The 57671-nt window shown below is 43.2% G+C and carries 46 protein-coding genes (2 of these 46 cut by a window edge); 18 read left to right on the forward strand and 28 right to left on the reverse strand.

Going from position 1 to position 57671, the window contains the following annotated elements:
* A protein-coding gene (locus tag ACT3ID_RS16535; RefSeq protein WP_491543167.1) for a glycine--tRNA ligase crosses the window boundary here: on the forward strand, positions 1 to 1384 show its 3' portion. It extends 86 nt beyond the left edge of the window; only the last 1384 of its 1470 coding nucleotides appear in the window; its start codon lies beyond the left edge, outside the window; the stop codon is at positions 1382 to 1384.
* Positions 1385 to 1514: 130 nt separating this feature from the next.
* On the opposite strand, the gene ACT3ID_RS16540 is transcribed toward ACT3ID_RS16535, so the two are convergent.
* From ACT3ID_RS16540 to ACT3ID_RS16560, 5 genes are all read right to left on the reverse strand, one after another.
* Positions 1515 to 2927, reverse strand: a complete 1413-nt coding sequence (locus ACT3ID_RS16540) for an alpha/beta hydrolase family protein (protein ID WP_491543168.1) — start codon at positions 2925 to 2927, stop codon at positions 1515 to 1517.
* Between the two features lie 5 nt (positions 2928 to 2932).
* Positions 2933 to 3592, reverse strand: a complete 660-nt coding sequence (locus ACT3ID_RS16545) for an SdpI family protein (RefSeq protein ID WP_491543169.1) — start codon at positions 3590 to 3592, stop codon at positions 2933 to 2935.
* Entirely contained in the window at positions 3589 to 3858 is a 270-nt protein-coding gene (locus ACT3ID_RS16550) for an autorepressor SdpR family transcription factor (protein ID WP_491543170.1), read from the reverse strand. The genes ACT3ID_RS16545 and ACT3ID_RS16550 overlap by 4 nt, the downstream gene beginning before the upstream one ends.
* Positions 3859 to 4197: 339 nt before the next feature.
* Positions 4198 to 4761 (reverse strand): superoxide dismutase family protein, encoded by a 564-nt coding sequence (locus ACT3ID_RS16555; protein ID WP_491543171.1) that lies wholly within the window; start codon positions 4759 to 4761, stop codon positions 4198 to 4200.
* Positions 4762 to 4819: 58 nt separating this feature from the next.
* Positions 4820 to 5590 carry an alpha/beta hydrolase family protein gene (locus ACT3ID_RS16560; RefSeq protein ID WP_491543172.1) on the reverse strand — a complete coding sequence of 257 codons (771 nt, stop codon included), beginning with the start codon at positions 5588 to 5590 and terminating at the stop codon, positions 4820 to 4822.
* A gap of 71 nt (positions 5591 to 5661) precedes the next feature.
* Between ACT3ID_RS16560 and ACT3ID_RS16565 the strand changes: the two genes are divergently transcribed.
* Positions 5662 to 6090 carry a VOC family protein gene (locus tag ACT3ID_RS16565; protein ID WP_491543173.1) on the forward strand — a complete coding sequence of 143 codons (429 nt, stop codon included), beginning with the start codon at positions 5662 to 5664 and terminating at the stop codon, positions 6088 to 6090.
* A gap of 80 nt (positions 6091 to 6170) precedes the next feature.
* On the opposite strand, the gene ACT3ID_RS16570 is transcribed toward ACT3ID_RS16565, so the two are convergent.
* Complete coding sequence (locus ACT3ID_RS16570) at positions 6171 to 8132, reverse strand: ABC-F family ATP-binding cassette domain-containing protein (protein WP_491543174.1); 1962 nt, start codon at positions 8130 to 8132, stop codon at positions 6171 to 6173.
* A 125-nt stretch (positions 8133 to 8257) separates the two neighbouring features.
* Between ACT3ID_RS16570 and ACT3ID_RS16575 the strand changes: the two genes are divergently transcribed.
* From ACT3ID_RS16575 to ACT3ID_RS16605, 7 genes are all read left to right on the forward strand, one after another.
* Positions 8258 to 9343 (forward strand): hemolysin family protein, encoded by a 1086-nt coding sequence (locus tag ACT3ID_RS16575; protein ID WP_491543175.1) that lies wholly within the window; start codon positions 8258 to 8260, stop codon positions 9341 to 9343.
* A 341-nt stretch (positions 9344 to 9684) separates the two neighbouring features.
* A complete protein-coding gene (locus ACT3ID_RS16580; protein WP_491543176.1) occupies positions 9685 to 10260 on the forward strand; it encodes an RNA polymerase sigma-70 factor in 576 nt (191 codons plus the stop codon).
* Positions 10261 to 10595: 335 nt separating this feature from the next.
* Complete coding sequence (locus ACT3ID_RS16585; protein ID WP_491543177.1) at positions 10596 to 11693, forward strand: FecR family protein; 1098 nt, start codon at positions 10596 to 10598, stop codon at positions 11691 to 11693.
* An 83-nt stretch (positions 11694 to 11776) separates the two neighbouring features.
* On the forward strand, positions 11777 to 15256 hold the full coding sequence (locus ACT3ID_RS16590; RefSeq protein WP_491543178.1) for a SusC/RagA family TonB-linked outer membrane protein: 3480 nt from the start codon (positions 11777 to 11779) through the stop codon (positions 15254 to 15256).
* A gap of 18 nt (positions 15257 to 15274) precedes the next feature.
* A complete protein-coding gene (locus tag ACT3ID_RS16595) occupies positions 15275 to 16762 on the forward strand; it encodes a SusD/RagB family nutrient-binding outer membrane lipoprotein (protein WP_491543179.1) in 1488 nt (495 codons plus the stop codon).
* A 20-nt stretch (positions 16763 to 16782) separates the two neighbouring features.
* On the forward strand, positions 16783 to 17265 hold the full coding sequence (locus ACT3ID_RS16600) for a hypothetical protein (protein WP_491543180.1): 483 nt from the start codon (positions 16783 to 16785) through the stop codon (positions 17263 to 17265).
* Between the two features lie 84 nt (positions 17266 to 17349).
* The gene (locus ACT3ID_RS16605) at positions 17350 to 18249 is read left to right on the forward strand and encodes a serine hydrolase (RefSeq protein WP_491543181.1); all 900 of its coding nucleotides are present in this window, start codon (positions 17350 to 17352) and stop codon (positions 18247 to 18249) included.
* Between the two features lie 496 nt (positions 18250 to 18745).
* On the opposite strand, the gene ACT3ID_RS16610 is transcribed toward ACT3ID_RS16605, so the two are convergent.
* Complete coding sequence (locus ACT3ID_RS16610) at positions 18746 to 20233, reverse strand: M14 family metallopeptidase (RefSeq protein WP_491543182.1); 1488 nt, start codon at positions 20231 to 20233, stop codon at positions 18746 to 18748.
* A gap of 42 nt (positions 20234 to 20275) precedes the next feature.
* The gene (locus ACT3ID_RS16615; protein WP_491543183.1) at positions 20276 to 21934 is read right to left on the reverse strand and encodes an N-acyl-D-amino-acid deacylase family protein; all 1659 of its coding nucleotides are present in this window, start codon (positions 21932 to 21934) and stop codon (positions 20276 to 20278) included.
* A 114-nt stretch (positions 21935 to 22048) separates the two neighbouring features.
* On the opposite strand from ACT3ID_RS16615, the gene ACT3ID_RS16620 reads away from it, so the two are divergent.
* Positions 22049 to 23443, forward strand: a complete 1395-nt coding sequence (locus tag ACT3ID_RS16620) for a D-alanyl-D-alanine carboxypeptidase/D-alanyl-D-alanine-endopeptidase (RefSeq protein WP_491543184.1) — start codon at positions 22049 to 22051, stop codon at positions 23441 to 23443.
* A gap of 672 nt (positions 23444 to 24115) precedes the next feature.
* Here ACT3ID_RS16620 and ACT3ID_RS16625 read toward each other — a convergent pair.
* The 4 genes from ACT3ID_RS16625 to ACT3ID_RS16640 all read right to left on the reverse strand — a co-directional run bounded on the left by ACT3ID_RS16625 (position 24116) and on the right by ACT3ID_RS16640 (position 32514).
* On the reverse strand, positions 24116 to 25186 hold the full coding sequence (locus ACT3ID_RS16625) for a S1 family peptidase (RefSeq protein WP_491543185.1): 1071 nt from the start codon (positions 25184 to 25186) through the stop codon (positions 24116 to 24118).
* An 80-nt stretch (positions 25187 to 25266) separates the two neighbouring features.
* On the reverse strand, positions 25267 to 26568 hold the full coding sequence (locus ACT3ID_RS16630; protein ID WP_491543186.1) for an Nramp family divalent metal transporter: 1302 nt from the start codon (positions 26566 to 26568) through the stop codon (positions 25267 to 25269).
* A gap of 312 nt (positions 26569 to 26880) precedes the next feature.
* On the reverse strand, positions 26881 to 30657 hold the full coding sequence (locus ACT3ID_RS16635) for a hydantoinase B/oxoprolinase family protein (protein WP_491543187.1): 3777 nt from the start codon (positions 30655 to 30657) through the stop codon (positions 26881 to 26883).
* A 15-nt stretch (positions 30658 to 30672) separates the two neighbouring features.
* Entirely contained in the window at positions 30673 to 32514 is a 1842-nt protein-coding gene (locus ACT3ID_RS16640) for a cation:proton antiporter (protein ID WP_491543188.1), read from the reverse strand.
* A 221-nt stretch (positions 32515 to 32735) separates the two neighbouring features.
* On the opposite strand from ACT3ID_RS16640, the gene ACT3ID_RS16645 reads away from it, so the two are divergent.
* The 4 genes from ACT3ID_RS16645 (at position 32736) to ACT3ID_RS16660 (ending at position 39968) form a co-directional block, all read left to right on the forward strand.
* Positions 32736 to 32984 (forward strand): hypothetical protein, encoded by a 249-nt coding sequence (locus ACT3ID_RS16645; protein ID WP_491543189.1) that lies wholly within the window; start codon positions 32736 to 32738, stop codon positions 32982 to 32984.
* Between the two features lie 180 nt (positions 32985 to 33164).
* Positions 33165 to 35327 carry a cation:proton antiporter domain-containing protein gene (locus ACT3ID_RS16650; RefSeq protein WP_491543190.1) on the forward strand — a complete coding sequence of 721 codons (2163 nt, stop codon included), beginning with the start codon at positions 33165 to 33167 and terminating at the stop codon, positions 35325 to 35327.
* 309 nt (positions 35328 to 35636) lie between these two features.
* A complete protein-coding gene (locus ACT3ID_RS16655; protein ID WP_491543191.1) occupies positions 35637 to 37754 on the forward strand; it encodes an amino acid permease in 2118 nt (705 codons plus the stop codon).
* 93 nt (positions 37755 to 37847) lie between these two features.
* Positions 37848 to 39968, forward strand: a complete 2121-nt coding sequence (locus ACT3ID_RS16660; RefSeq protein ID WP_491543192.1) for an amino acid permease — start codon at positions 37848 to 37850, stop codon at positions 39966 to 39968.
* Between the two features lie 171 nt (positions 39969 to 40139).
* Here ACT3ID_RS16660 and ACT3ID_RS16665 read toward each other — a convergent pair whose 3' ends face one another.
* From ACT3ID_RS16665 to hisS, 13 genes are all read right to left on the reverse strand, one after another.
* Entirely contained in the window at positions 40140 to 41864 is a 1725-nt protein-coding gene (locus tag ACT3ID_RS16665; RefSeq protein WP_491543193.1) for a Na(+)/H(+) antiporter subunit D, read from the reverse strand.
* Positions 41854 to 42069, reverse strand: coding sequence for a hypothetical protein (locus tag ACT3ID_RS16670; RefSeq protein WP_491543194.1), 216 nt, complete (start codon positions 42067 to 42069; stop codon positions 41854 to 41856). The genes ACT3ID_RS16665 and ACT3ID_RS16670 overlap by 11 nt, the downstream gene beginning before the upstream one ends.
* Positions 42070 to 42080: 11 nt before the next feature.
* Complete coding sequence (locus ACT3ID_RS16675) at positions 42081 to 43556, reverse strand: monovalent cation/H+ antiporter subunit D family protein (RefSeq protein ID WP_491543195.1); 1476 nt, start codon at positions 43554 to 43556, stop codon at positions 42081 to 42083.
* Positions 43557 to 43576: 20 nt separating this feature from the next.
* Entirely contained in the window at positions 43577 to 45079 is a 1503-nt protein-coding gene (locus tag ACT3ID_RS16680) for a proton-conducting transporter transmembrane domain-containing protein (protein ID WP_491543196.1), read from the reverse strand.
* Entirely contained in the window at positions 45076 to 45444 is a 369-nt protein-coding gene (locus tag ACT3ID_RS16685; protein WP_491543197.1) for a cation:proton antiporter subunit C, read from the reverse strand. Before ACT3ID_RS16685 ends, ACT3ID_RS16680 begins: the two co-directional genes overlap by 4 nt.
* Positions 45437 to 45877, reverse strand: coding sequence for an MnhB domain-containing protein (locus ACT3ID_RS16690; protein WP_491543198.1), 441 nt, complete (start codon positions 45875 to 45877; stop codon positions 45437 to 45439). The genes ACT3ID_RS16685 and ACT3ID_RS16690 overlap by 8 nt, the downstream gene beginning before the upstream one ends.
* The gene (gene mbhE, locus ACT3ID_RS16695; protein ID WP_491543199.1) at positions 45867 to 46175 is read right to left on the reverse strand and encodes a hydrogen gas-evolving membrane-bound hydrogenase subunit E; all 309 of its coding nucleotides are present in this window, start codon (positions 46173 to 46175) and stop codon (positions 45867 to 45869) included. The genes ACT3ID_RS16690 and mbhE overlap by 11 nt, the downstream gene beginning before the upstream one ends.
* Positions 46172 to 46417 carry a Na(+)/H(+) antiporter subunit B gene (locus ACT3ID_RS16700; protein WP_491543200.1) on the reverse strand — a complete coding sequence of 82 codons (246 nt, stop codon included), beginning with the start codon at positions 46415 to 46417 and terminating at the stop codon, positions 46172 to 46174. Before ACT3ID_RS16700 ends, mbhE begins: the two co-directional genes overlap by 4 nt.
* An 8-nt stretch (positions 46418 to 46425) precedes the next feature.
* Positions 46426 to 46743, reverse strand: a complete 318-nt coding sequence (gene mnhG, locus ACT3ID_RS16705) for a monovalent cation/H(+) antiporter subunit G (protein ID WP_491543201.1) — start codon at positions 46741 to 46743, stop codon at positions 46426 to 46428.
* Positions 46736 to 47011, reverse strand: a complete 276-nt coding sequence (locus ACT3ID_RS16710) for an MrpF/PhaF family protein (protein WP_491543202.1) — start codon at positions 47009 to 47011, stop codon at positions 46736 to 46738. Before ACT3ID_RS16710 ends, mnhG begins: the two co-directional genes overlap by 8 nt.
* Positions 47012 to 47566 carry a Na+/H+ antiporter subunit E gene (locus ACT3ID_RS16715; protein WP_491543203.1) on the reverse strand — a complete coding sequence of 185 codons (555 nt, stop codon included), beginning with the start codon at positions 47564 to 47566 and terminating at the stop codon, positions 47012 to 47014. It abuts the gene before it with no gap.
* Between the two features lie 285 nt (positions 47567 to 47851).
* The gene (locus ACT3ID_RS16720; RefSeq protein WP_491543204.1) at positions 47852 to 48859 is read right to left on the reverse strand and encodes a hypothetical protein; all 1008 of its coding nucleotides are present in this window, start codon (positions 48857 to 48859) and stop codon (positions 47852 to 47854) included.
* Between the two features lie 190 nt (positions 48860 to 49049).
* A complete protein-coding gene (gene hisS / locus ACT3ID_RS16725; RefSeq protein WP_491543205.1) occupies positions 49050 to 50309 on the reverse strand; it encodes a histidine--tRNA ligase in 1260 nt (419 codons plus the stop codon).
* Positions 50310 to 50451: 142 nt separating this feature from the next.
* Between hisS and ACT3ID_RS16730 the strand changes: the two genes are divergently transcribed.
* A complete protein-coding gene (locus ACT3ID_RS16730) occupies positions 50452 to 50829 on the forward strand; it encodes a GxxExxY protein (RefSeq protein WP_491543206.1) in 378 nt (125 codons plus the stop codon).
* Between the two features lie 66 nt (positions 50830 to 50895).
* Here the strand turns inward: ACT3ID_RS16730 and ACT3ID_RS16735 are convergent, their stop codons facing one another.
* From ACT3ID_RS16735 to ACT3ID_RS16745, 3 genes are all read right to left on the reverse strand, one after another.
* Complete coding sequence (locus ACT3ID_RS16735; protein ID WP_491543207.1) at positions 50896 to 51882, reverse strand: NAD(P)H-quinone oxidoreductase; 987 nt, start codon at positions 51880 to 51882, stop codon at positions 50896 to 50898.
* A gap of 26 nt (positions 51883 to 51908) precedes the next feature.
* Positions 51909 to 52913, reverse strand: a complete 1005-nt coding sequence (locus ACT3ID_RS16740) for a sulfotransferase family protein (protein WP_491543208.1) — start codon at positions 52911 to 52913, stop codon at positions 51909 to 51911.
* A gap of 76 nt (positions 52914 to 52989) precedes the next feature.
* On the reverse strand, positions 52990 to 54480 hold the full coding sequence (locus ACT3ID_RS16745) for a lipopolysaccharide biosynthesis protein (protein WP_491543209.1): 1491 nt from the start codon (positions 54478 to 54480) through the stop codon (positions 52990 to 52992).
* Between the two features lie 124 nt (positions 54481 to 54604).
* Here ACT3ID_RS16745 and rffA point away from each other — a divergent pair, with 124 nt between their 5' ends.
* The 3 genes in view from rffA to ACT3ID_RS16760 are tightly spaced (at most 9 nt apart) and all read left to right on the forward strand, a layout consistent with a single transcriptional unit that may run on beyond the window.
* Entirely contained in the window at positions 54605 to 55732 is a 1128-nt protein-coding gene (gene rffA / locus ACT3ID_RS16750; RefSeq protein WP_491543210.1) for a dTDP-4-amino-4,6-dideoxygalactose transaminase, read from the forward strand.
* 9 nt (positions 55733 to 55741) lie between these two features.
* Positions 55742 to 56653 carry a sulfotransferase family protein gene (locus ACT3ID_RS16755; RefSeq protein ID WP_491543211.1) on the forward strand — a complete coding sequence of 304 codons (912 nt, stop codon included), beginning with the start codon at positions 55742 to 55744 and terminating at the stop codon, positions 56651 to 56653.
* A 6-nt stretch (positions 56654 to 56659) separates the two neighbouring features.
* On the forward strand, positions 56660 to 57671 hold the 5' portion of the coding sequence (locus ACT3ID_RS16760; RefSeq protein ID WP_491543212.1) for a glycosyltransferase. 137 nt of this gene lie beyond the right edge of the window; the window shows 1012 of its 1149 coding nt (coding positions 1-1012); it begins with the start codon at positions 56660 to 56662; the stop codon falls past the right edge of the window.

Raw genomic sequence — 57671 nt, forward strand, 5'->3', positions numbered from 1 at the left:
TGGCGGACTTGGAGCCGTCTATGATTATGGACCACTGGGCGTTGAACTGAAACGCAATATCCGCGACATGTGGTGGAAAGAGATGACTCAACGCCATGATAATATCGTGGGACTTGATTCGGCTATCTTTATGCATCCCAAAGTATGGGAGGCAAGTGGGCATGTAAGCGGATTTAATGATCCGATGATAGATGATAAACAGTCGAATAAGCGCTACCGCGCTGACATGCTGATCGAAAATGAAATTGCCAAGCTTCGCAGCAAGGGGAAGGCTGAGGAAGCCGACGAACTGCAGGAGCAGCTTGATACCGCCGGATCCCGCGAAGGAATATGTGAGGATCTCCATAAGATTATTATGGATAATGAAATTCGCGCGCCTGAATCGGGGGCTTTTGACTGGACGGCAGTGCGCCAGTTTAATCTGATGTTTAAAACTCAGTTTGGAGCCACCTCATCCGGCGAAGATGGAGATTCGGTATATCTGCGTCCTGAAACAGCTCAGGGTATTTTTGTGAATTTCAGGAATGTCATGGATACGGCGCGCCAGAAAGTACCTTTTGGTATCGCACAGATTGGTAAAGCATTTCGTAACGAAGTGGTAGCTCGACAATTTGTATTCCGGATGCGCGAATTTGAACAGATGGAGATGCAGTATTTTGTTGAGCCCGGCAACGATGAGGCGATGTATGATTACTGGCTGGAAGAACGTGCCGAATGGCATAAAACGCTGGGTATCCGCGAAGAAAAACTGCGAATACATCCACATCCCGAAGATAAATTGGCTCATTACGCCGAACAGGCTGCCGATATTCAGTACGAATATCCTATTGGCTGGCAAGAGGTTGAGGGCGTACACAACCGCACCGACTTTGATTTGAGTCAGCATATGGAGTATTCGGGTAAGAAGCTGGAGTACTACGATCAGCAAAAGCAAGAAAGTTATATTCCCTATGTAATTGAAACCTCAATTGGGCTGGACCGCACGGTCATGATGGTGCTTTGCGATGCCTACCGCGAGGAAGAGGTGGATGGAGATACACGTACCGTACTGAAAATGAATCCAAAGCTTGCTCCTACGAAAGTTGGCGTCTTTCCGCTGATCAAAAAAGATAAGTTACAAGATCTTGCCCATAAGATTACCGAGGATCTGCGAGAGGATTACAATGTGTTATATGATGATTCCGGATCGATCGGCAAGCGCTATCGTCGCCAGGATGAAGCAGGGACGCCTTTCTGTATCACGGTTGATTTTGACGGCGTGGAATCAGAAGGTGAGGATACAGTGACAATCCGTTACCGCGATGATATGACCCAGGATCGCGTGCCGGTAAGCCGTCTCCGCGAAGCGATCGACGATAAGATGGATAGTTGGGGGTCGGAGTAAGCTCCGGAATTTGGGAGCTGAAACAAATTTTCTTGATTGTTCGGGAGTACAACTCCCTCACAACACTATGATCTCTATAGTTGTGAGGGAGCTCCGCTCCCGAACAATATCGACAGGCGCTAATACAAAATCATTTACGAATGGGATTATTAATCCAGTCGTTAAGCGTCGGCAAGAAATCATCCACAAATTCAGGATCTAACTGACTATATTCTTGAACAGATCCTGTTTCTGCATCTTGAAAAAGATGATTGGCGTTCGGGAAAACTTCTGTGACATAATTGATACCAGCTGATTCCAGGGCAGTCTCTATAGGCGCGCGGTTCATTTCTACTGGAACTTGCGTGTCTCTACCTCCGAATAGAACGAGCACGGGAATGTTAAGCTTTTGCAAATCGTCCGTCGGATCATAAAAAAGCAGCGACTGCATTTGTGGACTGCTAAATGAGTTCGCCAATTGCTGGGCCTGATTTTTGGCCATGGATGATGCTTGGCTACTGTCGACACCGACTGCAATCTGTATAGAAGCAAACTTTCGTTGATAATTCTCCTTTGCAGCTTTAATACTTTTCTGATCTCTGATTGCATTCATGAGTTGTTCGCGACTGGTAATCTCTTGGGCTACTAATGCTGAATCAATGGAGGCATTAGCAAAAGCTTGTTTCACTTGAAAGCGGAGCACCTCTTTAAGCGGAACGCCAGTCGAAGCCATCAGGACAAGTTTATCCACCGAACGATTTTCATTAGCCACTTTTCCGGCAACAGCTCCGCCCTGGCTATGTCCCAGCAAAATTATTTCCGGAAATAAATGTTTGTCACTAATACTAAAATAATCGATGATAGCTTCCACATCTGATGCGAGATCTTCGAGTGTGGCATCCGAAAAGTTGCCGCTGGATTTATTTACTCCTCGATCATCATATCGGAAGACTGCTATACCATGTATGGTTAATGATTCTGCAAGGGCGGCATAGGGCTCAAACGCGGTGATCTGCAGTTTCCCATTTCGATCCTGGGCGCCGCTTCCCGAAATGATGATTACTAGTTTTTCCGAATCCTGTGATTTGGGGAATGTCAACGTGCCACCAATCCGAATGGAATCGTTCTTAATGATCAGATCTTCCTGATGATAAGTACGTTCCGTTTGTTCTTTTGGTTCAGGATCGGGGTCAGATTGCTCTGTCCGTTTTAACTCAAAGGGAAAGCTTTGATTATTTTGATGAAAAATGCCGGTAATACTATCTCCCTTAACAACTCCTTCAAACCTTGCCATACCCAAGCCGGTCATAAACTCAAACTGAACAGAATCCTGAATGGAAATACTAATGTTCTGTAACGGGATATCCTGCCCGCCCTGTTGGGGAATATCAATGGTTCCTTTGAGTTCTTGCTCTGCAGTATGAAAATGCGTAATAATGGTCAATTTTGTGTCTTGGATATTGATAGCTCCTTCCCAGTCTCCCGACAGCGTATCTTGGGCTGACAGGATCAGAGTTTGACCGAGTATTATCAGAAATATGAATAATGCACTTAGCTTTCGCATAATTTTCAGTTGTTATCTGCTTTTTTGTATAGATAAAAAGAATATACGGTGGGAATGATAGCCAGCATTGCTACAACGGTTCCAAAGAAAATACTGTAGGTTTCCAGTTGAAAAAAAGGAAACAAGATCAGGAGTAGCAGTCCACCCGCCACCCAAACATAAGATCCTATCCTGTGGGTCTTCCTCCAGTTTTCGGCATCCTCAAGAGCCCATGGCACACGTATTCCGATAAAATAGTTAGGTTTGATCGTTCTAAGATAGTTGCCTATCACCAGAAAAAAGACTGCCATTCCCAGAAAGAGCCAGCTTTGCGATTGCATCTCAGTGCCCAGGGCACTGAGAATAATCCAGCCGTGAATTCCTACAAGGAAAATGACTGTGAGTGTTCGTAATATTGGAATAGGCTTTTGGTCGATCTCAATTCGTTTTTTGGGATCAATCTTCGGCAGGTATAACAATACAAGGTAGACGGTTAAATTTATTGCCGGTACCAACAGAAGACCAAAGGTTTTACTACTATAGCCGGTAATTTCTCCCTGAAAATTCCACTGCGTTGGAATTCTGGATGGCAATTGATCCCATACAAAAGGAATAATTAAGAATGACGCTAACAGCAATATGAGATTATACCATTCTTTTTTGAATGCGTATTTGAGCGAATTCATGAGGAGGATGATTTATTTATGATTTCGAGAAACCAGTTGGCTGCTTCTTCGAGCACTGTGGTATTAATGGAATATCGAATGAATTGACCCTCGCGCTGACTACTTATCAGCCGTGCCTGTTTAAGAATATCAAGATGGTGTGAGATACTTGGTTTACTGATGTCGAATTCTTCTGCAATTTCACCGGCACTTAAGTCCTTGTCCTGTAGCATCTGCAGGATTTTACGGCGCGTTGGATCGTTTAATGCTTTAAATAATGTATTCATTTAGATATTTAGTTAATCATCTAAATATTAAAAGTCAAACATCGGCAATAAAAAATGATCATAAGAGAAGCCAGACCGAAGAAAAAGTTAAATCACAAAAAGTATGAAGCAGATTCTCCCTGGTAGGTTTCCGATTTCCTCAGAGAGTGTGTTAAATAAGTCCTTTAGTGTTGGCTCTGACGAAGTGGCGGCAGGGAAATTGCCAGCAGGTGGTTTGGATCGAAAACAATAGCACCCACACTTCCAGATCCGTAAAATTGCACGTACTTTCGTCATATTAAAATAAAAAGATGGATCCACCTGCGAGGTGGAATCCATCTATATACTGCTTGATTGAATTTAATCACCAGCTACACCAATAACTCCACAACCGAGGCGTGGACCGGCATCACCGGAGGGCTGGGATTCAAAATCATCTTCGCCACCATGAATAACAACTCCACGGCCCATGATGCTGTTCGGTCCATTGAGCTCAATCATTGAATCTACGTAATCAATGGTTGCATTGCCTTCTTCATCAGCTTCTAAATTCCCCATATCGCCAACATGGCGATTCTCAGCATCGGGGCTGCCGTGATCATTATTTGTAGGATTATAATGTCCACCGGCAGAGGTGCCATCATCGGCAGAACAATCACCGTACTCATGGATATGAAAGCCGTGTAATCCAGCACTCAACCCTTCAAATTCTCCCTTTACCTGAACACCTTCATCAGTTTCTTCAAAAGTAACCGTTCCGGTTACGGAGTTACCTTCAGTCGGATTAATCACAGCGATAGCCTTGCTGAAATCAGTCTGAGATTCTGCAAGCTCCATCTCTTGATCCGGAGATTGTTCTTGCGCACATCCCATCGCTATAAAAACGACAAGCAAACAAGTGGATAGTTTTTTTAATAATGTCATAGAAAATAATTTTTGATTTTAGCTTTAACGTAATTTGTTAACAACCTATAAATTATTGTCATTCATTTGGTTGTCCAAAATATCGTTTTGCCCAGCTTACCACGATATCCGCTACATAAGTGCTATCTTCCTCTTTCATCAGCAGGTGGTCGGCATTATCAAGAGAAACAAAACTTTTGGGATGTTTTGCCATTTGATAAATATGTGCGGCATTATCGATTCCGACCGTTTCATCCACGGGAGAATGAAATATCATGAGTGCCCGATTTAAATTACGGATGTTGTCATCCATCTTTGTTTCATCAAGGTCGTCGAGAAACTGTTTTTTGATCTTAAAATCGCGTCCGGCCAGTGTTACCGTCGCCTCACCTTTTTCTTTAATCTCTTCAAGACGTGCACCAAAATTCTTTTTAACATGTTCGGGACTGCTGGGAGCGGCAATGGTGACCACGGCCTTACTCTCTTTGATTTGTGAAGCTACCTGAAGCACTGCGGCCCCGCCAAGGGAGTGGCCAATTAAAATCTCGGGAGCACTATAATTCTCTTTCATGTAATCCGAAGCAGCAAGCAGATCGTCGATGTTTGAGGAGAAATTGGTATCCGAAAAATCACCCTCGCTTTCTCCCAGTCCTGTAAAGTCGAATCTGAGAACGCCTATACCCCGCTCATTAAGTCTTCGACTGATATTTTTGACCGGTTTTAGGTTTTTCGAACACGTAAAGCAATGAGCAAATAGAGCATATGAACGCACATTATTTTTTGGCAGATCAAAATAAGCGGCTAATTTATCCCCATGTGCTCCCTCGAAAGATATTTTATTAGATCGCATAACATCATTTTGATTTATATTTTTAGCTCATTATAAGGTAACATGTTAATTCTGAAACTAAATTTCTTGCAATGTCTGACAATTCAACACCGCTTTTCCATCTCGCATTTCCCGTCGCCGATCTCGACGAAACACTCACTTTTTATCGCGATGTCTTAGGCTGTGATACCGGACGCAGTTCCGACAGCTGGATCGATTTTGATTTTTGGGGGCACCAGGTTGTTGCACATCTGAGTCCCGAGGAAGCGGGCAAGTCTAGCACCAATGATGTGGATGGGCATGCTGTGCCGGCCAAACATTTTGGACTGATCCTGGAATGGGAACAGTGGGAAGAGCTGGCTGAGCGTCTTCAAAATAAAGACGTGGATTTCATCATCGAACCGTATGTTCGTTTTGAAGGCGAGCCGGGTGAACAAGCTACTATGTTTTTTAAGGATCCCAGCGGTAATGCCCTTGAATTCAAAGCCTTCCGCAACAAAGAGCAGATCTTCGCAACTTAATTTTTACCACTAAGGCACTTAGCCACTAAGAACCGTAAAAATATAAACTTAGTGTTCTTAGTGTCTTAGTGGTGAATAACCTAGCTAAATTCTTCTTCGATTTCACTGATCTCCATTGCCAGTTCCTCCCACTCGGCATAGACCTCAACGAGCTCTGCCTTTAGCTTCTCGTATTCCATTGAGATCTCCTTCACCTGTTGCTCGTCATCATAGAAATCCGGCTGAGCCATCAGCTCTTCGATCTCATCTTTGCGGGATTCCATCTCGTCAATACGTTTCTCCAGCGGATCGATCTTCTCCTTAAGCGGTTTTAGCTGCTCATATTTTTTCTGACGCTTCCGTGCAGCAATCCGCCGCTCTTCTTTGCGCGACAGACCCGAGCTATTGCGATTATTTGAGGATGCCGTCGCCAAATCTTCACTTTTGTCCTCTTCGCGCTCCTCTACTCTTTCCAGATAATAAGAGACATTTCCTAAAAACGTATTGGTTTCATCGGGACGGACTTCCAGCACTTTGTCCACAATGGGATCCAAAAAATCACGGTCATGCGATACAATCATATATGTGCCCTCATACTGATCCAGTGCCTGCTGCAGGATATCCTTTGATTTCATATCCAGGTGATTGGTCGGCTCATCAAAGATCATAAAATTGGCAGGCTTCATGAGCATGCGAGCAAGGGCCAGCCGGCTTTTCTCACCGCCCGAAAGCACCGATACTTTTTTGAATACATCATCACCCTGAAAAAGAAAACATCCCAGTACCGTACGAAGTCGGGTTTCATCTGCTTTGGGAGCCGCCTCTCGCATGATCTCAAAAACAGTCTTGCTGAGATCCAGCTCATCGGCCTGGTGCTGGGCAAAATAAGAGGTCGTCACGTTATGCCCGGGTTCCCGAATGCCGCTGTTGAAATCCTCAACACCCGCCATAATTCTGATCAGCGTTGATTTGCCGGCGCCGTTGGGTCCCACAACGGCAATATTATCCTGCCGGTCGACAGAATAAGAGAGATCTTTAAAAACCACATTTTCACCGTATTGTTTGCGGATGTTTTTCAGCTGCATGACAACGGCACCGCTGCGCTCCGGCGGCGGAAACTGAAAGGTAATCTCCTCTTCGCGTTCGTCAAGTTCGATTTTATCCATCTTCTCCAGCTGCTTAATACGACTCTGCACCTGTGCAGCCTTACTGGCGTTATATCGAAACTTGTCGATAAACTCCTGGATCTCTTTAATTTCCTTCTGCTGGTTTTCATATGCTTTCCGCAGGTGTTCCTGCCGCTCGGCGTGTTTTTCTTCGTAATACTCATAGTTGCCGGCATAATCCAGCAGATCGCCGCGTTCGAGCGCCAAAGTGCGGTTGGTGATTTTGTTCAGAAAGGCCTTGTCGTGCGAGACGATAATAACCGCTCCCTCATAATTAAGCAGAAATTGCTCCATCCACCGCAGTGATTCAATATCCAGATGGTTTGTGGGCTCATCAAGGAGCAGGTAAGTGGGGCGCTGCAAAAGTAACTTTGCCAAGGCAATCCGCATCAGCCAGCCTCCGCTGAACTCCGTAGTTGATCGATCAAAATCCTCTGTCTCAAAGCCGAGCCCCATCAGCACTTTTTCGATATTCGATTGTAAACTGTAGGCTCCCGACTGGTCTAATCGTGTTTGCAATGCACCCAGCCGTTCCATCGTTTGCCGATATTCCGCCGAATCTTCCTCCAATCGTGATAGCTTTTCACGTGTTTGTTGAACTTTCTGTTCCAGCTCTTGTAAATCGTCGAAAGCATTTTCAACTTCTTCGAGCAGGGTACATGTGGGATCCGGATCCACCCCATCCTGCGGCAGGTAGCCAACAGTGGCCGAGTTAGACATGTTAATGGTGCCGGAATCCTGTTCCAGTTCACCGGCAATAATTTTGAGCAGCGTTGATTTTCCGGCGCCGTTCGGTCCGACGAGTCCCACACGTTCGCCCGGATTAATTAGCGTGCTGATGCCATCCAGAAGGGTTTCTTCGCCAAATGTGAGATATATATTATCGAGCTGTAACAAACGTTGAAATTCTTTAAAATTGGCATTAAATATAATCAACTAAGCGACAGAGCTAAACGTTATTTTAAGTCTTTCTTGAGTGATTACATTTTTTAAATCAGCCACATTTATTCTATTTTCCGCCTATGAATTTACTGATATTTTATTTGTTGCTCGCATTAGGCGTTTCTTTTTTGTGTTCTATTCTGGAGGCGGTGCTGCTTTCGGTAAGCCATTCTTATATAGCAATAATGGAGCGGAAGGGTACCATTACCGGAAAGCTTCTGCGCCAGTATAAAGAAGATATCGACCGACCGCTTTCCTCTATTTTAAGTTTGAATACTATAGCTCATACTATTGGTGCAGCCGGGGTGGGTGCACAGGCGCAAGTGGTTTTTGGGGATGCGTATGTTGCTATTTCGTCTGCTGTACTTACTTTCCTCATTTTGGTGCTATCAGAAATCATCCCTAAAACAATCGGTGCAACCTATTGGAGGAATTTGGCACCGTTTGCAGCACGGACACTCCGGGTGCTGATGTTTATAATGTATCCGCTGGTAGTAATGTCGCAGGCCATTACGCGCTGGTTGTCAAATGAAGAAAATATACCCAGTTTTAGCCGGGAAGAATTCGGTGCCCTGGCTGATCTGGGTGTTGAGGAGGGAGTTTTTGAAGAGGAAGAATCCCGCATTTTCAAAAATCTGATCCGTTTTAACTCACTCCGTGTGAAAGACATAATGACCCCCCGGACGGTAGTGGTTGGTTTTGATGAAAATCTGACGGTGGCCGATGTGAGTGATAAAGTAGAACAACTGCATTTTTCGCGGCTGCCGGTATATGGCAACGAACGCGATGAAGTAACGGGATATGTGCTTAAAAATGATCTTCTGCTGATGATGGCACGGGGAGAAACATCCCAAAAGCTAAAAGATTTCAAGCGTGAGATTTTAATAGTTCCCGAAATGATGCCGCTGCAGGATTTCTTTGAGCGCTTGATGAAAAAGCAGGAGCATATTGCTATTGTTGTTGATGAATATGGTGGATTTGCCGGTGTGGTGACGATGGAGGATCTCGTTGAGACATTACTTGGGATGGAAATTATTGACGAAGTGGATAATATCGAAGACATGCAGAAGATGGCACGTAAAAAGTGGATGGAACGTGCCAAGCGGCTGGGTATTTTGCCCGAAGGATCTGAAGAAGAAACCTCTCCTGTAGATCCTTCCTCTTAAGGTCGATGCTTTTCTTTTTCTTGAATCTTCTTCAATAAGTGGTGTGTGGGACATTTGCTGCATACGTTTTTTAACTATCAGTTGTTAATCCGATTTCAGATTATTATATGTTACAGAAGAAAGATGTAATCGGTGATTAGTTTGTCCGACTGTGTTCGGTTTAACTCAGATAACGAGTAACAAAATAAAGTCAAAGTCCGTACTAATTGTTATTGTGCGTTACAATAGCAGCAAGTTTCGTCGTAAATATTTTATTATAAGTTTGGGCAAAATTATGTGATTGGTTAGCTCTTGAATAGATTCATGTTTTAACGGTTTAGTAACTACTTTTAATCACTTTTATGAATGTTGAAGAAAAAGACAACTTGAAAGAGCAGGTCGAGAAAATTCGTAAAGGTGATCGTACTGCTTTTGAAGATCTTTTCTTCACTTATTTCTATGACCTTTGCACATATGCCTTTCAAATTACGAAGTCTGAACAGAAGGCAAAGGATATTGTACAGGAGGTATTTTATAAGCTTTGGAAGCGGCGAAAAAAGTGGAGAATTCATTCCTCACTCAAAGCTTACTTATATCAATCAGTTCGTAATGAAGCATTAAATCAAATTGATCGGGAGCAGCATCGGCAAAGTACCCGAAAAGAGTTATCGGTACATAAAGAGGTGGATGATTATAAAGGTGATCGGCTTCATCAGCTTACTCGGCGTGAGAAAAAAATGATAGAGAAAATCTGGTGTATTGTTTCTGAATTGCCTCAACGACGCCGATCGGTTTTTGTACTGCATCGAAAACACGGGCTTAGCTATCGAGAGATTGCGCAGGTGCTGGGGATATCCCGCAAAACCGTTGAAAATCATATGGGACATGCCTTGAATGATATTCGTACGCAGATAGAACAGAAAACAGATCTGAACTAAACATACTTTATTTATCTCTCTCCTGTAGCAAGTCTGTGACTTGTACCCTTCATAATCTGTGAATGCCAAATATCGCTAGCGCGGGGATTAATTCCCACGTTGATAATCAATTCCCTCCGATGCTGACACACCTTTGTGGCTTGTCTTGGTACAAGTTTCAAGCTTGCACCAGTACAGTAACTACATCCAAATATCCTGTCTATTCTGACAATTGTATTCTATTTAAGTAAGAATGCAGAAAATATTTTTTTCAAATTTTTTTGGGGGGAGCCTTTCTCGCAGTTGTCTAATAAATAAATGTTGGCCCTAAAATTGGGAACAGAAATATATTTACCATGGAAATTGAAGATTTAGATTATCAATTATTAGCCCGGTACCTGACCGATGAATGTACAGAACAGGAACGACAGAAAGTGAATACATGGATTAAGTCCGATCCGGAAAATAGACAAAAGCTGAAGCAGTTTAGCCGCATATGGGATATGTCAATGCATAACAAGAAAATATCGAAAGATTTATTTGATGCTGAAAAACAGTGGGAGGAGTTGCAAGATCGCCTCCAGAAAGATGAAGAGTCGGTTCGTCAACCAGGAAATGAAAAAAAGATTACAGCTTCAAAGTTCAGAACAACATCTATTCACTCGGTAACTCAGAAGGTTGCCAGAGTTGCTGCAATTGTTTTAGTGGCCGGATTAATTGGATTGCTGGCGTATCAAAATTGGGAACAGCCAGAACCTGAAGCGAAAGAACCGGTGCTCAGAGAAATCAGTACTGCCAACGCTCAACGGGCAAATTTAACACTCGGTGACGGCACAAGTCTGATGTTGAATTCCGGAAGTACGGTAAAATTCCCCGAACAGTTTGAATCGGATATTCGTGAGGTATTTTTAGAAGGGGAGGCTTATTTCGATGTTGTCAGCAATCCTGATCGTCCATTTCTGATTCATTCCCGAGGATCCGTAATCGAGGTTTTGGGTACTTCTTTTTCGGTCCGCTCTTATGCCGAGGATGATGAGGTTCGGGTTGTAGTAGAAGAAGGACGAGTTGCGTTTAGTGCCGGGGAAACAGATTCACAAGATAGCACAATTATCGAAGCCAAAGAGATGGGAATGTATCAGCCGGGAAGTAATAGCATTACAACAGACTCGGTAGAAGATATGAAGCTTTATCTTAGTTGGCGGGATGGATATCTGAAATTCCGTGAAACACCAATGTCGAAGGTAGGAATAGAATTAGAGCGGCGATATGGTGTTGAAGTTGCATTCGCAGATACAGCTATAGAAGACAAATCGCTAACTGCATTCTTGAAAAGCCGTTCTATACGCAATGTTTTGGATGTAGTAACAATGTCGCTTGATATTGAATATAAATTAGAAGATGACACCGTCACTTTTTTTAAACTAAAAAATCAATCAAATATTAATACAAATTAATGGATTAGATTGCTTCGACTGATGGGATTGTGACAGAAGATTTAAAGGAGTACTTAAATAATAAAAGATTAAACGGAGGTTATATGAAGGAATCGCTAATTAAAATGCTGAAGAAGATGGTATCGTGGTGCCTGCTTGTGGTGTTGCTTGTTCCATTAAGTCAGGGATTCAGTACCGAAGCCAATGGGCAATATCTCACGTCGGCTTCCTCAAGTGATGCGGATATGGTGAGAGAATCTTTTTATTCGATAAATAAATACGCCGATCACATACCGGAATTACAGCGGATTATATCTATTAGCACAGGGGAAGCACCTCTGAGGGATGTTCTGGAGACGATTGCAAGCAAGGCAGAATTAGGTTTAGCTTATAATGCAGAGTTGCTTTCTCTAAAACAGCCGATAGATATTAATCTCAATTTTGTAACTACAGCCACAGCGCTGCAAAAGGTACTACAAAGTACTGGTTACGAAGCAATGCTGTCTGAAACACGAGAGATTGTTATAAAAGAGCGGGAAATTATCCCATTATCATACGTTCAAATTCAGCAAGAAATTTCGGGGACGGTTACCGATGCAGAAACCGGTGAACCGATGCCGGGAGTTAATGTAGTGGTCAAAAATTCTTCTGTTGGTACCTCCACCAATGATCAGGGTCGATATTCATTGGATGTTCCTTCTGATGCTGAAACTCTTGTATTTTCGTTTATTGGATATGCCAGAGAAGAAGTGCCAATCAATGGTAGAACCACTATTGATGTAGAGATGACTCAAGAGGCAGAGACTTTTGATGAGGTTGTAGTAACCTCATTTGGTATTGAACAGGAGAGGAAATCTCTTGGTTATTCTGTGCAGGATGTTTCCAGTGAAGATATTGCAGCAAGTGGAGACAATAATTTAGTCGGAGCTCTGCAAGGGAAAATTGCAGGTGTAAACATCCAGAATACAAGTGGTGCTGCTGGCTCTGGAATGGATATCACAATCCGGGGTATTTCTTCTCTGAGTCCTAGTGGTGATAATCAGCCACTTTTTGTGATTGACGGAGTGCCAATGAGTAATGAAACAAATTACGGAAATGTCTTACCCAGTGAAGGAACGAATTCTCCGGGTAGTGCTGAACAATTCTCTTTTTCTAACCGTGGAAGTGATCTCAATCCTGATGACATCGAAAATATCTCCATTCTTAAAGGCCCGGCCGCTACGGCGTTATATGGGCAGCGTGCGGCAAATGGTGTTGTGGAAATAACTACGAAGAAGGGACAAGCCGGCAGGACAGAAGTCAGTTTGAAGAGTACAGTCGGATTTAGCCAGGTTAACAAGACACCTGAAATACAAGACGATTATCAGCACGGTTTTTATGGCGCATTGCCGTACCGGGAATTTACGTTTGAATTTTGGCAGTATGGTCCGCCTACAAATGAATCATCGGAAATTTACAATAACTTTGAGCGATTTTTCCGCACTTCGTCCAATATAGAAAATTCACTGAGCATATCTGGCGGAGATGAGACTACGACCTATTTTAGCTCCGTTTCACATGTTAATGAGCAAGGCGTTGTTCCCAATACAAACTGGGACCGAACAACCTTTAAATTATCAGGATCTCACCAGGTCTCCAGTCAATTTGATGTATCGGGATCTGTAAACTTCTCCAACTCAGGCGGCGTAAGACCAACGGGTGGTGACAAATCCATTATGAGTTCGCTCAGTTACTGGACATCTTCGAATGATGTAAATGATTATATATTTCCCAATGGGGATCAGAAAAACTATTCTGGTTTTAAAAGTAATCCAACTTCCGGGTTTATTGATAATCCGCGATATTTTGCGGAAAACAGCACGCTTGAGGATGATGTAAACCGCATTATTGGTAATGTAGGATTAAGCTATTCATTTTCAGATTGGCTTAGTCTTGATTACAAGTTTGGAGCTGACTACTACTCTGACGCCAGAGAACGTTTTGTTCCTCCTCATTTAGATGTTGGTACACAGGTAAATGGATTTCTCGTAAAAGAACAGATTAACTATAAGCAGCTTAATTCCAATCTATACCTGCGGGCAAACCGGAACTTTACTGACAAATTAATCGGCTCTTTGACTGTTGGTAATCAGATAACGGATATCAGTTCGGAACGTGTAAATACCCGGGGAGAAGGATTAAATATTGATGATTTCCGGTCGTTGGCTAATACAACCAATATTTTTACTTCTGAATCGGGCATACAACGTCGTTTGGTGGGAGCTTTTGCTGATGCGAAGCTTGAATACGATGGTACTTATTTTCTTACTGTGACAGGACGGAATGACTGGTCTTCTACACTGCCGGAAGATAACAGGTCATTCTTTTATCCATCAGCAAGTTTAGGTTATGTATTTACAGAAACACTGGGACTTTCGGATAATGACTTTTTGCCTTTTGGCAAATTACGTTTCTCCTGGGCTAAAGTAGGTAAAGATGCACCTGCCTACAGCGTGGGCCAGTATTTCCGAGGGGCATCTGATTTTCCATTTGGCGGTGATGGCGGCTTCAGTAAAGATACTCATGCTGGAGACTCTGATCTGAAACCCGAAATAACAACCTCCTATGAAGTGGGGACCGATCTTCGGTTTTTTAATAATCGCCTGCGATTGGATCTGACCTATTTCAATCAAACCAGCAAGAATCAGATTGTAGGTTTCCCGGTAAGTAATCCGTCGGGTTTATCTCGATTTACGACCAATGCCGGTGAAATTGAAAGCGAAGGAGTAGAAGTTCTGCTTAACGGTACACCTATTGAGCAAAGTGATTTTAGCTGGGATGTCTCGGTTAATTGGTCCACTGTTGCCAGCGAAGTAACAGAAATGCCGGAAGGACTCGATGTTATTGAATTTGCCAACAGCGGGTTTCCAGGTGTCGTAAATCGCATTCAGGAAGGCGGCGAAATGGGCGATCTGTATGGGCACACGTTTGAATATGATGACAATGGCAACTTGCTTATTGCCGATGACGGTTTGCCAACAATACGTACAGATACCCTGGTAAAAGTAGGCAACGCCCGTCCTGATTGGGAGGGAGGTATAACGAATACATTCAATTATAAGAATCTTTCTTTGTCATTTCTTCTTGAGGTAAGAATGGGAGCAGATGCTTACGATTCCGGACAGCGTAATAGTATCAGAAATGGAATTACGGAAATTACGAAGTGGCGAAACGATGAGGTCATCTTCAAGGGAGTAAATAGTGACGGATCAGTCAATGATATTCCTTACAGAATGAATCAAGAGTTTTATAGGAGCTCAACCCGTTTTAACAGGGCTGCTGAAGTTCTGGTACAGGATGCCTCATGGATTCGGCTTCGAAATGCTCGCATTTCATACAGATTGCCAACCAATTTCGTACAGCAATTACCGCTTCAATCCGCATCATTCAGCGTCATTGGAAGAAATCTGTTTTTGAATACACCATTTAGAGGCTTCGATCCGGAAGGACAACAATATGCTGCAGGATCCAATACATACGGGTTTACTGGTTTAAACATACCGCCTACGCGCAGTATTTCTTTCAGCATGAATCTTAAGTTTTAAAAGTAAGTGAGAATGTCCATGATACGATCAAATAAATACATATCGACCTTAGCATGTATCCTGATGGTTTTTGCGTTTGTAGCTTGCGAAAACTATCTGGGTGGTGACACAAACCAGGATCCAAACAGAGTCTTCGAGGATGAAATAGGACAGGATGCACTATTGCCTCCTGTATTGGTATCAACAAGTGAGGCTCATTTTAATATTGCATTTACCTTTTCTCAGTACGCGCAGCATATATCATTTACAGGTTTAACTGATTCACACGAAGAAACAGAGCTCACAGGAGCCTGGACAGAAATTTATCTGACTGCCCTAAATAATCTCGCTGTAATGGAGGAGAAAGCACAAGAAGCTGATGCCTCTCATTATTTAGGTATAGTCAAGGTTATGCAGGCGTATAACTTAAGCCTGGCTACTCATGCCTGGGAGGATATTCCCTGGTCCGAAGCATTACAAGAAAATGAGTTTACGCCCCAATATGATAGCCAGGAAGATGTCTATAGTGCCATTCAACAGCTTTTAGATGATGCTATCACTGAGCTTCAAAAAGAACCTTCAGAATTTAACCAGCCGGGCAGTGATGATATTATTTATGGTGGTGATATTTCCAAATGGATTAAAACAGCGTATTCATTGAAGGCCAGAAATGCGATCCATTTAACAGCACAAGGAGCAACATCAGCTGCTAAGGAAGCTCTTACTGCAGTGTCAAATGCATATACCAGTAATGCTGATGATTTCCAGGTTACCTATAATGCCGACAAAAATCTAAATCCATGGCACACAAGTGCATACTTGGCTGCCCAAACTGGTAATCCCGCGCCCGATCATGCCGATCAGCTTATTGATATGATGAATGGAGAAACATATCCGGAGGAAGATCCCCGGCTACCAATCATCGCAAGCAACGGTGGTGAAGCCGAGTATTATGGTAGTGAAAGCGGTAATTTCGGAGTAAACAGTGATGCTCCCGACAATAGTTCGAATGTTGCTTTTACAGATGAAACATTTTATTCACAAGCGGATGCTCCGATCATCATGATGACTTATGCTGAAATGAAATTTATTGAAGCAGAAGCAGCCTTTTTGCGTGACAATGGCGGCGATGCACTAGCAACGGGAGCTTCTCAGCAGGCGTATGATGCCTATATGGAGGGTATCAGGGCTCACATGGATAAACTCGGTGTTTCGGCTTCAGACCGAGATGACTACATGAGTGAAAGCAGTGTCGATGTAGGTGCAGCCAATCTTACTATGGAGTTGATAATGAAAGAGAAATTCAAGGCACTGTTTCTGAATCCGGAAACTTATAACGACTATCGTCGCTATGACTTTGATGATAGTATTTTTAAAGGTTTAGAGCTTCCGGCTAATCATAATGAAGATTTAAATGGTGAATGGATTCAGCGTGCAGTGTATCCAAGTTCTGAGCTTAGCCGTAATCAAGAAGAGGTTAAAAAAGCTCAGAAAGATATTGGAACACCCATGTGGTTTTATAATTAAACAACAAGAATTTCAGGATTATGAAAATTTTATCAATTATGAAGAAATTAATTTTATTTCTGTTAGTAGGGCTTCTGACGATATCCTGTATGGAAGAAGACAATTGGTTGAAAGATAATATCGAGGAAACAGGCAGACATTATCCGAATATCTCTGATTTTGAAATAAAAAATGCCCAAGATGAATACCAAGTAGGCGAAACTGTAAGTCTTGACCTTCTTTTCTGGTCAAATGATCCGATTGAAGAGATTATCCTTCGGGATTCTGTCGTCAATGAAAGCGCCCAGCAGGTCTATAGTAGATACTCTCCGGGAGAAGCTACATTTTCAGAAGAAACACAAACAGATTCATTAAGGATTGAATATGAGGTGCCTAACGTCCCCAATGATCCTTCAAAGATTAATTTAGAGGTCGAGATTGTCAATGAAAACGGTCTTTCCATAACTAATATAGAGGCCGATAACTTTGCTGCTGGTCCTATAAATATTACTGTTGTTCAATAGCAGCAATTAGATGAAGTTATAGCAGAGTTCTTGAAAAAAGGACTCTGCTATTTTAATTGGTGATAAACTATCGAAAGAATTCGTATGCAGAAAAAGATTATATATTCTCTGTTACTGCTCATTTTTAATCTTGCGGGCTGCTCTCAACAGGTTCCTGAGACAAAAACAGAGTTAAAATCTGAGATTACAGAAAAGCTTAACTCACTAGATGGTGACTTTGCTGTTGCCTTCAAAAATTTGAGCGATGCAAGCGAAGCTGTTTTTATCAATGAGCGCGAAATGTTTCATGCAGCCAGTACCATGAAAACACCGGTGATGATCGAGCTTTATAAACAAGCGGAAGCCGGCAATTTTTCTCTGGATGATTCGATTGAGGTGAAAAATGAGTTCCGAAGTATTGTTGACAGCAGTCGTTATCAAATGGATATTAACGAGGACAGCGAGGGAGAGCTTTATGATCTTATCGGCCAGAAGCGCCCCATTCGCGAGCTGATAAATGATATGATTACCATGAGCAGCAATCTGGCCACAAACATCCTTATAGAAAAAGTGGGTGCCCAAAATGTGACTGAGACGATGCACGGCTATGGGGCTGACAACATCAAAGTACTGCGGGGAGTGGAAGATATCAAAGCCTACGAACAGGGGCTAAGCAACCGCACTACCGCGTTTGATGAGGCTGTCATTTATGAAAAACTGGGCCGCGGACAGGCGGTGAACCAAGAGGCGTCCGAAGAGATGATAGAGATTCTGAAAAGACAGCACTTCAATGAGATGATTCCTGCACAGCTGCCCGACGAGGTTGAAGTAGCACATAAAACGGGATGGATTACAGGGGTAAATCATGATGTGGGATTGGTGCAATTGCCAGACGAACGTCAATATGTGCTGGTACTGCTTTCTAAAAATGCACCGGATCGAGATGCAGTACTTTCTACCTTTGCTGATATTTCACATCTCGTTTATCAGTTTGTTGCGGACTGAAGTGCTTTTCAAGATATCTCGTTACCAATCTCCTAGGTTGAAACTTTGCAGGACAGTTGGGAATGCTTCTTCATAACTGATTTCGGCGGGGCGGTCTTTCTATCGCTTAACCATTATACCCACGGATGAATCCGTGGGCTATGAAGGGTTTGAAAAAGCCCACTGGAAGCGGTTTCGGGTTTGCTTCATAGCCTGATGATTCATCTTCAGGCGAAGATGGATTGAGTTGCAAAATGATCAACCAAACAGCTATCCCAAGGCAATAAGGTGTCAAGCTGAACCCTGTCCTGACCCCAGACAACTGTCGGGACCGGCTTGATTTAGGATCTCTTCAGCATCTTTAGCTTACTTTTCCCTCAAAAGCTTTTACGGAGGTTATTCACTTACAGATTATCTGAAACCGCAGAGTCATGTAGAATTACGCAGCGAGGTTTGTAAATATTCTCTGCGTAACTCTGTGATATCCTCCGCCTTCCTCTGCGGTACATAAGTTGTTCTATTCAACAATCAGCCCGTTTTCTATAGCTTCTATATTTTGCAGTTGGGGATTGTAGAGAAATCCATTAATAATGACGTACTGAACCTGGTCATCCTTGTCTCGCAAAACCAAATTGGGCGTATGACCAAGTCCAATGGTGTTTTCGTAGGAGTCCGCCATAATTAAATTTATAGGATAAGAAGAAAATTCTTCTTTCAAATCATCATCAAACTCTACATTCTGTAAGACGATGCCGGTATAGCCATCATTAAGAAGCCTGGCAGGATTCAATTGCCGTAATGCCTTAATATTTTTAAGCGTATCGGGATAGATTTCCCCCGGGGATGCAACCATACCGTCACCGTCAAGTTCATTATAGCCATAGTAGGTGGAAAGGTCGCCAACTTCGGCAATGCGGCTGCTGTAGCGATAGCTGCGATGATCTTCATTCTCATTTTCGCTGTAACGAATGCCCAGATCCACAGTAAAGAGCTCGGCTTCTTTTTCGATGTTAACATTTCTGATGATCAGGTCGTGCAGATAGACTTCATTTTCCGGGATGTCAAAATATTCATCGACCGGCTGATCATTGTAGGATTGTGTTCCGATAGCATCCGCAGCGGTGACTAACAGCATAAAGTTCAGCTTTCGGATATACTGCTTTTCAGGATCATTGGGATATCCGCCCGATTCAATCAATATCGTGCTGGTTCCCCATTTTTGAATCATATCACCAAAAGCCCGCGGCTCATGAGCATCAGAATATTTGGCCACCTGTCCCGGGATATACTGTTGCAGCATATTATTTAGCTGGACGATCAGTTTCATGGCATTTTCCCGCACCTCGTTAACTGATTGATCATAGTCGTAGGCGGGAGCCAGAAACGATATCGTAGCCGGCTCGGAACTTCGCCCTGCGGTATAATAGGTGGATTGGTCGTGCAGGTTAAAACCAAAGTCGGCCTCTAAGCTGTCTCGCACTCTTTTTAGTGTAGTCCCCTCTGGCGTAGTCAGTCGCAGGGCATCACGGTTGACGTCAATATCCAGGGCATTGTAACGGCGAAAACGCTCAGCGCCGTCGGGATTAAGCATAGGCAGAAAGTGCAAGGTGGTATTTTCCAAGATGCGATTGCGAAGCTCCATCAGAGAATTACCCGGCTCACGGAAGAAGTTCAGGAGGTCAAAAATGGCGGCCGTAGCAGTAGATTCATTGCCATGCATCTGTGACCAGAAAAAGATATCCGTATCACCCTCACCAATGCTAATCAGTCGCAGTGAACGTCCTTCAATCGAGGTGCCAACGCGGCGGACTGTGAAGTCGGAATCATCCTCCAGCTGATCGATCAGAGGTTGTATATCCTCGTGCTTAAAACGACGCGTTTCGATAGTGTTTTCCTTGTATTCATCGTATTGATCATAAAGCAGGTCGATAGCCCTGTTATTTTGGGCGAACATACCTGTGACACTGACAGCAATAATGACTGCTGTAGATAGGATTGTTTTCATGAATGAAATTACTTAATTGTCTTTTTGAGATTTTAAAAATTGTTATTTCTCTTCATATCCCGGCCCGCGTACTACCTGTCCCGGCATGGCCCCGGTATGCTCTCCGTTATCGAGAACCTGCTGTCCGTTCACAAATACATGATGCACACCTTCGGAATACTGATGCGGATCTTCATACGTGGCATTATCCTGGATCGAATCAGGATCAAATATAACTACATCCGCATAATAACCCTCTTTGAGATAGCCTCGTTTGTCGATTTTTAAATTAGTAGCGGGTAATCCCGTGAGGCGATAGATAGCTTCATTGAGAGGAATGATCCCTTCATCACGAACGTATTTCCCCAATAGCCGGGCGAATGTGCCGTACGTACGCGGATGCGTGCTCGATTCCAGTACTTCGCCCTCGGCAGCCACCGAGCGGGCGTCAGATCCAAAACTCATGTACGGCTGCTCAATTTTCTTTTTCACGTTTTCTTCCGACATCACAAAGAAAACCGATCCTATGTCGCCGCCGTTTTCGATCAGCAGATCTAGGATTGTTGGGATCGGATCAGTACCGCGTTGTTCGCTGACTTCGGCCAGATTCATTCCGTTAAAATGTTTGAGCGAATCCACATCAAATTCAAGCAGTAAAATATTTTCCGGTGATCCGGCCAGCTGGTAATAGTTTTCCCAGTCCGTTTCGGCGCTGGCCATTTCGTTTTCCACTTTTTTTCGGATTTCCGGATTCTGGAGCCGATCAATAAAATCTTCTGTAGAACCTTCCTGAGCCCAGGGAGGGGTAGTGGCATCGAGTCCCGTTGAAGCAGCAGGATAGGTATACATATTGGCTGCTACATCATGGTCGAGTGCCCGAAGCGAATCGATTTTGTTGAGGACGATGTCCAATTTATCCCAGTTCTGTTCCCCGGCTGCTTTCAGGTGATAAATCTGCGCATCGATGTCGGCTTCGGTAGCAATCGTGAATAACTCGTCAGTGGCTTCCAGCAGATCATCGCCCTCGCTACGGATATGTGAAATATACATCCCGTCGTATTCGGCTGCTGCCTTAGACAGGGCGATGAGCTCATCCGTATCCGCAAACCAGGCCGGCGCGTAAATGAGTGATGAACCAACGCCCAGAGCGCCTTCTTCCATCGCGTCACGGACCAGCTGCTGCATCTCTTCCAGCTCATCTTCAGTGGGAGCGCGATTTTCATTGCCAAGTACGTATTGGCGGATGGTCGTGGCACCTACAAATGAGGCTACATTGGGAGACACCCCTTTATTGGTCAGATGTTCGAGAAAGCCCCCCAGTGTTTTCCATTCCTGATCGTCGTGCATCTCATCATTCAGCGGTCCCATCGAAGAACCTTCGCCAAAAATTTCGAGCGTCACACCCTGTTTGATATCGCTCATCGACCGGCCGTCGTCGAGCAAGCTGTAATTGGCCCAGCTGAGCATATTTATAAATCCTGGTGTCACCGCCATTCCTTCAGCGTCGATAATGTTATCCCCTGATGCCGAGCTAAGGTTGCCGATGGCAGCAATTGTATCACTTCGAATGCCGATATCAGCGTTTTTTGCGGAATCTCCGCTGCCGTCATAAACCATTCCGTTGCGAATAATTACGTCATATTGGCTCTGGTCCTGACTACAGCTGAGTCCTGCAAATCCTATTATGAGTATCAAAAATCCATAAAATAATTTTACACGCATCCCATTTCCATTTTCTTTGAAATTTTGTTAGATAGGGGATGAATTATAGCCTGTATTGTTGGCGTGAATCATCCCCCTGAATCTTGCTAAAGAGCAATAAACTGTGATCATCTGATGAAGTCAATTCTTTCTGAATTTTTAGCATTTGCTGTGATTTTAATTCTTGGAATTTCTGCATGTCAGACGACAGAACGAGCAACACAGCCAGAATCTGCTGAGCCGCCCGCCGCGGAAAATCCGTTTGCTACAGTATTTGATACCTCAAAGGTATTTTCAGCAAATTTAACGGGTTTTGCACTGTATGATCCTGAAACCGATTCAATGGTATATGCGCAAAACGAGGATCGCTATTTTACACCTGCCTCTAACACGAAACTGTTTACTTTTTATACAGGTTTAAAACTTCTACCGGATTCATTGCGGGCACTTGATTATGTGGAGCGGGGTGACTCGCTAATCTTTTGGGGGACGGGCGACCCATCTTTTTTGCATGAAGAATTCGGAAATGGTACGGTATATAAATTTCTACAAGACAGTGACAGGGAGTTGTACTATTCCGACTCAAATTTTGATGATGACTTGCTTGGCCCTGGCTGGTCATGGAGCGACTATCAGTATTACTACCAAACGGAAAAAACGCCGCTGCCAATGTATGGCAATACGGCTACTTTCGAAATGGAGTCGATAGAACTGAAGCAGGTGGCTCGCACTGAGGGTGGATCTCTTGCCGTTGCTCCTGAATACTTCCGGTCATTTATTCATGAACCAAATCAGCGAGATGTGGATGAGCCTATATTATTCCGTGAACTGAACGGCAACCATTTTGAATACAAGCCAGAAGCGGATACTATTACTTATACGACGGATAAGCCATATCATTATACGCCGCAGCTGATAACGGAAATGCTGTCGGATACCTTGGATAGGTCGGTGACATATCTGCCGGATATCGAAAAGCCTGATTCTACACAGGTGCTGTACAGTATTGCTTCAGATACCGCCTATAAACATATGCTGCAGCCGAGCGATAATTTTATTGCTGAACAGCTGCTTTTTGTTGCGGCTTCGGAGCTGGGGATGTCGCTTAACTCCGAAGCAGTGATCGATACTATGGTATCAGCCCATCTGGATATTCTGCCCGACGAGCCGCAGTGGGTTGACGGTTCGGGTTTGTCGCGATATAATATGTTTACGCCACGCTCGATTATTCAATTGCTCAGAGCTATTGATGATGAGTTTACTAGTGATCAGGAGCTTTTTGATCTATTGCCGGCCGGTGGAGAATCGGGAACGATAAGTAGCTGGTATTCTGCGCGTGACGGCGGCTCCCCCTACGTTTTTGCCAAGACAGGCACGTTGAGCAACAATCACAGTTTAAGCGGATATGTTAATACCCAAAGTGGTAAAAAGTTGATATTCACCTTTCAGAATAATCATTATGTTGGATCATCCTCGATAGTGAAAGAGGAGATGGAAAAGGTGCTTTGGTATATCCATACTACGTTTTAAATTTCGTTACGAAAATTCATCTCGTTTCAATCAATAGTCAAGTTTAGCTGCCAATTGGGATATAACTTTATAAAAGCAGCTAAACCTCTTCGAGCGTTTGGTTCGACATCCGACGAGTTATTTAGCGTTCATACGCCTGAAGATGAATCATATCACTGTAAATGAGCCTATACGAGTTTCATCCGTGGGTATATTTCTCTCAACCTCATTAGAGTTTACTATCATTAGCGCGGGAATTAATTCCCGCGCTATAGGTCAAAAACTCTATCAACATCTCCGTGTCATTCCGAAGAATTCAGTGGGTTTCTGAATGATGAGGAATCTCAACCGATTCAGAGACTCTCATTTTGAATAAAATACAGTCTGTATCTACACTTGAGATCCCTCTCCCGAAAGCCTGCGGGTTCGGGATGACAAACAGAAATAGCAACAGCCTGAAGATGAATCGTCAGGCTAAGAAGAAAAACCAGAAGCTCACTTAAAGTGAGCTTTTACAAATGTTCTTAGCCCACGGATTCATCCGTGGAGAGGGGTTAAACATCCATAAATTCTTAATCATAGCTCAAACTGAAGTTTTAAGTCAAAGCATAAGGATCTGGAGAGGTAAGGTAAACGAACCTTTGTCGAACGTCTGATTTAAGGCCGATGAGTTTTTAGCAAGTTAACTGTGTCTTAATTTTGGGATAGAAAACTGGATTCAATAGAGAAACCGTGCTTGTTGATCTCCTGATTGCTGTCACGCAAAAACTCTTTGATTTTGTTTACCGGTACGGCCTGTGTAATCCCGTAATTGATACGCGTTTGTTGCTGAACGAAAACGGAATCCGAATAGGGACGTGCAGCTCTGGAATAGTCTTCAGTTAATGGCCGGGGTACAAGCACACTTTCGCGGCTTGCGGATGAAGAACTTGCTATGCCCACCCATTCGAAGGATTTAAAATTATCCTTTGTTGCAAGAATAAGTCCACCGCTGATACCCGGATTAAAAGTTGCATCCGTAATAAAGTAACGGTCATTCCAGCTTTCGGATGAGCTGGCCAATCCCCGGGTAATCATCGGATATCCTTTCGGAAAGCCCAGGATGTATAAAAAAGAACCCAGGCGTAGTAAATCACTGTTACCCGGGTTAATCATCAGCTTATGTTGGTCAAGATTCTTGTCGCGCCCGAATTCAACATTTAAAAGAGCAACATCCAGCCGGTTATCGGATGCTATAACTTCAAATGACTTCAGCTCGGGACCAAGAAAAACGAGATTGGTTTGTCTTCTTTTGATGCTGACTGATTCAACATATTGATTGGAAGGAAGATTGTCATTTTCATAATAAGCGATAGCCGTATCAGGAAAAGAAACGGTATGCTCACAGGTCAAGAGAAGAGAGTTATTACTATTTTGATCTAAAATTACGGACGTACCGGCTGTACTTTCTTTAGAAGAAAAATAATCGGTAGCAATATCCTCTGGATCATTTGTTCTAATGTCGTCTATTGTAATAAACTGTTCACCAAAGATATAATTGTCATAAAAGGCTGTTGAGACAATCCGAACTACTGATTGTTGGGCTTTTTTTAACTCCTCGGTAACATCCTGAGGTGGGAATGCCGAAGTATAGTATTCTGAATTTCCAGATTTGGGAGTAGAGGTGTCGGTTTCAGTATTTTCTGATGCAGGTTCGGAACTGCTGCAGGCCATTGCAATTGCTGTACAGAATAGTACAAGTGAGATATGTCTTAATATAGCCATAGATATAGATATGAATTAAAAACCTATAATTCTATAACTTTGTGATAAGTCGGAATATTATTTGGTGATATGTCCGAATATTACTTTTGTCTATATATAAGTATAGTTTTGATCAGAGGCCAATATATTAACAGTGCGACTGCAATTGAGCCGACTGCAATAAATTTTTGATCTACTAACTCTATTGCAAACAACCTCGTTAACGCCTTGGCTACATTAGTCAAACCGAGTATGAGCGTGATAAATACCACCATACCCATGATGATATTTCCCGAAACAGCATTTATGTTTGCTTTATCAAGCAATCTGGCATTGTTGACCATCAGCCAGAGAAAGATTGCGATAAAGGGAAGGATGATACCGTTGAATGCCTGGGCCAGAATAATGGCGGGAATTGGCTGGACTTGCAGAACGCCAAAAAGGATGCCGGTAAGCAAAACGATTAGCCAGACGGCCCGAAAGCGGAAGCTACTGGATTTCCACTGTCCTGGACTTCGAGATCCCAGGATACTTTGAGCCGTCAGTGAGGCTGCCAGTGGTGCTGTTAAGGCAGAACTGAAGCCGGCGGCACACAACCCGATCCCAAAAAATGTAGCGGCCCATCCGCCCAACTCAGCAGCCATTGTTTGCGACAGGGCTTCGTATGTAAACTCTCCCTGCACTGAACTGCCGACGACGAGTACGGCCATCGAAACAATGCCACCTAAAATAATCGCTGTAGAGAGACTAAAACGCATCTCTTTGAGATTTTGGGCGTGCTTGAGCCCCGATCCCAAAAATAAATTATATGGCACTATTGTCGTCCCGATAAGGCCGATAACCAGCAGTTCTGATCCCCCCGGCATCGAGGGTAGGACCAGGCCGGTGAAAAGATCAGCTGCTGAAGGTTTTTTGAGGATGGCTGTCGTCAAAAAACAGAGTCCCATAACGGCAACGACAATCCCGAGAAGCTGGGCGATCTGTCGGGTGGAGGCAAACCACATCAGCACGATACAGCCACCGCCAATGATAAGCGTAAGAATAGGAGTGGAGATATCAACCAAAAGAGCTGCGCCAGCAACAGCACCAAGGATATTGCCGGCTTCATAGGCAGCACACCCCAAAACAATAGTGATGAGCACAAGATATGCCAGGCCGCGTCCGGCGGCAGAATCTTTAAAACGCTGAAAGATCGTTTCTCCGAGATTTTGTCCCGAGGTCAGTGTCAGACGTGCCGCTGCTTCCTGCAAAACGATACAGGCAACTACGGAAAAAAGCAGTGCCCAAAGCAGTGTGTACTGATGATTGGCCCCAGCCGAAGCTGCAGTAGTTATGGTGCCGGGACCAATAAAGGCGGCAGACAACACCGACCAGAATAATATATTGAGGATCCGTTCCCGCAAAAGCCAACAGTTGAATTAAAATGTTGAACAGGCCCATAATTAAACATTCAAAATCCAACATTCATAATTATTATTTTGAAACGAGTAAGTTGGTTTTGCAACAGGGGGTTCGGGGGCTAATCGCGGGAAAGAAGTTATTCAATATGGACTAATGTGGAAAAGCTATCCCCGATTTCCTGTTTGCAGAAAGAACAAAATCTACGATTCCCCCGGCAGTTTTTTGGTTCGTTTTTTGCTGAAAAAAAATGAACGGTACAAGGGGCTTTTCCGATACCGGAATATTCAACATTCATAATTCATCATTCAGCACTCCTACTTCCCAAACCCACCACCGCCGGGTGTATGAATGATAAATTTATCCCCAACATCTAAATCGGCGCCATCTATGGCATCCTGCACGTTCCGTTCTCCACTTTTCCGGATGATAACCTGTTCACCTGTTTTGCCCGGTTGACCACCTTTTAACCCGTATGGCTTCCGATTTCTGTGCTGTGTTAGCACCGAAAGACTTACTGGTTCTGTGAATGTTAGTTCTCGTGTAATGCCGTTGCCTCCGCAGTGCTTACCCTTGCCTCCCGATTTTTTTCTGATTTCATATCGATTAAGAATCACCGGGTAGCGGTGCTCCAGTATCTCCGGATCAGTCCCGGCCGTATTCGTCATATGATGATGGACAGCATCAGACCCGTCAAAATCCGGTCCCGCGCCCGTACCGCCGCCGATCGTCTCATAATAGCCGAAAGATTCGTTGCCAAAAATAACGTTGTTCATCGTTCCCTGGCTGCAGGCGACTCGTTCGAACGGTTTCAACAGCAAGTCTACAAGCCGTTGACTCGTTTCCGTGTTTCCGCCCACTACGGCCGGACACTCTTTTGGGTTAGCGCTAAAATCAGGATTTAACATTCCTTTCGGTAATATGATATCCACCGGTTCAAGCAGTCCTTCATTTAGCGGCATAGGTTTGCCGATCAGGCATCTGAGTACATACATCACCACACTCTGCACGATTGCAGGTGTGGCATTAAGATTGCCCGGATGTACTTTATCAGTATCCGAAAAATCAATGGTAAGTTGCTTGGCTTGTTTTTTTATCTCTGCACAGAGACGAGAATCATCATCCAGAAACTCCTCGCTTTTTTGGGATATCTCCGGCAATGACTGAATCATTGCTCTCGCCTTTTCTGCCGACTGGTTTTTGATTTCCGACATATAGTGGCGGATATTATCCGTTCCTTCATTCCTGGCAAGATTACGCAGCGCCTGTGCACCTTGATGATTGGCCGCCACAGCCGCTTGCAGATCGGCAATATTCTCTTCGACAGCCCGGCTGGGATAAGGTGCTTCAGAAAGAATGGCTTTGGTGTGATCCCACTGCGGCTGACCGCCTTTTATTAGATGCGTGGGCGGAATAACAACGCCTTCTTCGGCTAATGAAGAAGCATTGGGAGGCATAGATCCGGGACGTGTACCTCCGATTTCGGAGTGATGTGCACGACAGGCCGTGTATCCGAGGTGCTGATTCTCATCATCATAAACAGGAGTTACTACTGTGATATCAGGCAGATGAGATCCGCCGTAATGGGGATGATTTGTTGCCACGACATCCTCGGGATTCATTTCGATCGACTCCTGTAGTCTGCGCACACACAATCCCAGCGCACCCAGGTGAACCGGAATATGCGGAGCGTTGACAATGAGTTCGCCCCCGGAATTTAACAGGGCACAGGAGAAATCCATCCGCTCTTTTACGTTGACCGAAAGAGCAGTTCGCCGCATCATTTCACCCATCTCCTCCGCAATAGAGGTGAAGCGGTTCGTAAAAAGTTCCAGGTTCACAGATTCAGTCATCTCTGCTTTTGGAGCAGTTGTTGAATTTTGCTCTTGTGTAAGTTGAATTGTTCCGTTTCGACCGATCCGAGCCTTCCACTCTGGCTCCACAACCGTGGTGCTGTAAGGGTCCAGAATGATAGCAGGTCCTGTCAGCCGGTGATCAGCTTTAAACTCTTTTCTGTTATAGACCGGTGTTTCATTTTGAGTGGCAAATTGTACTTCTGTTTTATATGCAACAGGTGGATTGCCTTTCGAGGTAAGAAGATCCTCCTCAATAGATTGAGTATTACCTGCAGCTGCAATCACTCGAACCGATTCCACTTCTATTTCACGATTAGAAATCCAGTGGCCATAGCGTTTCTGATACGCTGCTTTAAAATCGTCTCGTACCGAATCAAGGTTGCGAAATTCTACCTCCAGCGTCGATTCCTGGCCCTCAAGACGCAGGAAAAGAATTCGGTGTTTGATTTTACCTGTGGCTTGTGGATCATTCAGTCGCGATTGTAATTTTTGGCGCGCCTGATTTTCCAAATCCTCAATAACAGAAGGCAGTCTGGATTTTATCTCTTCCAGAGATTCAAGAATCTGTTGCTCGACAAAAGCCTCAACCGAAGCATCTCCCAGGCCCCGGGCACTTAACAGTCCTGCTTTATCGGGAATCAAAACTTTTTTCATATCCAACAGTGAGGCAATAGCCGTGGCGTGTTGCGCTCCCGCTCCTCCAAATGCCACCAGTGCATATTCCGAAGGATCATAACCCTTACGCAGCGATATTTTGTTGATAGCTTCGGCCATACGTTCGTTGGCAATTTGCAGTAGTCCCAGCAGTATTTTTTTGGGATCGGGGGATCGCCCTTTTTCTTTAAGCTGATCCAGCAAAGCCCGGAACTGCTTTTCGGCCGCCTCCATTGAAATCGGAATGTTGAAGTTTTCCTGCTGCAGTCTTCCCAACAGTAAATTCACATCCGTAAGAGTAAGCGGACCACCGGCGCCATAGCAGGCGGGTCCAGGATCAGCCCCGGCACTGTCGGGACCAACAGTAAGCTTTTGTCCGTCAAATGAGCAGATAGATCCACCACCAGCTGCAACAGTTTCGATGGCCAGGGCGGGGGCTTTGATTGTGGCACTGCCGACTGAGTGCTCGAACTGGTAATCGAAACCGTGGTCGTATCGTGCTACATCAGTGCTGGTGCCGCCCATATCCAGCGAAATTATTTTTTGTTGATCAGCGGATCTTCCCACGGCCGCGGCACCGATCACTCCGCCTGCCGGTCCGCTAAGCAGGCTGTCCTTGGGCTTAAACTCATCCGAGGAGGAGAGTCCGGCAGCACTGTTCATGACAAAAATGCTGCCATTTTTAAGGGTACTTTTAACCGAATCCAGATATTCCTGCAGTACGGGCTCCAGGTATGCGTTAACAACCGTGGTTTGAGCGCGGGGTAACAGCTTGATCAGCGGACTCATATCCGAAGAGTTGGAAACAAAGCTTGCTCCTTGTCTCCTAAGCCCCTGCTCGAGCTCTTTTTCATGCTCGTCATTTTTATAGCTGTGCATCAGGCTTATGGCAAACGATGCATTTTCCTTTTTCATAAACTCTGCTAATGATTCAGGAAGAGAGCTGCTATCTAATTTTTGCAGGACTTTACCATTGCCATCCAGTCGCTCGGGTATCTCGATTACTTTGTTATAAAGAGGTTTTGGTTTATCCACTTTGAAGGAGAAGAGTTCCGGGCGTTTCTGATCACCGATCTGTAAAAAATCGCGGAATCCCTCCGTAATTAAGAGCACTGTTGGAGCGCCATTTTTTTCCAGCAGTGCGTTTGTTCCTTTGGTTGTTGCAAGCCGAAGCCGGATGGGAGGGAGGTCTTCATCTGGAAGGGTGGCGGTAGCCAGGCGGCAGGCTAAAATCGGTGCTTCTTTTTTCGAAGTGATTTCAAACGCCTCTCCTGCGGTAAAATTTGTTGGACTAGAACTGGCAAAAGTTACAGTAGAGGCATCAGCATCAAACGAAGTGATTTTTGCAGGAGATCTATCTTTGTCGAATGACTTTAGTTGAAATCCCTTTATAAAATCATTCGGAGCATTCCAGCTTTGGTAAATGCGGATTTTTCGTGAAGAAATAATTTCTGCGACACTGCCGCGCAGACTACTATTACTCAGTACTTTTAAATAGCGGACATTGCCTTGAGGATTTTGGGCAATGCAATCCGTAAAAGTACCGCCGGTATCGATCCAAATATTCCAGAGAGACTTATTCATTTGATCCCATAGTCGTTATACTTCTGTTTCTGTTTGACTAATTGTTTTTAATTTTTCCCGCAATTGGTCAGTTAAAGGAATACAGAGTGCTTTGTCACCTTTTGTTGGGACTGGTGGGTTTTGTACAGAATAAGGTTTAATTTTGTGATCTGATGTGATTAAAAAAAGGGGTATATACTGTTCTCCGATAGATTTATTGAAATTTTCAGCAGATTCAGCATCATCAAATTCCTGAACCTGAATATCAGTAACAGAATTTATGATGGTAGAAATATATTTGTAGTTTAGCTTCTCGTGAAATAGAATTCTTCCACTTAGATGGCTCGAAACTTCCTTATTTTCTATTTCACCACGTGTATTCGGAGCTAGCTGGAAAACATGAGATCTTCCGAAAATTTCACCGTATCGTAGAGCTGCCAACGAGTTAACCTCATCATTAGGTGTAAGAGAAAGCATATGACCTATACCATCCAGATCAAGCTCTTCCAAAGCAAATTCTGAGAGGATATTTCCATGATAGGTTTCAATATCCAGTTTTTGGGCATTTGTTATATTTTGCCGGTTTGAGTCGGCTACCAGAACTTTAAATCCTTCATTGCTTATTGTTTCCGCAATTTTCAAAGACCAATCATAGGCACCCAGAATCAGTATGCCGTTAGGAACGGGTTTGGCTACTCCCAATTTATTAGCTACCCATGAAGCAGGTAATCCGTAAATAGTTACAGTGCCAATAATGACCAGAAATACGACAGCTACCAGCTGGTCGGCATGGGTAAATCCATTTTGAACCAGACTTATGGCAAAGATTGATGAGATTGAAGCCGCAACGACTCCGCGGGGTGCCATCCAGCAAAGAAATAGCTTTTCGCGCCAGTTAATATTGGAAAACAAAGTAGAAACATACACGCCAACCGGACGAGCAATAATGATAAGAATGGCCAAAAAAGCAGCAAAAGCCCAATTTAAATTATCTAGTAAACTGCTTAATTCAACACGTGCAGCCAATAAGATAAAGAGTGCAGAAAGCAGAAGCACCCGTAAATTTTCTTTGAATTCTACTATATGATGTATATGGGCCTTTTTTTGGTTGGCTAAAGCGATACCCATAAGAGTTGTAGCCCAAAGCCCGGATTCATGTTGCAGAATGTTTGAAATAGTAAATACTGTAACTACTACCATAAGACTTATAGGATTCTGCAGAAAGTCGGGTAGCAGGTGCTGTTTTAGTAAAAAGTAGATCAGGGCCGCACCCGAAAGGCCGACTAGTGTACCAAAGAAAATAGTTTTAACAATGCTCATAACTGCCACACTAGTAGCTGCAGAGATGCTTGTACTCAGGATAACTTCAAATACAAGAACAGATAGCATGGCGCCTATTGGATCAATAACGATACCTTCCCATTTTAAAATGGAGCCCACTTGTCCCGATGGACGCACTTGCCGCAGAAGAGGAATAACAACTGTCGGACCTGTAACGACAAGAATAGCACCTAAAAGAATGGCAAGCTCCCAATCAAAAGGTAGAAGAAAGTAGGCCGAAAGTGATGTGATACCCCACGTTACCAGTACACCGATGCTTACCAGATTTCCAATGACGCTCCCCACATCTTTTAACTCTGCAAAGCGAAGACTTAATCCACCTTCAAAAAGAATAATAGCAACCGAAACCGAGATAAAAGGCGCCAACAGATCGCCCATCAACTGGTCGGGATCCAGCAAACCAAAGACAGGGCCAACCATTATACCCGAGATTAAGAGGAGCAAAATAGCAGGTAGTTTAAAGCGCCAGGCTACCCACTGGGCCCCGATGCCAAAAATGAGGATACTTGTGATCCCTATTAATAAACTTCCGCTCATGTTGTATTGTTAAATACTATTCGATCCATTCCGTTAGTTCTTGAATGGAAGAAAATCATGAAATGTGCTTTGATAAACAAAGTTTTTTGAGATTTTAAAAATGGAGTTGAAATCTCAACTCAATAATATTTATAACAGTTTGGTTTTATTTATATCTTGATCTATTAACAGATTAAGTTAACTGGATCTTAGCTTAAGATTAAGCAGATATAACTCCTTATATGAAAAACCAACTGAAGAGTAAATTTATATCTGAGATTATTTGGTTACTGGGTATACTCCTTGCAGCAGCAGCAGTTGAATATGCCATAATTATGTTTTTTAATCTGCATCCTATACTTAGCGTAAAAATCCAGGGATTAATAGGGCTTGTGCTTATTGCTTATGTCATTCGAATGATTACCAGGATGGGAAATGATGGCCTATTTTCTTATGAAGAAGATAGTGAGAAAAAGACAGATCAATCATGAAGGGTGACAGTCTGTACTATCAAAAGCTGTTTTGACCATTCTAAATAGCTAAACTAACGAAGATTAAATTTTGCTATACGGTGATGTATTTGGTAGTCACTTCACTGCGAGTCTGGATAGAAACTTAACATTAAAACTCTTATTCTAACGGCTCAATATTGACATACCAAAGTTATTACTATGGATATATTTTCGGCAGCGCCACATCACGACATTTTATTACTGGTATTACAAGTTGCAGTATTGCTTTTCTCTGCCCGGGCACTGGGAGAAGTAGCCCAGCGGCTGGGACAGCCATCTGTTGTGGGAGAGATTATGGCCGGAATTATTCTGGGCCCCTCTGTTCTGGCCACTCTTTTTCCCGGTTTTGGAGAATGGATCGTTCCACAGACAGCCACTCAGGGATATCTGTTGGAAGTAGTGAGTCTGATAGGGGCTATGTTTTTGCTGCTTATTACAGGACTTGAAACAGATATAAAGTTGATAAAACGTCATGCACGAACGGCTATGGGCGTTTCGTTCGGGGGTATCTCGGTTACTTTTGCTTCAGGATTCTTGCTCGGCCAGTACCTGCCCGATTTTTTGCTGGCCGACACAGAAGAACGGCTTGTCTTTTCTCTGTTTGTTGCTACAGCAATGGCTATTTCGGCCATTCCAGTGATAGCCAAAGTACTAATGGATCTGAATTTGATGCGGCGCGATATCGGTCAGACGATCCTGGCAGCCGGAATGAGTGACGATACTACCGGATGGATTTTGCTTTCGATTGTAGCCGGTTTGGCCAGTGGAGAATCGGTAACAATTGGCAGTGTTTTGCAGATTGTCGGGAGCATTATTGCTTTCATGATTCTTAGTTTTACTGTAGGTCGCTGGCTGGTGCGTAAGTTGTTGGCTTATGTTCAGGATGAAGTTTACAGCACGGATCGATTATTGACGCTCGTCATTGTATTAACGTTTGCATGGGGAGCGATAACTCAGGCACTCCATCTTGAGGCAGTGTTAGGAGCTTTTGTGATGGGCATTCTTTTTGGGATGATGCCGCGATTGCCCGAAGATGTCATTCATAAACTGGAAAGCATAGCACTGGGAATCTTTGCACCCATATTTTTTGCCGTTGCGGGGTTGAAAGTGAATATCCTGAATCTTCTTGACCCGACGCTGATCGTTATAACGCTTATTGTGATTGCCGTTGCTTCCATCGGGAAAGTAACCGGAACGTATTTTGGTGCCCGTGTCATCGGCGGAAAAGACCACTGGACGTCACTTAGTTTCGGAGCCGGCTTAAATGCTCGCGGTGCTATGGAAATTATTATCGCTACGATTGGTTTGAATCTTGGGATTCTAGCGCAGGATATGTTTTCCATTATTGTAGTAATGGCGATCGCCACATCACTGATGGCTCCGACAGCATTGCGATGGGTATTAGCACGTGTAGAGATGGGAGAAGAAGAAAAAGATCGTCTAAAAAAGGAGGAGCTTGAAGCAGAAAGTTTGGTCGCTGGTATTCATCGAGTGTTGTTGCCCGTGCGACGGCGTGAAGGTGAAATCAACGGGCAGGCAGTGCAATCAGTGGAATCGGAGCTTCTAAAACTATTGGGCCAGACAGGTGCGTTATCGGTGACTCTTCTAAGTGTTGTTCAGGATGAAGATAAAAAAGAAGTATGCGAAGATTATCTGGATAAGATAGCAGAACTTTTTGATCAGGAAGAGATTGTAAAGAAAGTTGTACAAAGTAAAAATGTGGGGGATGCTATTCTTGATGAGGCAAAAAAAGATTATGATTTACTGGTCTTGGGAGCGACAGAAAAGGGACGGTATGACTCGCATTTATTCAGTCCCCTTATTGACTACCTAACACGTGTTGCTCCATGCCCCACATTAATTGTCCAGGCAGAAAGTATGCGGCAGCAGTGGAATCCCAGCCGGATACTTGTGCCGACTAATGGAACCGAAGCATCGAAAAATGCAGCGGATATGGGATTCTTTTTGGCCAAATCTGACTCCACTCGCGAAGTTTCGGTAATGAATGTAGTGTTTGATGAACATAAAGACTCGCCTTGGCATATACGAAAAGATAAGCTGGAAAACATGATGGAAATTGGTCGTGATATTGTTGATGAAATGAAAGAACTCGGCGAAGCAATGAATGTGCCGACCAATACAGTAGTCAAAAAGGGGGAAACACCCGAAGAAGCCATTTGTAGTTTTGCCAATGAAAATGAAATTGATTTGATCATTTTGGGGACGAACATACGTCCCGGCACGCACCGGCTTTATTTGGGACCTCGGGTTGAAACAATCATTAAAAAAGCAGCATGCCCTGTACTAGTGTTAAATACATAGCCAAGTGTGAAAAAGAAGAAAAAAATCTTTGCAAAAACGATAAAGACTGTATCTTTGTAACCCCTGGAAAAAGTGTTCATGATGTAGTGAAGGAGAATTTTCGTTACTTTAGCATCTGACAAAATTCAATTATAAATGAAATCAGAGAAGTACATATCTGGAGCAAAGCGGATGTATTTGATTTTATTTCGTACAAAATCAGTATATCCTACAGCATTTCTGATTTCTGCTTGTAAATAATATCCTACCTGTTTTTTTATAGCGTGTCATGTTTATTTAACCTATACAACCAGATTAAATCTAATCTTCATGAAGTTCGAAAAACTAAAAAAACAACTGGGGGCATTCGACGTCTTTGCCATTGCAACGGGGGCAATGTTCAGTTCGGGACTTTTCTTGCTACCAGGCTTGGCAGCTAGTGAGACAGGACCTTCTGTGTTTTTAGCTTATTTGGTATCTGGTTTACTGGTAGTGCCTACCATGTTGAGTAAAGCGGAATTAGGGACAGCATTTCCTCGGGCCGGAGGCACTTATTTTATTATTGACCGAACACTTGGTCCATTGATGGGAAGTATCGGAGGATTTGGGTCGTGGTTGTCCTTAGTATTTAAAAGTGCATTTGCACTGATCGGGATGGGAGCATATATCTCCATATTCTTTGATGTACCCATCACACCTGTTGCTATAGTTCTGACAATAGCATTTGGGGGATTGAACATAGTAGGAGCCAAGGAAACAAGTAAGCTCCAAAACTTTCTTGTTATTACTTTGCTAGCAGTAATGTCTTTTTATTTGGTTCAGGGTTTTTCGTATTTATTTTCCCTTGATGTCTTAGATGTACACCGAAAACAATTCACACCTTTTTTTAAAGAGGGAATACAGGGATTTTTCGCTACAGTAGGAATGGTCTTTGTTTCCTATGCAGGTCTCACTAAGGTAGTAAGCGTAGCTGAGGAGGTAGAAGATCCCGATCACAACATCCCACGTGGAATGTTTCTGTCGATTCTGGTAGCAATCGTTGTTTATGTTGCCGGAGTATATCTCATGACAGCTGTTCTTGATCCGGTGGCGTTTATGGAAGATCTGACACCGGTTGCTACGGCAGGAGAGGTTTTTCTTACCTGGTTGCCTGGAGATATAGGATTATTGCTGGTAGTGATTGCAGCTATCGCTGCTTTTGCTTCTACAGGTAATGCCGGAATTATGTCGGCTTCCAGGTTTCCTTTGGCAATGGCGAGGGATAAGTTAATACATCCCCGCTTTACGCAACTTGGGAAATACGGTACACCCGTGACCTCAATTCTTACTACCACCGCAATGATGATTTTTCTACTGCTGGTGTTTAATGTAAAAGAAGTGGCTAAACTGGCCAGCGCTTTTAAGTTGCTCTTATTCGGGTTATTGAATTTAGCTGTAATTGTAATGCGAGAGAGTAAAATTGAAGAATATGATCCCGGATATCAGTCATCGTTTTATCCCTGGATGCAAATGATCGGGATGCTTGCCTCAGGATTACTGATTTTTGAAATGGGTATTCTCTCCATTCTTTTTACGGTTGCTATAATAATCCTGTCTATAGGTTGGTACTATTATTATGCATATGCAAAAGTAGATCGACAAGGAGCAATTTATCACGTTCACGAGCGACTAGGGCGGTTTAAAGATTATGGACTTGAGAATGAGATGCGTCATATCATGCAAGAAAAAGGTTTGCGTGATGAAGATCCCTATGAACTGGTGGTAAGTCGTGCTACCGTGTGTGAGTTCATGGACTCTGATATTACTTATCAGGATATTGTAGACCAGGCTTGTGCTAAGCTGGCTTCAAAAACGGAGGTTAGTGAAAGAATCCTGCATCAAGCATTTGATACTGTAACGAATTTTGGTGCCATTCCTCTCGGAGAGGGGGCGGCATTAAATCATACAAGGCTTCCAATGGACACAGAGCCTGAATTGTTGATTGTACGCATTAAAGATGGATTAACTATAAAGGATGAAAATTATAAGCGCTTAGTAAGGAATCAGAATCTGGATGTAGAAAAACTTTATGCTATTTTCTTTCTGGTAAGCTCCGAAAAGGATTCAACACAACATCTTCGATTTTTAGCTCATACCGCAGAAAAGATCGATCAGGAAGATTTTTTAGATCGTTGGATCGAAGCAAAAGATGAAGCAGAACTACGAGAAGTACTACTGCGAAATGAACGCTTTATAAATATTTCGATACGGAATGATGGTAAAACAAAAGATATGATTGGTAAGGAAATCCGGGAGATTGAATTGCCAGGTGGAAGTTTGGTGACTATTATAAAACAAAGTGGCAAAGTTAAGATTCCTCACGGAGATAGTATTATTCAGGAAGGAGATCAACTCTCCATTATCGGAGAACCTCAAGATATTGATAAGATAAAACAATTAGTAAACTAGGATGTAAATATTTAAAGGAATACCTCTATTTGTTGGATATTTAAAATTATTATCAGTTTTTATAGATCATTTTAGAAACGCAAATTATTTGATATGAAGCACGAAAAACTAGAAAAACAACTTGGGTTATGGGATGTCTACGCCATAGCAACAGGGGCAATGTTTAGTTCCGGCTTTTTTCTTCTGCCGGGCATTGCTGCCGCTGAAACAGGCCCTTCAGTATTTATTGCCTATTTAGTCTCAGGACTGCTTGTTTTACCCACCATGTTTAGTGTGGCTGAGCTAGCCACGGCTATGCCCAAAGCCGGTGGCACTTATTATATTATTGACCGCAGTTTGGGCCCTGTGATCGGAACTATCGGGGGATACGGATCTTGGCTTGCTTTGGTGCTAAAGAGTGCTTTTGCATTGATAGGGATGGGAGCTTATATCTCCATTTTCATCGAAGTACCTATTGTGCCGGTTGCTGTTATATTGACCTTTGTTTTTGGAATTTTAAATGTAGTAGGTGCCAAAGAGACTACAGCACTGCAAAAAGTATTAGTTGCGGCACTTATAAGCATTATGATTTTTTATATCGTCCAGGGACTGTTTTCAGTAATTTCAGTTGATTTCTTTGAGGTAACCCGAAACCAATTTACGCCTCTGTTTATAAATGGGGCCACGGGTTTTTGGGCAACTGTGGGTATGGTTTTTGTCTCTTATGCAGGGTTAACAAAAGTAGCAAGTGTAGCCGAGGAGGTACGAAATCCTGATAAGAATATTCCGTGGGGAATGTTCTTAGCTATCATGTCAGCTATTTTTGTCTATGTAGCAGGTGTTTTTATAATGGTTTCAGTATTGGATCCTGCAGAATTTCACGAAGATCTTACCCCTGTAGCAACTGCAGGTGAGGTCTTTATGAACTGGTTGCCGGGTGATTTAGGAGTTTTACTCGTTGTGATAGCTGCTGTAGCCGCTTTTGCATCCACAGGTAATGCGGGTATTATGTCAGCTTCCAGATATCCTTTGGCAATGGCACGTGACAAGCTGATCGATGAACGATTTTCAAGGATCGGTAAGATGGGAACGCCGGTTATTGCTATTATCGCTACAGTATTGCTAATGATATTTTTCCTGGTGGCTTTTAATGTGGCTGAAGTTGCCAAGTTAGCCAGTGCATTTCAGTTATTGTTGTTTGCATTGCTGAACTTGGCTGTCATAGTAATGCGTGAAAGCAAAATAGAAGAATATGATCCCGGTTTTCATTCTCCTTTTTATCCATGGATCCAAATTTTGGGGATGATACTTTCCGGGGTCCTTATTTTAGAGATGGGGCTACTTTCGATCCTGTTTACATTGGTGGTTAGCTTATTCAGTATAGGTTGGTTTTACTATTATGCTTATGGTAAGATTGAAAGAGAGGGGGCTATATTTCATGTGCATGCGCGGCTTGGGAAACGGAAAGATCACGGTCTGGAACGAGAGATGCGCGGAATTCTCCGAGAAAAGGGACTGCGCGATGAAGATCCATATGAACAAGTAGTAGCCCAGGCAGCTGTCATTGATGAGACAACAGATAGGTTAAGCTATAAGACAATTATAAAGCATGCATCTGATATTTTTGCCGATCGGCTGGAATTTGATAAGGATGAGCTGGTGAAACGCTTTTGTGAAGCACATGATCTGGGAACGATTCCACTTGGCAACAGAACGGTTATTAATCATATTCGTATCGACAGAGATTTTCAGCCCCAGATGGTCTTGGTCAGAATACCCAAAAGCATCTCTGTATCTACAGAAGAGTTTGAAGTTCTGGATGAAGAAGAGACCGGAGAACGAGAACATTTGGCTGCAGTTATTTTTCTGGTAAGCTCTTCTAAACATGCCAGCCAGCATTTGCGGATAATTGCTCACCTTGCAGAAATGATAGACAGCCGACATTTCATGGAGCGATGGAGTAATGCAGAAAATGAATCAGAGTTAAGGGAAATCCTACTTAGAGATGAGAGATTTATAAATATAAAGCTTACTAAACAAAATAGTACTCAAAATCTAATAGGTAAAAAAATTAAGGAAGTGGATCTGCCAGGCGAAAGCTTAATAACTATTTTGAAACGCAACGGAGATATAAAAATACCGCACGGCAATACGGAGCTCAAGGAAAATGATGAAATATCTATTATTGGCGAAGTGGAGGACATTAAAGCTGTCAAGGAGTGGAAAGAGACGTAAATCTTTAGTTATGGATCTGATTCAGGTTGTTTCCCAAGTCTATCACATTAATTATCTGCTGTATTATATACAGTAGGCTGATGCCCTCAGCAAGTCTTATAGTTAAGATAATAACAGAGATGAGGTAGTTCACGTCCCCATGCTTTACGGTATCTAACCACCCAGATAAAATCAGAAGAATAGGAGAATACTGGCTGCAATAAATCCAAAAAGGATAAATGCCAGTGTAGAGCCTATAGGAGCTGTAAAATCATCTGATTTGATGGGATTTTCTGATACAACTGTTGGATGTAATACCTTTAGAGGATTGTGAGACAAATAGGCTAACTTATCCGTAATTTTTAGTGATACTTGTTCCACAAAGGCGAACATCCGGTCCGGAAGTTGGACAAATGCGTAGCGTACAGCATCGGCAGGACGCCGGTAGAACCAGTCGGTATCAAGCGATATTGTTGGAGAAAGATTGAGACTATTTTTCAGTAACCAGAATCCAACAAAGGCTAATACCAAAATTTGTGCCATTTCGACTAAACTATAAACCGAATAAGGCTCGAACTCTATAGCGTAAGGGAGCTTATCGTAAAGCAGTTGTGGATATAGTCCAAAAATTATGCAGAAAAAGGCACCCATTCCCATTGCAATTTTCATATTTATGGGGATGGCTGAGAAATCAAATTCTTTTTTCTTATCACTGAACCAGGTAAAATATGGCAGTTTTAGTCCGGTGTGTAGAAAGGTTCCGATGGTGGCTACAAGAAGCAATAAAATTGGCCATTCAAGATGTGCTTCATTTAAAGCCTCAGTAATCATCGTTTTACTGATAAAGCCATTAAGAAAAGGCATACCGGAGATAGATAACGCTCCGACCATATAAAAACCTATAATTAGCGGCATCTTTTTAGCATTCATACCCAGCTCGTTTAACTTACTGGTACCGGTAGCATATATAACTGCACCGGCCGCCATAAACAGCAACGATTTGTAAATAATATGATTAAAAGCATGGGCGGTTGCTCCATTTAAGGCAAGATCCGTCCCGATACCAATAACGGTTATCATATACCCAATCTGACTGATAATGCTGTATGCTAAAATTTCGCGAATATCATTTGCCAGCAAGGCATAAATAGTTCCGTAAATGGCCATTATGACACCTACCCAAATCAAGATTTCCCAACCGGGGAAGAGGCGAATCATCACATAAACAGCTGATTTGGTAGTAAGGGCGCACATGAATACGGCCCCGGTAATAGTCGCACGGGGGTAGGCATCAGCCAGCCATGCATGCAAGGGAGGGATCGCAGAGTTAAGACCTACACCAAGCAGCATAAAAATGTTTGCAAAACTGTAGGTTTGTTCCAGATTTTCAATGAGGAATGATCCGCCGTTATTCAGATGTAAGAGTATGCCGGACATTAAAAGACCGCCACCAAAAATATGAACCAGCACATAGCGCATCCCTGCTTTGTCAGAAGCTTCGGTTTTTCTTGCCCATATTAACCAGGTTGATGCGGCGGCCATAATTTCCCAAAAGAAGAAAAGCGTGAAAAAGTCACCTGCAAAAGTAACGCCAAGTGCACCCCCGGCATAGGCAAGAGCTGAAGTCTGCTGGCCTAAATCATTAATATGGTAAGCATAAATACCGCCCATTACTGTGACAATTGAAAAAATAATTCCGAAAATTCTGCTCAGTCCATCAACAGAAAGCAGGTGCAGTTCATAACTGGCAAAGGGTATATGCAACAAACTCCCTTCAGGCAGACTCCAGAGTACAACGAGTGCAACTAATGGAAATACGATAAAAGAAGAGCTACGTATACGTTCCGGTAACAGCGGAAGTAAAAAGGCGCCCAGGATTAAAATAATTGCAGGTACAGATAGAAGATCAACGATCATAGTAGTCTTCGTCGCTTAAAATGAAAAGTTTACCTAACCATTTTGAAATGTAGATGATAGCTACGCATCCGGCGAATCCCCAGATAGCATAGAATGCAGGGATTTTATTCCACCAGTGGGAGTCATAATCTGACAATAATGTAAATTCCAGAACCAGACTGATTATAAAAATGATGCCTAGCGCTATCCAGTGCCACTTCTTCATAGGTACAATTATTAAAAAATGGTTGAAGCTATTTCAGTTGCTAAATCAAAAAAGTTAAAAATCAGGTTGGGATATATCCCGAATAAGACAGATAAAACAGCTGTACCCATTAGAGGAACAACCATAAAGGGTGATGCCTCGGTTTGGCCTTCAAGTTCCGGACCGCCTTGCTTAAAATAGGCCCGATGAATGATGGGGAAAAAGTATCCAACATTCAGCAAGCCGCTTATGATTAAAACAAAAAGAGGGATTAACATGTCGCCATCGAGTACTCCGGAGGCCAAATACCATTTGCTAACAAAACCATTAATGGGAGGAATACCTGCCAACCCCATCGAACCTATAGTAAAAGCAGCCATTGTCCACGGCATAACACTGGCGATTCCATTCAAGTTACTGATATTCTTTTTATGAAGATTCACCATGATGGCACCGGCACAGAAAAACAGGGTGATTTTCATGGTGGCATGGGTCGAAATATGCATAATGCTTCCGATGAGTCCCGTTTCTGTCAATAAGGCTGCCCCCAGTACAATGTAAGACAGATGCCCCACGGTGGAGTATGCCAGCCGGCGTTTTAAATTATCCTGAGCAAACGCCAGCAGCGAAGCTACAATGATAGTGAAACCGGCCAGTATCATTAAAATTTCGTTGAGTCCGAAGCTGGCCATTACGTCAGGACCAAAGATAAATCCGACAACTCGAATTACCCCAAATACTCCAGATTTTACCACAGCCACTGCGTGCAGCAGGGCGCTGACTGGTGTGGGGGCTGCCATTGCCGAGGGCAACCAGCTGTGCAGAGGCATGATACCCGCTTTTACGCCGACACCGCCCAGAAACAGCAGAAAAATGGAAACGGCCATCGTTTTATTCAGATCCACGTCACCAAAAATACCGCCGGGCTGGAATTCCAGGGTTCCTGTAAGAGAGTAGGTGACTCCCGCTGCGGCAATAAGCAGGAGACCTGCAGTTAGGGTATAAGCAAGATATTTACGACCCGCCGCAATGGCTTTCTTATTTTCGCTGTGGATCACCAGCGGGTAAGTGGCCAGCGTCAGCATTTCATAGAAGATAATGAACGTCAGTAGGTTTGCTGAAAAGGCAATGCCAATTGTTGAGGATAAACAGATGGCAAAACTGGCAAAATAGCGGGTTTGTTTTTTCTCATCGTGCCCGCGCATGTATCCAATGGAATAGAACGAAGTGAAGATCCACAGGCCAGACGCAATAAGGGCGAAAAATACGCCAAAAGTGTCTGCTTTGAGCGCCAACGGAAGGTCAGGGGCGATTTCAAGTAAAACTATTTCAACTGCCTGGCCTTCCAGGGCGGAGGGTACGAGTGCCAATACCAGCAGAAATTTGATGGCCCCAGCCAAAATTGTCCAAAACTCGCGGAGGTTTGGTTTATTTGAACTCAGCAAGATAAACGGCACTGCCGCCAATGATACCAATACTGCTAATAAAGGGATATACGTAAGCTCCATGTTTTGAGTGAATACTTAGTTTAAAATCCTGCCGGAAACATAGTTACAATTATTTCAACGATGTAGGCATTGAAGATACCCACGGCAAAAAGTGCAACGGCCATAATCCCCATCGGTAACATCATGCTAAAACCCACTTCGTTGTTTTGAGATGGAACCGAAGCTCCAACTTCAGCTACTGGCTGTGATTCGGGATCTTTCATATATACTTTCTCCAGAATTCGGAAGAAATACACCGCGTTTAGCAGCGAGCTGATGAGAATTACTGCCAACAAAAGCCAGCTGCTGTTTTCGATAGTACCCAGTGCCAGATACCACTTGCTGAAAAAGCCAGCCAGTGGTGGTAATCCCACCATCGAGACAGCTGCGGTTGTAAAAGCCGCCATTGTCCATGGATATTTTTTGCGATAACTGTCGTTAAAGTCGGTAATCAGGGTATGTCCTTCTTTAAATCTTATACTGCCCGATACAAGGAAAAGAAGTCCCTTCATCAAAGCGTGATTCAAGATGTGGAGTACCGCCCCGATAAATCCAAAAGGATTCGCCAGACTTAATCCCATAATGATATATCCAATTTGCGAAACACTACTGTAGGCCAGCATTTTCTTAAGCTCACTCTGGGCGATGGCCATGATAGATCCGTAGAGAATTCCAATACCTGCGAATATGCCTATGATTGTTGTGACTGGCAGTTCGGCATCAATTAAATCGATACCGAAGAGGAAAAGCACGATACGGAACAAAATATAGGCGGCCACTTTGGTCCCGATAGGAGCAATCAGTGCCGAGGAGGCAGACGATGCATACGTATAGGAATCGGGCAACCAGCCGTGCAGTGGAAACAGGGCCGCTTTTACGCCTATGCCCACAATCATGAGTATGAGGGCAGCGATCACCGAGGAGTGTCCAATGACCTCGGGCAGCATATCATGCATATCGATTATGTTGAGCGTGCCCGTAACGGTGTATAAAAATCCAACGCCCAGCAGATAGAGTGATCCACCGACTGTTCCGACAATCAGATATCGAAAAGCGGCATAGGGTGCTCTTTTTTCGCCAATGGCGATAAGTGCATAGCTGGAAAGTGAAGAGATTTCAAGGAATACGAAGAGGTTAAACAGATCACCGGTAAGCACCATGCCGTTAAAGCCGAGCATCATCAGCATGACAACGGTAAAATATCCTGTCAGTTTTCCTGGAAATTCGGCTTTACTGATCTTTTTGGAGTGGATCAGAACCAGGAAGGCCATGACGTTAATTATCATGACGATAAAAGCGGATAGGCCGTCATAGACGAATTCAATGCCAATGGGCGGCATCCATCCCCCAAAGAGATAGCGAATGGTTTCGCCGGTTTGCAACAGGTGCACTAATCCATACAAAGAGAAAAAGGAGGCGATACCTGCACCCAGCAGAGCAAGATGCCACGAGAGATCACGTTTCCATAGTCCAACGACTGGAATCAGAATAGCAAAGAGAATAAATGTGATGGGGATTAAAGCCGGTATATCGGGTCCAATCATTGAATCTTATCTAATAGTTCTTCTTCGTTGAGTGTTTCATAGCGGTTGTATATAGCAATAATCAGGGAAAAAGCGACTCCAAGCGTTGCCACGCCTACAACAATAGCTGTAAGCATGAGGGTATGCGGCAGGGCATTCATGTAGTTGGCCGCTTCGCTAACGGGTAGCTCTTCAGCTTTTACCGGCACAGTGGCACCGTCTTTCATTGCTACGGAAACAAAAAATAGAATCACTCCTGCCTGGAAAATAGAAAGTCCAATTGTCTTTTTGACCAGATTTTTTTTCAAAAGCATCCCGTAGAGCCCGATTGCCAACAAAATGATGGTAAACCAGTATGCATAATGACCCAAAAAGAAATCAATCATAATCTTCACCTTTTACCATGTTGTCATATATTAGCACTAACACGGCCATTACTGTTATGCCGATTCCCACCTCAATAATCAGAATACCCCAGTAACGCAGATCTGCGGGTTCTAGCCCAGGTATGGGCAGTTCGCCGTAATCCAGAAAATATCCTCCGGTAATAACAGAGATGAGTCCGGTACCAAAGTATATAAGTACCCCGAGCGCAGCATAAGGAGTAGCGAGGTAGTCCTTGAATTGCAGGTTGGCAACTTCAAATCCACCGCTTATACGCATAAGAAGCAGTGAGGCTGCCAAAAGCGTTCCGCCTTGAAATCCACCGCCGGGTGAATAGTGACCGTGGAAAATCACGTAAAAGCCAAATAACATAATGTACGGACTCAGAATACGGGAGCCATATAATATGATTGGGCTATATTCTTTATTCGTCATTGTTGTGCCCCCGTTTTCTTAACAGCAAAAAGCAGATTATTCCAGCTGTGAAAATCACAATTTGTTCGCCAAATGTATCAATACTTCGATAGTCACCTAATACTACTGTTACGATGTTGGGTGTATGAGCATCGTTATAGGCTTCCTGGATATAGTAGTTACCCGGTACTTCGGTGCCTGTTATACTTACTTCCTGGTTCATTTGATTATCGGGATTGCCACGATACGGCAAATCCGAGGCTGCAAAAAGCAGCAATAGGGTAAATGCTACAATTAATATGAGTTTTATATACTTCAATCTACTGTCCTGAAATCGGTTTGATAAATAGTTATAACGAGTAAGATACCGGTAAATCCGGCACCAACGACAGCTTCTGTAAAGCCAACATCAACTGCTCCCATAGTGGTGAATAACAAAGCCATTAAGAAGCTGAAAATCGTGAGCATTACAACTGCTACAAGAAGGTCATGAGCTTCGAGCGCAATAAAGGCTGTAACCAGTAAAAAAATGAATAAAATAAGTTCGAGTGCCCAGTACATGGTGACGTTTAATCTTTTTTATTGTCGAGAAACTCGGGGATAAGTCCGCTTTCATGTGCCGCTCGGGCCAGTGCATGTGCTCCAATGGGGTTTGCCAGCATAATAAAAAGCAGTACCAGAAATAATTTACCACTGTTTAACGTAAAGCCTTCAAAAATTATCAGCCCGATAATGATAAGCATCATGCCCAGGGTATCACTTTTACTCGTGGCGTGGGTACGCGAATAAAAATCCGGTAGTCTTACAGTCCCTATACTTCCGATAAGCAGGAAGAAAATTCCTGCTACGACAAAAATAATAGTTAAAGCAGAGGTAAACTCATTCATTGAAATTCACTTTTGTCGTTGAGAAGTATTTAGCAATAATCATCGAGCCCAGGAATCCCAGAATTGCATAGGCAAGGGTTATATCTATGAACATTTCAATACGCCCAAATATATATCCAATCAAACAGATAAGTACAATGGTTTTGGTTGCTATAGCATTAGCACCAACAAGGCGGTCGAATACTGTTGGCCCTTTAATTACCCGATAAGCGGGGACGGTAATAATAGCTGTTAAAACAACCGCACTGTATAGAAAAAAGATATCCATTTATAACTCCTCGCTATTACTAATGACTCTGAAATCAGATACAACAGGGTGAAGTTCTTTTTTGAATAATCTAAGTACCTGTTGTGGTATTTTATCACTGGCAATTCCCTCATATGAAGCAGATGAAATAGAATGGACAGTAAACTCATCGTCATTGATATCTACAGTTAAAGTGCCGGGCGTAAGGGTGATGGAGTTACCCAATATCATCTTACATTGTGGATTGGGAAAATCAACCTTGAAGCGTACCACGGTAGTCTCGATTGGCAATGAGGGACTCAGTAGAATTTTTGCTACCTGTATTCCTGAAATGATAATCTGCCCAAGTAACCATACAAAATAGTAGGGGACAAAAAAGTAGCGAAGATCATTAACAGCGTCTATATCACCTTCATAAAAGGAAGTCGATTTAAGCCTAAAGTTGATAGCCATCACTACCCCTACACTCAATACACCCATTATAGTATGAACAAGATCAAAAAAGCCACTCATGAGATACCAGAATCCCATAAGGCTTACAAACGTTGTAACCACACTTTTAACAGATAACTTCAAAATTTAACCTATTAGATGTCTTGAAAGTTAGCGGCTCCAAAAATATAAATTTTGGATGTTACGCGAAATGGTTTAAAGCTTTTTATCTGTAGATTTACAATCTCTTAGTTTATCGACAATAGCGCACACTATTTTTTAAAACCAAGTCACTAAAATTTAGTCATAGAGGATATAAACTGTAGGTTATCTTTCCAAAAATCTGTTTAAACTAATTGAGTATTTTCTATAAAAAAATGTAAACTCAGTAGCTGAATCTTGGACCCAACTTAAAAAACTGGAAGGCTGCTATTGACCGACAGTTGGATTTGATACTGTCCCGTGTATTTGAAATGTGATCGAATCATTTTTTTGGGGGAGAGAGATTCCCAGAAGGCGTTCAATATTGTCTAGAACATTACTAAAAGAATCAGAAAATTCAGAAAGCGTTAGTTTCATTTCATGAAAACGGGAGTTTTCTACGGGATCTGTAAGTTCGATTGAGCCAGAGGCCGACAACAGAGCCAGTTCAGATTTGATTGATGATTCTATCTGCAACATATCATCCTGTGTGTCTTTCTTTGAAACTAATTTTGCCGATTCAAACGGGATGGCATCGCTGTCATAACCAAATCCTTTAATGATAAAACTGTAGGTTTGTTGTATGGATTGGGATGGCGTCCAGATCAACGAATCGAGTGCGAATTGATGTTCTCCCTCTGTCCAGAAGCTTTGTCGGTTTTCGGGGATAGATCCCGAATAGGTAAATGTTTCGGCTGTGAGTCTGACAATGGGCGTTTCAGGAAGAACAATTCGCAGGTTTGAGCTGTGGGCATCAATAGATTGTGGCGAAGAAAAAGGAGTTCCATTAACAGCACTTTGTAACCCATCCAGAGCATTACCGGTGTATGAAATATTCAGCGTGTCCATTTTCAGTTCGCTAAAATCTCCGCGATTAACATACGATGGCTGAATAACCTGGATATCAGCATTATTCAGACGTTCCAATCCGTAGGCTAGTCCTCCAATGTATATATTAAGAAAATCAAGATAGCTCATATCCAGCTGCAGGTGCTGGGCACGCTCAATATGATCCCCAAAGTTAACATTCAAATCACGAATGGAAACAGTGGCGCTAAACGGCGACACATCTATTCCAGAATACTGAACAGACAGAAATTCATTTTGTGATGATTGCTCTTGCAACGCTTGATCAATCTGTTGCTCGGCCTGTGAGGCGGCAAAGAAGTGATAGCCAATAATGAAAACAAACAGCAGCAAAAACCCTATCAGGTAGTATTTAGTTTTTTGCTTCATGGATAAGCCACCTTAATATTATATTTACTGCACTTTAGTTATTAGGATGTTTAATTCCTTCTGCCCCCGGGTTATACCACAAAGTTACACAGAGAAGTCACAGAGCTGCACAAAAAAACTATGATGCTCGTTCAGTCGCTCTGCGGCTGAACCTCAGTTCGACGCTCGAGGGCACGTTTTACGATATCAATCATCCTGTGAGCTTATTTAATATCTCGTCAAAGGTAAAAGCACCTTCCTCGCTGGCTACCATATTTCGAAGCGTAAACTTGCCTTCATTCAGCTCATGGTCACCGACAATGATAGTGTGACGTGCATTCTCACGATCGGCGTCTTTCATCTGTGCTTTGATCGATCGTCCGATATAATCCATAGAAGCGGAGAGTCCGGCTTTGCGCAATTTCGGGAGATGCCTGAGAGCCCATTTGCGAGCGTTTTCGCCAAGTGTTACGATGTAAACGTCAAGCATCTCTTCTTCGACTAAATCGATGCCAAGCTCTTCACAGGCGATCATCAGGCGTTCAATACCGGCTGCAAATCCGACTGCCGGGGTATGTTGACCGCCGATCTCTTCAATGAGCAGATCATAGCGTCCGCCGCCGCCGAGAGCATCCTGGGCTCCCAAATCGGGACTGATCAGCTCAAAAGCGGTGCGTGTGTAGTAATCGAGTCCGCGCACCATGTGCGGATCCTCTTCAAAAGGGATATCCAGATCGTTGAGTAACTCTTTGACTTTTTGATAATGTGCTTCGGTTTCATCGGTCAAAAAGTCTGTAATGATCGGTGCGTCTTTGATAAAAGGCTGATCCTCTTGCTCTTTGGAATCCAATATGCGCAGTGGATTTTTCTCAAAACGTTGCTGGGAAATCTCACTTAGTTCATTAAGGTTTGGCCTAAAATGATCTTTGAGCGCTTTGGTGTAAGCTTTTCTGCTTTCGGGATCCCCGACAGAGTTGATCTTCAATGTGGTGTTGCTGATGCCGATCCGGTTGTATATAGACATCATCAGGGCAATAATATCAACGTCGGCGGCGGGATCATCGGCGCCTATAATTTCGGCTCCGAACTGGTGAAATTGCCGCCGGCGACCTTTTTGCGGTTTTTCAGCGCGGAACATCGGTCCGATGTAGTAAAGGTTTTGAGTGCCGCCGCGCTGTTCCAGGTGGTGCTCCACAAAGGCGCGTGCCACGGGGGCGGTGCATTCGGGACGCAGTACGTACTGGTCGTCACCCCGTTCAAAAGCAAACATCTCTTTAGATACAATATCGGTTAATTGTCCCACTCCGCGGGCAATGAGCTCGGTCTGCTCCATGATGGGCGTGCGGATCTCTTCAAAATTAAATTTTTTGGCCTCTTCATGGATAATCCGTTCCAGTGCTTGCCATTTTTCTACTTCGCCGGGCAGGATATCGACCATTCCCGCATGTGTTTTAAACGTCGGTTGCGCCATGAATTGTCTCAGTTCTGTTTCAAAAATTATTCGCTCCAAAGATAACGGAGGCAGAGGAGAAATTCTTACCCAATTTGTAAGGATAGCCTTTTAATTAGGTCTTACTATTAAATAGCCACAGATTTGCACAGATTTTAAACAGATGAATACATATAAATATCACAAGTTAACTCGGAAAATAATTAAGGGCTATTATGAAGTATATAATGAATTGGGAACAGGATTTCTTGAGTCGGTATATGAAAATGCGATGTTGGTAGTTCTTAAAGAGGAGTTGCAGTTAAAAGTAGTTGTTCAAAAACCTATTAAGGTGCATTTTAAAAATAATGTGGTGGGGAGTTTTCAAGCTGATTTATTGGTAGAGAATAAAGTCATAGTAGAGTTGAAGTCTGTTTCTAAACTTTTACCAGAGCACAAGGCTCAATTAATCAACTATTTAAAAGCAACAGATATAGAAATAGGACTGTTGATGAATTTCGGAAATAAACCTGAATTCAAACGATTTATTTTCGACAAGTAAATTTCTAGCCAGATTTCACAGATTTAATACTGTTTTTATCTGTTCTGATCAGTGCAGATCTGTGGCTTACATTCCAGTCAATACAATTTTGCCGGTGTTTTTGTTGTTTTGCATGCGCTGGTGGGCGGCTTCGGTCTTCGTCCAGTCGAAGGTAGAATCGATGATAGGCCGCAGGGTTCCATCTTTGAAAAACGAGAGCGCCTGTTTGGTAAAATCTTTAGTAAGCGCAATCTTGTAATCCAGTGAGCGATTGCGAAGGGTAGAGCCCATGATGGTCAATCGCTTTCGAAGAATCGGCACCAGGCTCAGTTCTTCAATTTTGTGTCCGCCCAAAAACGAGAGATACACCACGCGTCCGTCCATGGCCAGCACATCCATGTTTTTGTGCCAATATGGTTTGCCAATAAAATCTATGATCAGATCCACCGAATCTTTGCCGATATCACTGATAATTCCATCGGCATAATTTTGCTCTTTATAATTATAGGCGAAATCAGCGCCCAGTTCTTTGGCTGTATCCAGCTTGTGCTGCTTGCCGGCTGTGGTAATGATAGATGCATCAAACAATTGACGGGCTAGCTGTATTGCTGATGTACCCACACCACTTCCTCCCGCGTGAATGAGTACTGTTTCTTTCTGTTGTAATTTGCCCAGCCAGTCCAGCGTCTGGAATGCCGTCAAAAATGTCTCGGGAATGGCCGCTGCCTCTTGGAAGGAGAGGTTATCGGGGATGGCCAAAGCCATATCTTCGTGAATAGTACAATATTCCGCATATCCGCCACCGGCCAGCAAGCCGAAGATACGATCGCCGGGTTGCCATTTGTTTACGTTAGATCCCGTTTCTTTCACAATACCCGCCATCTCCAGACCCAGAATTTCACTGGCGCCTTCAGGGGGAGGATAATTGCCCGTGCGCTGCAACAGATCGGCGCGGTTAAGGGCTGTAGCTTTTATTTTTACAAGGATCTCATCGTCATTTGGAACTGGTGTTTCTGTTTCGATAATTTTTAGTTCAGATCCTGATTCTTGCTGTATGACCTGTATGGCTTTCATAGTGAAACTTCTTTAAAATGTTTGTTTTATGACTCGGAGGCTTCATCAACTAATTCGGGAAACCATTTTTGCAAAATTTGCTTGTCTGTCAGTTTGTTTATCCCCTGCAGATTATCGAAAAAATACTGGTCCAGGAACTTTCGTGTTGCTTCTTTTATCGGTGGCTTACTTTCTCTGCTCAAAGGATTTATTGAACGATGTGTTTTTTCTAAAAGCTTGCCCCAGCGTGATGACTCATGATTCTGGTGCAGGGGCATGTCGGGCAAAGCATTGTATTTGGAGAATCGGCCGAAAACGCGATAGAGTCGATTATAAAAGATCTGGAGTCGTGTAAACTTTGGAAGCCGGGCCTTGTTTGTGTGCAACTGAAAAGCTTTTTCATCAAACTTGTCAGCATCAACTGCAACGAAATCACAAATCTGCTGCATAATATTTTTCGTGTCTCGAATAAAATCCTCAAACAAAACAACCTTGATCTGCGAATTGGGAAAAAGATCATAATAGTTTTCCAGCTGCTCCTTATATAAGCTCCTTTTTAAGAGGAACTCTGGCTGATATTTAATCATATTTTCAAAACTGTAAATCGCACGTCCCGATCTGAGCAGGTGATGATATTGCGAATATGCGCGGCTGGTAGGATGACGCAATAAGAATATAAGTTTTATTTTTTTGTCTTGTGCTGCAATACGCTCGGCAGCCACCTTTGACGCCAAATAAGTAGTTGAGTCTTCACCTTTTACAGCTTGATCCTTTCCTTTGAATTTTTCCAGGTACCATTCCCACACTTTTTGGGTGTTATCCTGCACCATCTGATAAGTCCATTTACCGGAATCCGGTTTGGGAAAGTTAAACTCACGATGTTGAAACAGGCTGTCGATATCAAAAAAATGGATTTCTCCCTCTGGAATGAATACATCCGGATGCCTGTCTAAAATTGCATGGAGTGTAGAGGTTCCCGATTTCATAGCTCCGCCGATAATAAAGTCCGGCAGCAGCGAAGGAGTATCGGTTTTCCAATCAGAATCTACCATAGAGACCAATTAGCATCTGTGATTGAGATAATTACTATTAAACAAAGGTTTCAATAGGTTGCGTTCTGTCATGAAATCAGCGTCTGAAAAATGCAAAAATATAATTGAAACTTTCATTAATAAGGTCGTTCATCTCTTCAGAAATATTCAGCATCCAGATTGGTACGCCGTAGATAAGGGTCACGATTATTGAGCGGAGCAGAATATCTGTATAAACACCGCCGATGGTCGGGATCCGGAAGATAACCAAGAGCGTAAATGTGCCGACTGCTATTACATAAAGCATCTGCCATTCGAAGGGCTGCATCGAAAGTTTCAGCCATACATAGATGACTTTAAACGTGTTGTAAGTCAAGACGGCCGTGGCTGTACCGATGGCTGCTCCCAAAATTCCGTAGATTGGTATTAAAAGATAGTTTAAGACAACTGTAACCACAATCAAAAACAGAGTGGAGTAGAGATCAAAGCGGTAATGTTTGGAATTTAAAATTATGGCACCGTTCAACCCAGTTGCCATATCAAAAACGTTTGCAGCACCTATGATGATAACAACCAGTGCACCGCCTGCGTAATCGGGCGGCAGGATATTCATCAGGTTGTCGATATTGGCAACCACTCCGCAGAAAAGCAGTCCGCCTGCAATAATCTGGTTTAGCGAAGAGCGATGGTAGATATCTTCGATCATGTTGTAATCTTTGGCCTTGAACGCATCGGCAATAAGCGGTGACGAAATCTGGTAAATCGACTTTCGCGGGATGGTGATGGCGGAGCCGATGTAAAAGGCAATGGCATAGATTCCGGTGTCGTCGAGACCCGCGAGGGAGCTTAACATGATGATGTCAATGTTTGATACCACGATTGAAGCGATACCTCCGAAAAACACAAAAACACTGTAGTTCATCATGTTTTTTACAAGTGATTTTCGGAGATACCCGAAATCCGGTTTCAGATCTACCTCAAACATCCAGAGCGTATAGATGAACATGCAGAGCATGATGACAGCATAGCTACAAGCAAACAGGATCATAAACTGGTAAAAGGTGACCCATTCGAACAAATATGCCAGCAAGATTACGACTGTGATCGACCGGACTACGATATTCATCAGGAATGACGACATGACGGTATCATACAGAGCCTGCACAAAGCTGGAAAGCACGTGAAAAAACAGGATGAAGAAAGCCAGGGGCAGGATAAACCAATAATAGTCGACCAGCAGCTCTGATCGTTCAATAAAATAGTTGATGATAGTAGGACGGAATAAAATCAGGATGGCAGTCAGGAGTAAAAATCCCATCAAAGGGACTGCCAGCGATAAAAATAAAATGCCGTGATGTTTTTCCTTCCTGTTCCTGAAGAAAGGGAAAAAGCGAATAATCGTGTTCTTTGTCCCCAAATTGGCCAGCTGCGTTGAAACCATTGCCAGTGACAGCAATACACGGGTCAGTCCATACTGTTCAGGTTCCAGTATGTTGGGATACATCCAGATTGTGATTACAAACCCCAGGGCCACGCCAAAATACGAGATAATCGTATTTTGTACGCTTTGCCGAACGATAATTCCCAAGACGTTCCTCTTCTTTGTTTGAAATGAGTGGGAAGTTAATAATATTTTTGGTGAATCTAATTGCATCAAGCGGCGAATTTGCTTTTCATTAGCTTTTTATCTGGCATCATTTAGCAAAAGATTTATGGAAATCCCATTTAATGAACCCTATTTAGGTAAAGAGGAAGAACAGGCGGTGGTTGAAGCGCTTCGCGGAAAGCATCTGCGGGGTGACGGTCCTTATACGCAACGCCTGCAAACAAAGATGGAACAATGGTTGGGGGTCAACCATGTACTGCTGACCACCTCCTGCACGCATGCTCTCGAAATGGCTATGATGGTGCTGGATATTGAACAGGGAGATGAAGTGATCATGCCATCCTTTAATTTTGTGTCTTCGGCCAATGCGGCAGTGCTTCGAGGCGCAAAACCGGTATTTGCAGAAGTTATCCCCGATACCATGAATATTAATCCCGCCGATATTGAGCGTAAAATTACCGATCGTACAAAAGCTATTGTACCGGTTCATTACGCGGGTATCAGTTGTAATATGGATGCCATAATGGATATTGCCGACCGGCATGATCTTTATGTTGTTGAAGATGCTGCCCAGGGAGTGGATGCCTATTTCAACGGACAGCCGCTTGGCACAATGGGGGATATTGGTTGTTACAGTTTTCATGATACGAAGAATATTACCTGTGGAGAGGGCGGGGCATTTCTGACGAATAATGAGGAGATAGCTCAAAAGGCTGAAATTGTACGCGAAAAGGGGACCAATAGGGCGGCTTTTATCCGTGGAGAGGTGGACAAGTATACATGGGTTGACGAAGGCAGCAGCTATATTCCATCCGATATTTTGATGTCGGTGCTCGAAGCGCAGTTTGAAAAGCGGGATGAGATTAAGACAAAACGCCGCAGAATCTGGCAGCAATATATACAAACACTCTCTCCTTATACAGATAAACTGCAGCTGCCCCTGATACCGGAGGAGTGCGAATCGAATTATCACATTTTTTATTTTTTAGCGAAAGATGAAGAACAGCAGAAACAATTGATCGAGTCGTTTAAGGAGGAAGGAATACCGGCCACGTTCCACTATGTGCCTTTGCACAGCGCCCCGTATTTTGAGTCTCATTTTGAACCAAATGATTCACTTAAGCAAACGCAGGAATTCAGCAATCGCCTGATTCGTTTGCCGCTTTATCCGGGGTTGGAGATTACTGATGATTATCTAGACAGTATAACAGATGCTATCGAGCGAGTAATTTAAAAACAAGCTATGGTGTTTGTATTAGGCATAGAACGATCGGCGACGACCTGGCTCTCCAATATTTTGGATATGCATCCTGCCTCCGAACTGTATATGGAGCCGCTGTCACAGAATATCAGCCGGTTTAAGGAGTGGCCCGATCGTTTTACAAATATCGAAGACAAATCTGCCAAAGCAAGCTATTTCCAAAATGAATTTTTGCATCTCAAAAACAGGAAAAGGTTTTTATTCAGCAAGATAAGTGATGCGGATTGGGCGTGGAAGACTGATATGGAAACAGCCCAGAAGCTGTGGAAAATTTCTCCTTTTGCCCGTGACTTTTTTGAACTGAATTTTCATCGCCGACAAACTACAGGTTATCCGCCGAAAAGCGATAATCCCCTTCAGATAATCAAGGAGGTCAGACTCAACTTTAATGCACCGGTAATTAAACAGATCGATCAGAAGGTACGAGTGGTTGTCATCCTGAGAAATTATGCGGCCACTGTTCAATCGATCCAAAAACAGATTAAAAAAGGAAATCTGAAAGAGTTGTCACAACTTTTGAAGGATAAATATGGAGATACTGATACGGAATCGGTTTTTGAATATTGGGCACAGAGCTACAATACATTACTTCATGATCTGGATTCAGAGAAAATTAATTATTTGCTGGTTGAGCATGAAGATCTGATTACAGCCGGCAGCAATACAGTAGATAAGATCCTTGATTTTTTAGGATTGGATTCTGCCTCATCTGTTTATAAGTATTTGCAGGCTTCAAATAAGAGTGGGAGTGGGAAGCATAGTACTAATCGGAGTCATGCGGAAGTTCTTGAACAAAATAGACAGGCCGAGAGAACAATTTATCCACAACTCGCAGAACGTATTGCCAGAACCAAATTTCATCCCACACTGCAAAATTCCATAACTAAACTTTGAGCATTCATGCCAAAAGTGGCCCAGGCTACCCTCATCTATTTCCGATTAAGTGAAAACTGGATTCATACGCAGCTGGAAAACCTGACCGGCTGGGAACCGGTAGTCTTTACTAATGAAAAGGAAAATTTGGATACCATTGACTGGAAACCAGCTATTTTTTCACGTACCGAAAAACTGTCCCTTTTCGTCAGGATAGCCGATAGTCTGGCGATGTGGATGATCGGTTATTATCCCAGCTTTTACTTCAAAGCAAAAAAAGAAAATATCGATCTGATTCATGCTCATTTTGGACCTATGGGATATTTGTGCTCGGGATTGGCGCAGCGCCTCGATATTCCGCTGGTGACTACTTTTTATGGATATGATGCTTCCATGCTTCCCAAACAGGAACCGCAGTGGAAGGAAAAATATGCTACTTTATTTCGGCGGGGATCCCGTTTTTTGGTCGAAGGTCCGGCTATGAAACAAAAACTGGTAGCACTGGGATGTCCGCAGGATAAGATTACGGTGCAACATCTGGGAATTGAGCTCGACAAGTATGAAGCGCGCAGTGAATATCCATCCCAAAAACAGATAGATGCACTAATGGTGGGACGATTTGTTGAGAAGAAAGGCTTTATATACGGACTTAAAGCGTTTCAGAAATTTAAAGAAAAGGGAGGCCAGGGTACACTGACCATTGTTGGAGATAGTGGAGATATTTCAAGTTCTGAAGAAATTAAAAAAGAGCTCCTGGAATTTGCAGATAAGCACAACCTAAATGATTCGGTAGAGTTTGCAGGCATTATTCCTTTAGAAAAACTTCGTCAGGAATACTACAACTATGATGTGTTCTTGGCACCGAGTGTGGAGGCCGAAAATGGTGATAACGAGGGCGGAGCACCCGTTACCATTATTGAAGCCAGTGCTACGGGCATGCCTGTCATCGGCAGCCGACACGGGGATATCTCCGAAGTTGTTAAAGATAAAGAAACCGGATTACTGGCTGATGAAAAGGATATAGAAACAATGACAGAGC

The sequence above is a fragment of the Fodinibius sp. GM108 genome, from assembly GCF_058386985.1.

Coding starts and splice junctions, on each gene's coding strand:
- ACT3ID_RS16665 (WP_491543193.1), bottom strand. CDS start 41,864: ATGATCGTTGATCTTCTATCTGTACCTGCAATTATTTTAATCCTGGGC.
- ACT3ID_RS16700 (WP_491543200.1), bottom strand. CDS start 46,417: ATGTACTGGGCACTCGAACTTATTTTATTCATTTTTTTACTGGTTACA.
- ACT3ID_RS16740 (WP_491543208.1), bottom strand. CDS start 52,913: ATGGTAGATTCTGATTGGAAAACCGATACTCCTTCGCTGCTGCCGGAC.
- ACT3ID_RS16710 (WP_491543202.1), bottom strand. CDS start 47,011: ATGGATATCTTTTTTCTATACAGTGCGGTTGTTTTAACAGCTATTATT.
- ACT3ID_RS16595 (WP_491543179.1), top strand. CDS start 15,275: ATGATACGATCAAATAAATACATATCGACCTTAGCATGTATCCTGATG.
- ACT3ID_RS16635 (WP_491543187.1), bottom strand. CDS start 30,657: ATGAATAAGTCTCTCTGGAATATTTGGATCGATACCGGCGGTACTTTT.
- ACT3ID_RS16680 (WP_491543196.1), bottom strand. CDS start 45,079: ATGATTGGACCCGATATACCGGCTTTAATCCCCATCACATTTATTCTC.
- ACT3ID_RS16685 (WP_491543197.1), bottom strand. CDS start 45,444: ATGATTGATTTCTTTTTGGGTCATTATGCATACTGGTTTACCATCATT.
- ACT3ID_RS16620 (WP_491543184.1), top strand. CDS start 22,049: ATGAAGTCAATTCTTTCTGAATTTTTAGCATTTGCTGTGATTTTAATT.
- rffA (WP_491543210.1), top strand. CDS start 54,605: ATGGAAATCCCATTTAATGAACCCTATTTAGGTAAAGAGGAAGAACAG.
- ACT3ID_RS16660 (WP_491543192.1), top strand. CDS start 37,848: ATGAAGCACGAAAAACTAGAAAAACAACTTGGGTTATGGGATGTCTAC.
- ACT3ID_RS16550 (WP_491543170.1), bottom strand. CDS start 3,858: ATGAATACATTATTTAAAGCATTAAACGATCCAACGCGCCGTAAAATC.
- ACT3ID_RS16625 (WP_491543185.1), bottom strand. CDS start 25,186: ATGGCTATATTAAGACATATCTCACTTGTACTATTCTGTACAGCAATT.
- ACT3ID_RS16590 (WP_491543178.1), top strand. CDS start 11,777: ATGAAGGAATCGCTAATTAAAATGCTGAAGAAGATGGTATCGTGGTGC.
- ACT3ID_RS16600 (WP_491543180.1), top strand. CDS start 16,783: ATGAAAATTTTATCAATTATGAAGAAATTAATTTTATTTCTGTTAGTA.
- ACT3ID_RS16540 (WP_491543168.1), bottom strand. CDS start 2,927: ATGCGAAAGCTAAGTGCATTATTCATATTTCTGATAATACTCGGTCAA.
- ACT3ID_RS16755 (WP_491543211.1), top strand. CDS start 55,742: ATGGTGTTTGTATTAGGCATAGAACGATCGGCGACGACCTGGCTCTCC.
- ACT3ID_RS16730 (WP_491543206.1), top strand. CDS start 50,452: ATGAATACATATAAATATCACAAGTTAACTCGGAAAATAATTAAGGGC.
- ACT3ID_RS16580 (WP_491543176.1), top strand. CDS start 9,685: ATGAATGTTGAAGAAAAAGACAACTTGAAAGAGCAGGTCGAGAAAATT.
- ACT3ID_RS16610 (WP_491543182.1), bottom strand. CDS start 20,233: ATGAAAACAATCCTATCTACAGCAGTCATTATTGCTGTCAGTGTCACA.
- ACT3ID_RS16645 (WP_491543189.1), top strand. CDS start 32,736: ATGAAAAACCAACTGAAGAGTAAATTTATATCTGAGATTATTTGGTTA.
- ACT3ID_RS16575 (WP_491543175.1), top strand. CDS start 8,258: ATGAATTTACTGATATTTTATTTGTTGCTCGCATTAGGCGTTTCTTTT.
- ACT3ID_RS16605 (WP_491543181.1), top strand. CDS start 17,350: ATGCAGAAAAAGATTATATATTCTCTGTTACTGCTCATTTTTAATCTT.
- ACT3ID_RS16640 (WP_491543188.1), bottom strand. CDS start 32,514: ATGAGCGGAAGTTTATTAATAGGGATCACAAGTATCCTCATTTTTGGC.
- ACT3ID_RS16720 (WP_491543204.1), bottom strand. CDS start 48,859: ATGAAGCAAAAAACTAAATACTACCTGATAGGGTTTTTGCTGCTGTTT.
- ACT3ID_RS16670 (WP_491543194.1), bottom strand. CDS start 42,069: ATGAAGAAGTGGCACTGGATAGCGCTAGGCATCATTTTTATAATCAGT.
- ACT3ID_RS16585 (WP_491543177.1), top strand. CDS start 10,596: ATGGAAATTGAAGATTTAGATTATCAATTATTAGCCCGGTACCTGACC.
- ACT3ID_RS16545 (WP_491543169.1), bottom strand. CDS start 3,592: ATGAATTCGCTCAAATACGCATTCAAAAAAGAATGGTATAATCTCATA.
- hisS (WP_491543205.1), bottom strand. CDS start 50,309: ATGGCGCAACCGACGTTTAAAACACATGCGGGAATGGTCGATATCCTG.
- ACT3ID_RS16560 (WP_491543172.1), bottom strand. CDS start 5,590: ATGCGATCTAATAAAATATCTTTCGAGGGAGCACATGGGGATAAATTA.
- ACT3ID_RS16735 (WP_491543207.1), bottom strand. CDS start 51,882: ATGAAAGCCATACAGGTCATACAGCAAGAATCAGGATCTGAACTAAAA.
- mnhG (WP_491543201.1), bottom strand. CDS start 46,743: ATGAATGAGTTTACCTCTGCTTTAACTATTATTTTTGTCGTAGCAGGA.
- ACT3ID_RS16690 (WP_491543198.1), bottom strand. CDS start 45,877: ATGACGAATAAAGAATATAGCCCAATCATATTATATGGCTCCCGTATT.
- ACT3ID_RS16655 (WP_491543191.1), top strand. CDS start 35,637: ATGAAGTTCGAAAAACTAAAAAAACAACTGGGGGCATTCGACGTCTTT.
- ACT3ID_RS16555 (WP_491543171.1), bottom strand. CDS start 4,761: ATGACATTATTAAAAAAACTATCCACTTGTTTGCTTGTCGTTTTTATA.
- ACT3ID_RS16615 (WP_491543183.1), bottom strand. CDS start 21,934: ATGCGTGTAAAATTATTTTATGGATTTTTGATACTCATAATAGGATTT.
- ACT3ID_RS16565 (WP_491543173.1), top strand. CDS start 5,662: ATGTCTGACAATTCAACACCGCTTTTCCATCTCGCATTTCCCGTCGCC.
- ACT3ID_RS16675 (WP_491543195.1), bottom strand. CDS start 43,556: ATGGAGCTTACGTATATCCCTTTATTAGCAGTATTGGTATCATTGGCG.
- ACT3ID_RS16650 (WP_491543190.1), top strand. CDS start 33,165: ATGGATATATTTTCGGCAGCGCCACATCACGACATTTTATTACTGGTA.